The sequence below is a fragment of the Actinokineospora spheciospongiae genome, assembly GCF_003182415.1.
In the GTDB taxonomy this organism is placed as follows: Bacteria; Actinomycetota; Actinomycetes; order Mycobacteriales; family Pseudonocardiaceae; genus Actinokineospora; species Actinokineospora spheciospongiae.
In genome coordinates, this window is sequence record NZ_QHCP01000015.1 from 56,571 (window position 1) to 114,241 (window position 57,671).

The 57,671-nt window shown below is 70.4% G+C and carries 51 protein-coding genes, 1 other RNA gene and 1 pseudogene (1 of these 53 only partly in view); 36 read left to right on the forward strand and 17 right to left on the reverse strand.

Annotated features, from left to right (window positions below; genetic code table 11):
- Window positions 1-5: 5 nt before the first annotated feature.
- The 3 genes from DFQ13_RS29215 to DFQ13_RS33340 form a co-directional block, all read right to left on the reverse strand.
- Window positions 6-965 (reverse strand): fatty acid desaturase, encoded by a 960-nt coding sequence (locus DFQ13_RS29215; RefSeq protein ID WP_110082095.1) that lies wholly within the window; start codon window positions 963-965, stop codon window positions 6-8.
- 67 nt (window positions 966-1,032) lie between these two features.
- Window positions 1,033-1,986, reverse strand: coding sequence for a hypothetical protein (locus tag DFQ13_RS29220; protein WP_146241390.1), 954 nt, complete (start codon window positions 1,984-1,986; stop codon window positions 1,033-1,035).
- 466 nt (window positions 1,987-2,452) lie between these two features.
- A complete protein-coding gene (locus DFQ13_RS33340) occupies window positions 2,453-3,346 on the reverse strand; it encodes a hypothetical protein (RefSeq protein WP_146241391.1) in 894 nt (297 codons plus the stop codon).
- Between the two features lie 519 nt (window positions 3,347-3,865).
- On the opposite strand from DFQ13_RS33340, the gene DFQ13_RS29225 reads away from it, so the two are divergent.
- The 9 genes and pseudogenes from DFQ13_RS29225 to DFQ13_RS36045 form a co-directional block, all read left to right on the forward strand.
- Entirely contained in the window at window positions 3,866-4,174 is a 309-nt protein-coding gene (locus DFQ13_RS29225) for a hypothetical protein (protein WP_146241392.1), read from the forward strand.
- Window positions 4,175-4,429 carry a hypothetical protein gene (locus DFQ13_RS29230; protein ID WP_110082098.1) on the forward strand — a complete coding sequence of 85 codons (255 nt, stop codon included), beginning with the start codon at window positions 4,175-4,177 and terminating at the stop codon, window positions 4,427-4,429. It begins immediately after the preceding gene.
- 62 nt (window positions 4,430-4,491) lie between these two features.
- On the forward strand, window positions 4,492-4,629 hold the full coding sequence (locus tag DFQ13_RS34205; RefSeq protein ID WP_181400200.1) for a hypothetical protein: 138 nt from the start codon (window positions 4,492-4,494) through the stop codon (window positions 4,627-4,629).
- Window positions 4,630-4,661: 32 nt separating this feature from the next.
- Complete coding sequence (locus DFQ13_RS34210; protein WP_181400201.1) at window positions 4,662-4,835, forward strand: hypothetical protein; 174 nt, start codon at window positions 4,662-4,664, stop codon at window positions 4,833-4,835.
- Between the two features lie 402 nt (window positions 4,836-5,237).
- The gene (locus DFQ13_RS29235) at window positions 5,238-7,394 is read left to right on the forward strand and encodes a type IV secretory system conjugative DNA transfer family protein (RefSeq protein WP_146241393.1); all 2,157 of its coding nucleotides are present in this window, start codon (window positions 5,238-5,240) and stop codon (window positions 7,392-7,394) included.
- A gap of 103 nt (window positions 7,395-7,497) precedes the next feature.
- Window positions 7,498-8,298 carry a replication-relaxation family protein gene (locus tag DFQ13_RS29240; RefSeq protein ID WP_110082100.1) on the forward strand — a complete coding sequence of 267 codons (801 nt, stop codon included), beginning with the start codon at window positions 7,498-7,500 and terminating at the stop codon, window positions 8,296-8,298.
- Window positions 8,295-9,317, forward strand: coding sequence for a DNA-methyltransferase (locus tag DFQ13_RS29245; RefSeq protein WP_233438625.1), 1,023 nt, complete (start codon window positions 8,295-8,297; stop codon window positions 9,315-9,317). The genes DFQ13_RS29240 and DFQ13_RS29245 overlap by 4 nt, the downstream gene beginning before the upstream one ends.
- Before the next feature lie 83 nt (window positions 9,318-9,400).
- A complete protein-coding gene (locus DFQ13_RS29250) occupies window positions 9,401-9,712 on the forward strand; it encodes a hypothetical protein (RefSeq protein ID WP_110082101.1) in 312 nt (103 codons plus the stop codon).
- Window positions 9,713-10,028: 316 nt separating this feature from the next.
- Window positions 10,029-11,033 (forward strand): annotated as a pseudogene (locus DFQ13_RS36045) (recombinase family protein); the annotation flags it as partial.
- A 216-nt stretch (window positions 11,034-11,249) separates the two neighbouring features.
- On the opposite strand, the gene DFQ13_RS29265 reads toward DFQ13_RS36045, so the two are convergent.
- Both DFQ13_RS29265 and ssrA read right to left on the reverse strand, forming a co-directional pair.
- Window positions 11,250-11,543 (reverse strand): hypothetical protein, encoded by a 294-nt coding sequence (locus DFQ13_RS29265; RefSeq protein ID WP_146241394.1) that lies wholly within the window; start codon window positions 11,541-11,543, stop codon window positions 11,250-11,252.
- 151 nt (window positions 11,544-11,694) lie between these two features.
- Window positions 11,695-12,068: a transfer-messenger RNA gene (ssrA, locus tag DFQ13_RS29270) on the reverse strand.
- 209 nt (window positions 12,069-12,277) lie between these two features.
- Between ssrA and DFQ13_RS29275 the strand changes: the two genes are divergently transcribed.
- From DFQ13_RS29275 to DFQ13_RS29285, 3 genes are read left to right on the forward strand one after another with little or no spacing between them, the layout of a single operon-like run.
- Window positions 12,278-12,892: a sensor domain-containing protein gene (locus tag DFQ13_RS29275; RefSeq protein ID WP_233438627.1), complete on the forward strand. Its 615-nt coding sequence runs from the start codon at window positions 12,278-12,280 to the stop codon at window positions 12,890-12,892.
- Window positions 12,889-14,004: a sensor histidine kinase gene (locus DFQ13_RS29280; RefSeq protein ID WP_035287628.1), complete on the forward strand. Its 1,116-nt coding sequence runs from the start codon at window positions 12,889-12,891 to the stop codon at window positions 14,002-14,004. Before DFQ13_RS29275 ends, DFQ13_RS29280 begins: the two co-directional genes overlap by 4 nt.
- A gap of 26 nt (window positions 14,005-14,030) precedes the next feature.
- Window positions 14,031-14,675: a response regulator transcription factor gene (locus DFQ13_RS29285; protein ID WP_035287642.1), complete on the forward strand. Its 645-nt coding sequence runs from the start codon at window positions 14,031-14,033 to the stop codon at window positions 14,673-14,675.
- Window positions 14,676-15,007: 332 nt separating this feature from the next.
- Here the strand turns inward: DFQ13_RS29285 and DFQ13_RS29290 are convergent, their stop codons facing one another.
- Genes DFQ13_RS29290 through hrpB form a run of 4 tightly spaced genes read right to left on the reverse strand, consistent with a single transcriptional unit; the run spans window position 15,008 to window position 19,155 of the window.
- Entirely contained in the window at window positions 15,008-15,487 is a 480-nt protein-coding gene (locus DFQ13_RS29290; protein ID WP_084175774.1) for a SixA phosphatase family protein, read from the reverse strand.
- Window positions 15,488-15,527: 40 nt separating this feature from the next.
- Window positions 15,528-16,151: a DedA family protein gene (locus DFQ13_RS29295; protein WP_407643229.1), complete on the reverse strand. Its 624-nt coding sequence runs from the start codon at window positions 16,149-16,151 to the stop codon at window positions 15,528-15,530.
- 9 nt (window positions 16,152-16,160) lie between these two features.
- Complete coding sequence (locus tag DFQ13_RS29300) at window positions 16,161-16,658, reverse strand: DUF2127 domain-containing protein (protein WP_110082104.1); 498 nt, start codon at window positions 16,656-16,658, stop codon at window positions 16,161-16,163.
- Window positions 16,659-16,716: 58 nt separating this feature from the next.
- On the reverse strand, window positions 16,717-19,155 hold the full coding sequence (gene hrpB / locus DFQ13_RS29305; protein ID WP_110082105.1) for an ATP-dependent helicase HrpB: 2,439 nt from the start codon (window positions 19,153-19,155) through the stop codon (window positions 16,717-16,719).
- Between the two features lie 98 nt (window positions 19,156-19,253).
- Between hrpB and DFQ13_RS29310 the strand changes: the two genes are divergently transcribed.
- On the forward strand, window positions 19,254-19,721 hold the full coding sequence (locus tag DFQ13_RS29310; protein ID WP_035283945.1) for a MauE/DoxX family redox-associated membrane protein: 468 nt from the start codon (window positions 19,254-19,256) through the stop codon (window positions 19,719-19,721).
- Window positions 19,722-19,731: 10 nt separating this feature from the next.
- Window positions 19,732-20,628, forward strand: a complete 897-nt coding sequence (locus DFQ13_RS29315; RefSeq protein ID WP_110082106.1) for a DsbA family protein — start codon at window positions 19,732-19,734, stop codon at window positions 20,626-20,628.
- A gap of 9 nt (window positions 20,629-20,637) precedes the next feature.
- Here the strand turns inward: DFQ13_RS29315 and DFQ13_RS29320 are convergent, their stop codons facing one another.
- On the reverse strand, window positions 20,638-21,576 hold the full coding sequence (locus tag DFQ13_RS29320; protein WP_146241395.1) for a hypothetical protein: 939 nt from the start codon (window positions 21,574-21,576) through the stop codon (window positions 20,638-20,640).
- A gap of 157 nt (window positions 21,577-21,733) precedes the next feature.
- Here DFQ13_RS29320 and DFQ13_RS29325 point away from each other — a divergent pair, with 157 nt between their 5' ends.
- Entirely contained in the window at window positions 21,734-23,530 is a 1,797-nt protein-coding gene (locus tag DFQ13_RS29325) for a thiamine pyrophosphate-requiring protein (protein ID WP_035283894.1), read from the forward strand.
- Between the two features lie 302 nt (window positions 23,531-23,832).
- On the opposite strand, the gene DFQ13_RS29330 is transcribed toward DFQ13_RS29325, so the two are convergent.
- The gene (locus DFQ13_RS29330) at window positions 23,833-24,663 is read right to left on the reverse strand and encodes a DUF6042 family protein (protein ID WP_110082107.1); all 831 of its coding nucleotides are present in this window, start codon (window positions 24,661-24,663) and stop codon (window positions 23,833-23,835) included.
- A 443-nt stretch (window positions 24,664-25,106) separates the two neighbouring features.
- On the opposite strand from DFQ13_RS29330, the gene DFQ13_RS29335 reads away from it, so the two are divergent.
- Window positions 25,107-25,652 (forward strand): hypothetical protein, encoded by a 546-nt coding sequence (locus DFQ13_RS29335; RefSeq protein WP_110082108.1) that lies wholly within the window; start codon window positions 25,107-25,109, stop codon window positions 25,650-25,652.
- A 290-nt stretch (window positions 25,653-25,942) separates the two neighbouring features.
- A complete protein-coding gene (locus tag DFQ13_RS35700; RefSeq protein WP_146241396.1) occupies window positions 25,943-28,054 on the forward strand; it encodes a hypothetical protein in 2,112 nt (703 codons plus the stop codon).
- Here DFQ13_RS35700 and DFQ13_RS33345 read toward each other — a convergent pair.
- Window positions 27,938-29,644 carry a hypothetical protein gene (locus tag DFQ13_RS33345; RefSeq protein WP_146241397.1) on the reverse strand — a complete coding sequence of 569 codons (1,707 nt, stop codon included), beginning with the start codon at window positions 29,642-29,644 and terminating at the stop codon, window positions 27,938-27,940. The genes DFQ13_RS35700 and DFQ13_RS33345 overlap by 117 nt on opposite strands.
- 765 nt (window positions 29,645-30,409) lie before the next feature.
- On the opposite strand from DFQ13_RS33345, the gene DFQ13_RS29350 reads away from it, so the two are divergent.
- The 15 genes from DFQ13_RS29350 to DFQ13_RS29425 all read left to right on the forward strand — a co-directional run bounded on the left by DFQ13_RS29350 (window position 30,410) and on the right by DFQ13_RS29425 (window position 49,319).
- Entirely contained in the window at window positions 30,410-31,951 is a 1,542-nt protein-coding gene (locus tag DFQ13_RS29350; RefSeq protein ID WP_233438628.1) for a class I adenylate-forming enzyme family protein, read from the forward strand.
- A 2-nt stretch (window positions 31,952-31,953) separates the two neighbouring features.
- Window positions 31,954-32,670 (forward strand): tRNA-dependent cyclodipeptide synthase, encoded by a 717-nt coding sequence (locus DFQ13_RS29355; protein WP_110082112.1) that lies wholly within the window; start codon window positions 31,954-31,956, stop codon window positions 32,668-32,670.
- A 49-nt stretch (window positions 32,671-32,719) separates the two neighbouring features.
- Entirely contained in the window at window positions 32,720-33,445 is a 726-nt protein-coding gene (locus DFQ13_RS29360; RefSeq protein WP_110082113.1) for a class I SAM-dependent methyltransferase, read from the forward strand.
- A gap of 111 nt (window positions 33,446-33,556) precedes the next feature.
- Window positions 33,557-33,997 (forward strand): hypothetical protein, encoded by a 441-nt coding sequence (locus tag DFQ13_RS29365; protein WP_110082114.1) that lies wholly within the window; start codon window positions 33,557-33,559, stop codon window positions 33,995-33,997.
- Window positions 33,998-34,072: 75 nt separating this feature from the next.
- Window positions 34,073-34,564: a hypothetical protein gene (locus tag DFQ13_RS29370; RefSeq protein WP_110082115.1), complete on the forward strand. Its 492-nt coding sequence runs from the start codon at window positions 34,073-34,075 to the stop codon at window positions 34,562-34,564.
- A 58-nt stretch (window positions 34,565-34,622) separates the two neighbouring features.
- Complete coding sequence (locus DFQ13_RS29375; RefSeq protein WP_035283882.1) at window positions 34,623-35,579, forward strand: TIGR03885 family FMN-dependent LLM class oxidoreductase; 957 nt, start codon at window positions 34,623-34,625, stop codon at window positions 35,577-35,579.
- Window positions 35,570-37,201, forward strand: coding sequence for an alpha-amylase family protein (locus DFQ13_RS29380; protein WP_110082116.1), 1,632 nt, complete (start codon window positions 35,570-35,572; stop codon window positions 37,199-37,201). Before DFQ13_RS29375 ends, DFQ13_RS29380 begins: the two co-directional genes overlap by 10 nt.
- Before the next feature lie 789 nt (window positions 37,202-37,990).
- Window positions 37,991-38,719, forward strand: coding sequence for a helix-turn-helix domain-containing protein (locus DFQ13_RS29385; protein WP_110082161.1), 729 nt, complete (start codon window positions 37,991-37,993; stop codon window positions 38,717-38,719).
- A gap of 462 nt (window positions 38,720-39,181) precedes the next feature.
- Entirely contained in the window at window positions 39,182-40,075 is an 894-nt protein-coding gene (locus tag DFQ13_RS29390; protein WP_110082117.1) for a hypothetical protein, read from the forward strand.
- 131 nt (window positions 40,076-40,206) lie between these two features.
- Window positions 40,207-41,040 carry a helix-turn-helix domain-containing protein gene (locus tag DFQ13_RS29395; protein ID WP_035283877.1) on the forward strand — a complete coding sequence of 278 codons (834 nt, stop codon included), beginning with the start codon at window positions 40,207-40,209 and terminating at the stop codon, window positions 41,038-41,040.
- 211 nt (window positions 41,041-41,251) lie between these two features.
- Window positions 41,252-42,217, forward strand: a complete 966-nt coding sequence (locus DFQ13_RS29400) for a PDR/VanB family oxidoreductase (protein WP_110082118.1) — start codon at window positions 41,252-41,254, stop codon at window positions 42,215-42,217.
- 765 nt (window positions 42,218-42,982) lie between these two features.
- Complete coding sequence (locus DFQ13_RS29410; protein ID WP_110082119.1) at window positions 42,983-45,295, forward strand: YncE family protein; 2,313 nt, start codon at window positions 42,983-42,985, stop codon at window positions 45,293-45,295.
- A gap of 69 nt (window positions 45,296-45,364) precedes the next feature.
- Window positions 45,365-46,237, forward strand: a complete 873-nt coding sequence (locus tag DFQ13_RS29415) for a DUF1775 domain-containing protein (RefSeq protein WP_110082120.1) — start codon at window positions 45,365-45,367, stop codon at window positions 46,235-46,237.
- Entirely contained in the window at window positions 46,234-47,916 is a 1,683-nt protein-coding gene (locus DFQ13_RS29420; protein ID WP_110082121.1) for a copper resistance CopC family protein, read from the forward strand. Before DFQ13_RS29415 ends, DFQ13_RS29420 begins: the two co-directional genes overlap by 4 nt.
- Before the next feature lie 29 nt (window positions 47,917-47,945).
- Window positions 47,946-49,319: a PepSY-associated TM helix domain-containing protein gene (locus tag DFQ13_RS29425; protein ID WP_233427690.1), complete on the forward strand. Its 1,374-nt coding sequence runs from the start codon at window positions 47,946-47,948 to the stop codon at window positions 49,317-49,319.
- Here the strand turns inward: DFQ13_RS29425 and DFQ13_RS29430 are convergent.
- Entirely contained in the window at window positions 49,300-49,566 is a 267-nt protein-coding gene (locus DFQ13_RS29430; RefSeq protein ID WP_233438630.1) for a VOC family protein, read from the reverse strand. The two genes, DFQ13_RS29425 and DFQ13_RS29430, sit on opposite strands and share 20 nt — an antisense overlap.
- 243 nt (window positions 49,567-49,809) lie before the next feature.
- On the opposite strand from DFQ13_RS29430, the gene DFQ13_RS29435 reads away from it, so the two are divergent.
- The 3 genes from DFQ13_RS29435 to vanX are packed head-to-tail and all read left to right on the forward strand — an operon-like array spanning window position 49,810 to window position 52,396.
- Entirely contained in the window at window positions 49,810-50,766 is a 957-nt protein-coding gene (locus tag DFQ13_RS29435) for a D-isomer specific 2-hydroxyacid dehydrogenase family protein (protein ID WP_035283908.1), read from the forward strand.
- The gene (vanA, locus tag DFQ13_RS29440; RefSeq protein WP_110082123.1) at window positions 50,763-51,788 is read left to right on the forward strand and encodes a D-alanine--(R)-lactate ligase; all 1,026 of its coding nucleotides are present in this window, start codon (window positions 50,763-50,765) and stop codon (window positions 51,786-51,788) included. The genes DFQ13_RS29435 and vanA overlap by 4 nt, the downstream gene beginning before the upstream one ends.
- Window positions 51,788-52,396: a D-Ala-D-Ala dipeptidase VanX gene (gene vanX, locus DFQ13_RS29445; RefSeq protein ID WP_110082124.1), complete on the forward strand. Its 609-nt coding sequence runs from the start codon at window positions 51,788-51,790 to the stop codon at window positions 52,394-52,396. Before vanA ends, vanX begins: the two co-directional genes overlap by 1 nt.
- A 64-nt stretch (window positions 52,397-52,460) precedes the next feature.
- Here the strand turns inward: vanX and DFQ13_RS29450 are convergent, their stop codons facing one another.
- The 3 genes from DFQ13_RS29450 to DFQ13_RS29460 all read right to left on the reverse strand — a co-directional run bounded on the left by DFQ13_RS29450 (window position 52,461) and on the right by DFQ13_RS29460 (window position 55,487).
- Window positions 52,461-53,588: a sensor histidine kinase gene (locus DFQ13_RS29450; protein ID WP_110082125.1), complete on the reverse strand. Its 1,128-nt coding sequence runs from the start codon at window positions 53,586-53,588 to the stop codon at window positions 52,461-52,463.
- Window positions 53,581-54,264 carry a response regulator transcription factor gene (locus DFQ13_RS29455; protein WP_035283864.1) on the reverse strand — a complete coding sequence of 228 codons (684 nt, stop codon included), beginning with the start codon at window positions 54,262-54,264 and terminating at the stop codon, window positions 53,581-53,583. Before DFQ13_RS29455 ends, DFQ13_RS29450 begins: the two co-directional genes overlap by 8 nt.
- A gap of 269 nt (window positions 54,265-54,533) precedes the next feature.
- Window positions 54,534-55,487 carry an EamA family transporter gene (locus DFQ13_RS29460; protein ID WP_110082126.1) on the reverse strand — a complete coding sequence of 318 codons (954 nt, stop codon included), beginning with the start codon at window positions 55,485-55,487 and terminating at the stop codon, window positions 54,534-54,536.
- Between the two features lie 190 nt (window positions 55,488-55,677).
- Between DFQ13_RS29460 and DFQ13_RS29465 the strand changes: the two genes are divergently transcribed.
- Entirely contained in the window at window positions 55,678-56,214 is a 537-nt protein-coding gene (locus DFQ13_RS29465) for an Lrp/AsnC family transcriptional regulator (protein ID WP_110082127.1), read from the forward strand.
- Between the two features lie 147 nt (window positions 56,215-56,361).
- On the opposite strand, the gene DFQ13_RS29470 is transcribed toward DFQ13_RS29465, so the two are convergent.
- Window positions 56,362-57,671, reverse strand: the 3' portion of a protein-coding gene (locus DFQ13_RS29470) for a tetratricopeptide repeat protein (RefSeq protein WP_181400202.1). It continues 793 nt past the right edge of the window; the window shows 1,310 of its 2,103 coding nt (coding positions 794-2,103); its start codon lies beyond the right edge, outside the window; it ends in the stop codon at window positions 56,362-56,364.

Genomic DNA, 57,671 nt, shown 5'->3' on the forward strand with positions numbered 1-57,671 from the left:
CCAAATCATGGGTCGTCGATCATTCGGCGGCGCGTCTTTACATTCTTACCATAGCATTCTTGATCTTCTTTGATCAACCTACCATGCAGAGCTTTCAACGAATGGTGAGGGACGCCGGGCCAGAGATGGTGGACGGTGTGGTAACCATCGCCGTGGGGGTGGAATAATATTCGGTGCATTATTCCGATATTGGAGATGGTGGCACCGAATATTGTATCCGCCTTGGTGTATCTATGCTCGGCGGATTCTCCCGCCAGTCTCAAAATGGGAAGAAAAAGTCCGTATGCGAGAAGCCATGCGGCGAAGGAGGTCAGGGCAAATCGAGTATCGGTAACTCTCGAAAAGATTGTAAGAAAAATCACGGCTGCCCACAACAGCGGAAAAAGCAGGTAGGCTGGATTGCTAAGGAAAGATTTGAACCAGCCAATCTGGTACTTTGGAAGCAGTCGGATTATCCCCAGCCAGTACGCGCCGTACGAACTCCGGTCAAGTTTGTCCAAACCCAATTCCGCGTACCGTTGTCGGTCGGGATCTTGCCGTGTGGCGAACTTGCCGTGATGCAGGAGGTGGCTTTGGCGGTAGTCGCTAATTCGTGTACCGGTAGGGATAGCTGCAAACAATGTTGCCGATATGTCATTGGCTCTGCGATTTGTGCGCGACCAGTTGAAGTGTGACGCATCATGTACGAGACATTCCAAAGCTCGAAGTTGCCTCGCACATGCAAGTACAAAGATGAGACTGAGTGGCAGCGACAAGGCCAGAGGGAGCAGCGTCCATGTTGCGGAAGCAAACGCGGCAAACGCGACAACCCCCATGAGGTCGAGCAAGGCGGTCAGCGTTGACCGTGTCAAATTAGTCACATGTGCCGCTGCGATTATATTGCGGAGTTTATTGGGTGCCGAGTATCCGCGTTTGTAAGGTTTTTTGGCAAAGAGGGTTTGTTGATCTAGCCTGTCAGAAGACATAGGTATACCCTTCGGTGAATTGTTTACTTAATGCGAATGCTCAGAATGTGAAGTACTTAGAAACGCTTCATTGTTGCCAGTGAACTCCGTAACTCAAATTGGGCTTCAACCCATGAAACTCGGTGGCAATCTCACCGAGGCGGTCCGGGTCGAGCTGTTCACGAGGTGTGGCGCTGTCGGCGCTGGCGAAGCGTGGCACTCCATCGACACGCCAAACTGTCTGCGGTGGGTTCGCGGGGTCGAACTTGACGCGGAGGTAGAAGTGGGCGACAGGCAGCAGTGGGGCCATCTCGTAGTACGGGGACATGTACTCGCGCGGGTAGGAGCTGGCTTCAACGCTGTAGTCGTGGGGGTCGCCGAGGTTGAGAGTGTGTGGGAGCCGGACGGTGAACTTGGCGTACTCGGTGGCGGCCCGGTCTTCGGCCACCAGCTCCCCGCCGTAGAGCACCGCGGCTTCGATGCGGTGCGGACCGTTGTAGTCGGCGGGACGCGGGGCGCTGAAGTAGAAGTCGATGTCGCGGACACCGTCAACGGTGGCGATGATGCGCCGCTCTTCCCGGATTACCGGTACGTCGCGGTCAACGAACAGTGTGGTGCGGATGGTGTGGTTGTACCAACCGCTGGGAGCGAACGGGCTGGCACCGTCCCGAGTCATCTCGTCAATGAGTTCGGCGAGCATTCGGAAGGCCGAGTCAACGCGGCGGATCGCGGTCTTGGGGTCACGCCCGAGGGAAGCGGCAAGCCAAGCAACACGGTCCTCCAACGTCGACCCGTGGGCGCTGGGGTGCAGGTTCAGGGCAACCCGAGCGGCCAGCTTGCGGTCTTCGTCCAGCTCTTCGCACAGCTCGGTGAGCTTGAGGATGACGGCTCGACGCACGGTGAAGGCCGGATCGGCGTCAGTGATGCCACACAACCGGCGCAGGCGAGGCCCCACTCTGCCGCGTAGGTCGTCCGTGGCCAGGCCACGACCTTTGCGCAGTTCTTGTAGCTCCTTGACGGCGGTGCTGTCAGACGGTGCCATGCCTGCTCCATGTCGCCTGGGTGGCTGGTCGCCTCCTCAGCTTCGCAGCAGACAAGGCTTTGTCCAAGACGCCTGGGAGGACAGCAGTACAAACTAGCGACAGCCAGGACAAAAAGTAGACAGTTGATGATGAGCGAGACTTGCAAGGTTGGTATAAGTATTTTACTATGGCATATGAATGGAAAATGAAATACGTCTAACCCCCATGCCGCTTGTCGACGCGCTAGGCCAAGAGGCGACTCCAGGGGAAATCCTTGGTTTGATGCGACTTATGCGAGCCAATCCGGCCTTTTTTGGTATAGACCCGATTACAACGGAGTTTGAGTCCGCGCTACGCGAATTGCCAGTAGCGTACCCAGAGAAAGCCTCCGATTTTATTGATATGTTAAACCGCAGCGAAGACGAACAAGATCGAGAGGCTGTGAGTCGCTACTTCGTCGAGCCACCTGCAAGCCACTAGCACTGGTTAGCCAGAAGCCATACGGATTCCTTGAGCTTTGACGGCCGCTACAAAACTTTCTTTGATTGGGTGCTGTTGGGCAAGCAGTCGAAGCTTATATGCCAACTCTGCGGGTAGTTCACCCTTCCATCCTGCCAGGGCGATTAGCCGAGCAGCGGTGTATTCCGCCTCACCCATGAGGATTCGCTCCCCATATTCCGAGATGTAGTCTTGTATACCATTCATCGTTCGCGCAAGTTGCCATAGTGCGGCCATACGCGCCTCTTCCAGTTTCTCTGCGTTGTACTCATTTTCTGGCCATGTCTTGTGGCGTTGTATAGCAAGCATTTCAGCGCGAAGGCCGTAAACATATTCCCATAGTCTCGATATGCGCTCTTCATGTAAAATCCGGTCGCGCGATGAAATGTCTTTCTCGGAGATGCTTGGCGTGTCGCCCGATATTTCTTGACGTGGTGGGACCTCGCGGTTGCGTGGCACATAATTCAGGCTATCTTCTCGTAGTTGCCGTGCAAGTTGCTTAAGAATCTTTGGAACAATATCTGTTCTAAAGTACGCCTCGTTGTAGCCAATGGTGCGAGCGGCTTCATCTCGACGGTCAGTCATGTTGGCCCTCCTCGAACCTGCGGCCAGTCCGAAGATTATTTTGGCGCCAAGCGACCAGTCTCTGCCCTTTGTGTCAGCAGGTATTCTCTCAATCTCTTGCTTAAGTAGTTGGTTTAATGCTTTTACTCGACTTGTCATATCCTCGGCATCAACGGCACGAGCCCATACGCCACGCAATCCTATAAGGTTAACGCTGGCAGTCTCTTCAGTAGCAGGTAGACCTCCAACAACAAGGTCACGCAGATCTGCGGCCAGTTTCTCCAATGCCGGTGGCCTGTCAAAAGTGGGTATGGCCATAACTAGACCTCTCCTGCCATGGGTGACGACCCACAAGTTTTCCACAGTCCAGCAGCCTTACAACCCACACCCCACCGTAGTTTTCTACTCCTTGCCCGGCCGCAGACATGCAGGCCCGACAAGGAAGGGAGTGACATGGGTTCCCACCCGTTCTGGTGGCTGTTCCTGCTGGGCCGGGTGTGATGGACGACGGCAGGCACGGGTTCCTAGGCGCGTAGCCTGCCGCCGCCTCCACCACACCCACGGGTAGTGCACCCGTGTGTGCCCTACCAGGCTAGCCGTCGGGACATGTTCTCGACAGGAGTTGCCGACAGAACACCCGGATGCCCCTTGTGGTGTCCGGGTGTTCTGTTTTTGCCGTGAAGGGCGCTACGAGCACAACGTCTGTGTAAGCCGATCTTCTCTCATTGCACCCTGACTAGAGCCTTTGCACGAAAACTTGTCTTTCGTCTGTGGTGCAGAACTTCTACGTTGAACTGTTGGCTGCTTGGTAGGTCGAACAACACCAAGGAGGCAACCATGTCCCACCTCCCCGAACGCCGTACATCGGCGCTATCGGCAGTGAACTACCCCCGCAGTACCGCCCGCATCCAGCGGGCCGTCCAGCACGACGTGGCCGTTGAGCAAGGCCGAGCCATCGTGGCGGCAGCCAGGACGCAGGCCGTGGAGTACGTCGGTCACTCGGCGCTGCGGGCCGTTGAGGGTCTGACCGAGATGGAGGCGCAGGCGCTCCAGCGCACCCCGTTGGGGGATGCGCGCTACAAGGCCATCGTCGATACGGCCACCTCCGCGCTGGCGCGGATCGTGGCCGAGACCGGGCGGGACTAGATGGCCTGGCTGCTGGTGATACTGGTGGCATCCGCGGTGGGCGTGCTCGTCTGGCTGGGCTACCGGCTGGCCAAGGACGAGATGGCGGCCGAACGCGCCAGTGTGGAGACCGAGCGCCAGGTGCTCGACGCCGAGTGGCGGGCGTTGGAGCAGACCCGCCAAATCAACGACGTGTTCTTCACGGCGCGGGACCAGCTGCGCCGGGCGGAACGCGACACCAATCACCCCACCATCGTTGAGGGTGACTGGTCATAGGCCGTTGGCTGTTTCGCCGTGATGACGCACCCCGGCCGCCGTTGCTTGGGCGGCTGCTCGGTATGGCGGTCGGGGTGCTCATGGTGTTGGTGGTGGTCAGCGAGACCACCAAGGTTGTGGCGGTGTTGGTGCCCGTCGTGATCCCGGCCATCTTCTTGGCCGGGGTGTACCGCTGGTTGTTCAGCGGCTTTCGCAAGTAGATCGACAGCAGGAAGGAGGGCTATGTCCCCACATGCCCAGAAAAACCCGGCGCCGGTTGGTCGGCGGCAAGCGGGAGGACGCCGAGCAGCGCGAGCGTGAGCAGGCGCTCCGCGAACTGGAAGCCGAGCTGCGCCGAGAGGCGCGTTCGCCTGGCAGCTCATCAGAGGTTGAGGGCTACCGTTCGGTGTTGTTGTTCGAGCGATAGCCCTTGTCAAAGAAACATAGTTGACAGATAGTAAAGAAGCGAGCCGGGTAGGCGTCAGCACCAGCGGAACAATCTTCGACAACGGTTCCAGCTGTGCGTGCCCGCTTACTTCGGCTCGCTTCAATAAATAGTTGCGCTCGAATTGAGCGACCGTCTCATTACACACCTTGTACCCATGTTTGTCAATTCATGGGGTAAGGGGGTGTGTCTTCGTGGTCTCTTAGCTTCGAGCGAGAAGGGAGAACGCATGTATGAGTAGTGGTTCTTTTCGGCCGGTGGTCGTGACCGGTCAGCAGCGGGCACACCCGGCGATCCGGCGACTGGCGCGAGTCTGCATCGCGCTAGTGCGCTGGCAGCGCCAAGAGGCCGCCACACCCGGCGAGACTGGATCGGGGGTGCACCGTGCCTGATGTGACGTGGTTTGAACTTGCGCCACCACCCGCGCTCAAGTTGGCCGACGTTACGGCGCTGGTGCGTGTGCTGGCCGGTCGGCCACACGTTGGATTGCGCCGATTGCAGGCGCCGGTGGTATTTGAGATGTGGCTGTACCCGGATGACGTGCGCTGGCTGGTCGGCTGCGATGAGTCGTTGGCCGCGCGGTTGCCGAGTGAGCTGGCGGCCCAGGTCGGCGGGCTGGGGGTGGTGCCGGTCAAGCGGCCGAGCCGTCCGTTGCCGGTGACAGGACGGGAGCTGCGGCTGTCAACGGCGGGGGCATCGCTGCGGCAGGACACCGCCGCCGCGGTGACGGCAGGCGTCTTGGCCGCGCAAAAGCAGCTCCACGCTAGTGAGGCGGTGGTAGTGCAGTGGGTGATTGGACCGAGTCAGCGCATGTCGCGTCAGCCCGTGGAGTGGACGCCCCTGGAGTACTTGGGCTTCGTCAAAGCGCCGCAACCGGATACCGGTCAACGGGCTGCCTTCCGGCAAAAGCTTGACGAACCGCTGTTCGGTGCTCGCGGGCGGCTTGGTGCCGCCGCAGCCGATCTTCGTCGCGCAGCTGCCGTGATGAGTCCGGTAGCGGCGGCCCTCGGGCTCAGCTCGACTGACCGAGTACGGGTAACGGCCGGACTGCAAACCCGGCGCATCGCTGAACAGCTTCACGCGGCTCTCGGTCGTCGGCGCACCTGGTCGTCGATCGCCAACGCTCGCGAGCTAGCGACGCTGTTGGCCTTCCCTGTCGAGGGCGTGCCGGTGCCGGGTGAGCGCCCTGGCCTAACGGTGCCGCCGGATGGTGTGGTCGTCGTGCGTAAGCGCACGCAGTTGATCCTTGGGACAAGTCCGCACCCGCGTCGGCGCGGCCAGTTGGTCGGCATCCCGAGCGAGAGCACCAGCAAGCACACCCTGGTAACGGGGCCGAGCGGGTCAGGAAAGTCGGTACTGCTCGCCCATTGGGCAGCGGCTTGGTTGTCGGTGAGGCGTTCGTTGATCTTGATCGAACCCAAGGGCGACCTGGTCCGCGACGTCCTCAGCGTGGTCAGCCCCGGTCGCCGCGACGACGTGGTGTTACTTCAGCCCAGCAACGACGACACGCGGCCGGTGACCGGCTTCAATCCGTTGGCCGGTGATGCCGCAGATGCCGAGCGTCGGGCTGACGCGGTGCTGCATCAGTTCGTGTCGGTCTTCGGCGGTGCCATCGGGCCCAGGAGTGCTGACACTCTCTGGCATGCCGTGCTCGCTATCGCCAAATTGGATGACGGCAGCTTGCCAGACGTGGCGCCGTTTCTGACCGATGCCGGATTCCGGCGACGAGTCCTGGCGCAAGTTGCCGACCCGCTGGTACTTGGGCCGTGGGCGGCTGGCTTCGATGGACTCACTGAACCGGAGCAGATGCGGGTAGTAGGCCCGGTACTCAACAAGCTCCGCGCCTTCAACCGATCGTCGCTTCGCCGGATGCTGGGTCAGTCTGCCAGCGCCTTCTCGCTGGAGGACGCCTTCCGCACACCCAAGATCGTGCTGGTGGCGGCCAACGCCGGTCTGAACGGCCAGGAGGCCAGCCGTCTCTTGGGCGGACTGCTGCTGAGCCAGTGCTGGGGCGTCATCCAGCGCCAGGCCGCCGTGCCGATGGCCAAGCGTCGGCCGGTCATGGTGATGGTTGACGAGCTGAGCGACTTCACGGCTGGGTTGGATGTGGCTGAGCTGTTGCAGAAGGCGCGCAGCGCGAACGTGTCGTTCGTGGCAGCGCATCAGCACCTGGGCCAGTTCAGCCGGGAGTTGCGAGCGGCGATGGCCGCTAACGCCAGGAACCGCGTCACCTTCCGGCCGTCGATCGACGATGCCAAGGCGCTGGGCGAGTTGTTCGGCGTGCCGAGCGAAACCCTGCTCGGCCTCGACGGCTTCCGTGCGGTGGCCTCGGTCTTGGTCGGCAACCGGCCAAGCTCGGCCTTCGAGATACAGACCTTGCCGCCACCCACGCCGGTCAGCGACCCGGAGACGGTGGCGCTGGCCAGCCTCAACCGCTACGGCCGTCTCCCCACTGAAGTCGATGCCGCTCTACTCGCACGCTGGCAAGGCACAGCGACCGCCTCCCCGGTGGGTCGCAAGAAGCGCGGAGGTGCCGCGTGACCGCTGCCGCTCGCCCTACCCATCGCCTCAAGTGGGCAACGCCCCCACGTGCGACTTCAAGCGGATACGACCGCCGACACTCCACTCCTAACGGAGGTGGAGCATGAGCGCGCGGGCCCGGCGCGTCCGCCAACAGCTCGGCGAACGTGATCTCGAACTGCTGCATACCTTGGCCAACCTGCGCCTGATGACCGGCCAGCAGATTCGGCGACTCCTACACCCAGACGGCAACCGCGTCACCCAAGCCCGCAAGGTCCGCGCGCTGCTGGTGCGGCTGGCGGAACTGGGCGTGGTGGTGCGACTCGCTCGCCGGGTCGGTGGCATCTACGCCGGGAGTGAGGGTCACGTCATCGGGCTCAGCGGCCTCGGTCACGCCGTACTGGCGGTCGGCACTGAGCGCGCCGGGCAGCGTCACCGGGGCGTCAGCGACACCAAGCTGGCGTTCCAAGAGCACGTCCTCCAGGTAAGCGAGCTGTTCGTGTCGCTCAAAGAACGCGAACTGACAGGCCATGCTGAGCTGCTGGTCTTCGACGGTGAACCGGCCGCTTGGCGGCGCTTCAGCGGCTACGGCGGGGGCAGCCGCATCCTCAAACCGGACGCCTTCCTGCGCTTGGGCATCGGGGACGTCGAGCTGCACGCCTTCGCCGAGATGGACTTGGCGACCGAGAGCGGCCCCACACTGGCCCGCAAGCTCAGCGTCTACGTCGACTACTGGCGCAGCGGCGCAGAGCAGGCCGAGCACGGCATCTTCCCAGAGGTGTGGTGGCTCGTGCCCGACAGCCGGAGGGCGGCAGTGCTGTCCCGACTGATCGGGCGGCTTCCCGCCGACGCCCGCGACCTATTCGTGGTCGCTCTGATCGAGCAGGCCGCAGACCAACTCACCACGGAAGGAGGTAACTCGTGACCACCCTGCTCACCAACCGGACCATCATCGGCGACGTACGCACCAAGCTGGCCGAGCTGCCGGACGCCGCGGTGGACACCATCATCACCAGTCCGCCGTACTGGGCTTTGCGTGACTACGGTCACAACGGGCAGATCGGTGCGGAAGCCGACGTGGACAGCTGGGCGGACGAAATTGCCACCATCTGCGCCGAGCTTCGGCGGGTGCTGGTGCCCGGTGGCAGTCTGTGGCTCAACCTCGGTGACTCCTATGCCCGCACTCCGAAGGACGGCGCTAGTAAGAAGAGCTTGTTGCTGGCGCCGCAGAGGGTTGCCCTGCGATTGACCCGGGAAGGCTGGTTGCTGCGTAACCAGGCGATCTGGTCGAAGACGAACCCGATGCCGTCGAGCGTCACCGACCGCCTGACGACTACCCACGAGTTCGTCTACTTCTTCACCAAGCAGCCCGATTACTACTTCGACCTTGACGCCATCCGCGAGCCGTCCGCCGCCACCGTCAAGCCAGGCAAGACCACGGCGGCCGTCTACCCACCGCGCAATGCCGTGCCCAACCTCGGCGGCGGTACCAGCCCGCGCATCGACCTCAACCAGGGACTGTCCGCCATGAAAGCCAGCGGCACTGGCAGTCACCCGTTGGGCAAGAACCCCGGCGATGTCTGGCGGCTGGCCACCGCCAGTTACAGAGGCGCGCACTTCGCCACCTTTCCAGTCGACCTGGTACGGCGACCATTGCTCTCAACCTGCCCAGAGCGTGTCTGCACCGAGTGCGGGCGGGCGTGGCGACGAACCAAGCAACACCGCAACGGACGCTGGCTGGCTACCGGGCCGCTACGAGCCGACTGCCCGCACCAGGACTGGCGGCGCGGCATCGTGCTGGACCCGTTCCTGGGTTCCGGCACGGTGGCGGTCGCCGCTGAACGGTATGGCCGCGACTGGGTAGGGATTGAGCTGAACCCGACCTACGCCGAGCTGGCCAAGCAGCGGATTGCAGATGCACGGCAAAGGCAAGCCGCCAGCTAAGGCAAGGGCCGCCGTCCCCGGTGGCCTGGGGCTGCCCACATGCCCGTGGGCGGTCCCACCACACCGAGGAAGGAGACAACGACGTGACGAACGCCAACAGCGTCAAGACGCTGGGTATCCGCTTGCCCAACGAGCTGCACGCCCAGTTCGCTCTGGTTGCCCAGCTCGACAAGCTCAACCTGTCGGACGCGGTCCTCAAGGCCGTTGAGCTGTACGTCGAGACCAAGCGGTCCGAGCCGGACTTCGCCGCGCGGGCTGCGGCGGTGCTGGACGAGATCGAGCGCGAGGCCGCCGCCCGGCGGTCGGCGATCGAGGGCCTGTTCGGCGGCGTACCCACCGCCGAGCCGGACACCAAGCCCGGCACCAACCGTGCCCGTAAGGCCCAGGGCGAGTAACGAAGTCTCCCCTTGCCGGGGTGGTGGGTGGCAGTCACATGCCGTCCACCACCCCACTCTTCCACTACAAGGACAGGATTGCCTTTCTTGGCATATTCAGGAAAGGCTGAGAAAATAATAGGAGGAACAAAGTGTATGTCACCAGCCAGGCGGCCGGAATGGGAGGTGCGAGCTTACGGCTCTCAACTCAGTGAGATCGACACAGATCTCATGGCGCAGATTGTCGTCATGCTAGGCCGCGAACTGCTGGAACGTGAACAGCAAACGAAGAAGGGAGATTATTATGAGCAAGACAACTCTTAATGCCGATACCGTGATGTCAGCGGCGCGCAAGCCGGTCAAACGGGCCGTGCTCTACCTGCGGGTGTCCACGCCCGGACAGGTGCACACCGACTACGACCCGGAGGGCATCTCCATCCCAGCTCAGAGGCAGGCGGGCAAGATCAAGGCCGACAGCCTCGGTGCTCAGGTTGTCAAGGAGTTCGTCGAGCCGGGCCGCACCGCGACCAGCATCGACAAGCGTCCGACCTTCAAGGAGATGATCGCGTGGGTTAAGCTGCAAAAGGACATCGACTACGTCATTGTCTACCACTTCAACCGGGTCTTCCGAAACAGTGTCGACGCCGGGCTAACCAAGCGTGACCTCAAGAAGGTCGGCACCCGAATCGTCTCAACCGTGCTCGACATGGGAGAGAGCCCCGAAAGCTCGATGGTGGAAACCATCCTCCACGCCGTCGACCAGTACCAGTCCGAAGCCAGCGGCGCTGACATCCGCTACAAGATGAGTCAGAAGATCAAAAATGGTGGCACCATCGGTCTGGCACCGCTGGGCTACAGCAACGTCCGTGAGGCCAAGCCGGAAGGCGGCGAGATCCGCACGGTCACTGTCGACCCGGAGCGCGGCCCACTCATTGCCAAGGGCATCGAGCTATTTGCCACCGGTCAGTACACAGCGCAAGAAGCGCTCGAACAGATCAACAACGCTGGCCTGCGCACTCGCGGTGACCGGCGCCGCACACCCAAGCCGCTGTCGCTGAGCCAGTTCTACGAGATCCTGGGCGACCGCTACTACTGCGGCTTCGTTTCCTACGACGACGTCGAGTACCCCGGCCGCCACCAAGCCCTCATCACGGAAGAGACCTACCAGCGGGTCCAGCGCGTGCTTGCCCTACGCGGCGGAGGGGGTACCCGCCAACGCCAGCACAACCATTGGCTCAAAGGCATCATCTGGTGCCACCGTTGTGGCGACCGGCTCGTCATCGCTCCTGGTCGTGGCAACGGCGGCACCTACTTCTACTATCTGTGCAGAGGCAGGCAGAAGCGCGTCTGCGATCTGCCGTACCTGGCAGTCGACAAGGTCGAGAAGGCCGTTGACCGACACCTTGGCACCGTCCGGCTCCGCGACGACTTCCAGGTTGCAGTCCGCCGCCAGCTCGATGACACCCTGCTCACCGAGCAAGGTCACCTCTCCAGCCTGAAGAAGCAGCTTCGCACCCGCCTTGACCAGCTCGACACCAAGGAAGACAACCTGCTCGAACTACTTGGTGACCCGGACTGGCCCCGAGCCAAGATCAAGCACAAGCTCAACACCATCGAGCGCGAGCGCGTCGACATCCAGTCCCAGCTCACCGACACCACCAACAAGCTCGAAGAAGGCCGCCAGTTCTTCGGGGCCGCCCTGACCCTGCTCGCCGACCCCCAAGGCTTCCACCGCCGAGGCAGTGACGCCGTCAAGCGAGCCGTCACCAAAGTCATCTTCCACAAGCTGCACATCGACGCTGAGGACGTCGCTGGCCATACCCTGACCGACGGCATCCACGGCCTCGTCCAAGCAGGCACCACAGCCGGACACCCCAGCTCAACCCCCACCGACAACGAACATGGCTCCGTCCTCGATGAGGACGGAGCCATGTCTGATCTAGCTACCGACGTCGATCTGCTCTCGGTGGTCCTTGCGGACCACGGTTCGAGTAGAGCGGCGATGGTGGAGGTGCCGGGAATCGAACCCGGGTCCTCTGTCGTTTCAACAGGGCTTCTCCGTGCGCAGTTCGCATTGTCTCTACTCGGCCCCACTGGTCACGCGAACAAGCCAGTGTGACGGGCCCAGTCACTGTGAGCTTCCCGTTCAGGCCCCGTGACCGGGACTGGCGGTGAGCCTCCTGGCTGATGCCGGCGACCGGGACGGAGGCACTCCCGGGCCGACAGACTCACACTCGCTTAGGCAGCGAGGGCGAAGTCAGCGCGACTGTTAGTCTTGGCGCTTATTGGTTTGCGGGCGACGCTTGAGGTGGTCAATCCCGCCTGCACCTGCACGCTTCTCCTGAATCCACGGCCAGAGTCGAAACCGTTCACCCCCTGGGTGTTGACGTTGCTCCGCCCATCCTAACGCCCCGCGGCCCCGGTTTCATCCCGGTTCCCCCCACGGGTCTTCCCCGGGCCCGCGGGAGGCGCCCGGACGGGGGTGGGGACAGCCCCACCCCGGACCCGCCTGCGCTCCCCATCGACCCCGCCGCCGGGTCCCGAGATGCTGGGGCCATGACATCAGCAGCCGCGACACCGGCAACCGTGACACCAGCAGCGGTTCCCCGGCCCTCGGTGGTCGGGTCCCTGGGGTTCCTGACCATGAACCTCGCCGTCGGCATCATCGGGTTCACCGTGGTGGTGACCCTGTTCGCGGTGGGGGTGGGCACGGCGGTCGTGTGGGTGGGGTTGCCGGTGCTGGCGCTGGCGATCCTGCTCTCGCGCGGTGGGGCGCGGTTGGAGCGGGCGCGGGTGTACGCGATGCTCGACACGCACATCGACCTGCCCTACTCGGCCCTGCCGGAGGAGAACCGGTGGCGGGCGCGGGTCAAGGACGTCAACACCTACCGGGACGCCCTGTACTTCCTGCTCATGCTGCCGGTGGGGATCGCGGAGTTCACCGTGGTGGTCACGCTGTGGTCGACCAGCCTCGGGCTGGTCTTCCTGCCCCTGTTCTACCGGTGGCTGCCGGAGGGCGAGTTCCGGGTGTTCGACTGGGACCGGCCCTGGGTCGTGGTGGACTCCATCCCGGACGCGGTGCCGTTCGCGCTGGCGGGGGTGGTCCTGCTGGGTCTGACGGTCCTGGTGACCCGGGGTCTGGGTCGGGCGCACGCCCGGTTCGCCCGCGCGCTGCTCGGGCCCGCCCGGAGCCTGGCGTGAACCGCCGGTACCCGAACCCGGCGAAGGCGATCCTGTACCTGATCGGCCTGTTCCCGCTGGGCCTGACCGCCTTCATCACGACCGTGGTGCTGGTCGCGGTGGGCGTCGGCACGGTCGTCGTGTGGGTCGGGGTGGCCGTGCTGGTGGGGGCGGCGGTGGCGGCGCGGGCGTTCGGGAACGCGCACCGGGCCTGGGCGCAAGCGCTTGCCGACGTGGAGCTGCCCGCCCGGCCGCTGCTGCCCAAGACCGACGCCGGGGTGCTGCGGCAGTGGCGGGAGCTGCTGACCGAGCGGCGGACCTGGCGCGACCTGGCCTTCGTGCTGGTGGCCTTCCCGATCTCGGTGTTCTGCTTCGCCGTCGGCGTCGTCAGCATCCCGCTGGTGCCGCTGGCCTTCCTGGTCGCGCCGAGGGTGGCCTGGCTGCACGCGCGGTTCGCGGTGGCCGTCCTCGGACCGGACCGGACCGCCGAGCAGTCCGCCAGGGCCGACCGGCTCCAGGCGTCGCGGGCCAGGGGGGTCGACGCCGCGGAGGCGGAGCGGCGGCGGATCGAGCGGGACCTGCACGACGGGGCGCAGCAGCGGCTGGTCGCGGTGGCCATGGGGCTGGGTCGGGCCAAGGGCAAGTTCGACGCCGACCCGGACGCGGCCAGGACGCTGATCGAGGAGGCGCACGCCGACGCCAAGCTGGCCGTCGCGGAGCTGCGGGACCTGGCGCGGGGGATCTACCCGGCGGTGCTCGGGGACCGGGGGCTCGACGCGGCGCTGTCGTCGCTGGCGGCGCGGTCGCCGGTGCCGGTGGAGGTCACCGTGGCCGTCGACCCCCGCCCGCCCGCCGCGGTGGAGAGCACGGCGTACTTCATCGTCGGGGAGTGCCTGACCAACATCGCCAAGCACGCGAACGCGCGCCTGGTGGCGGTCAAGGTCTGGCGCACCCCGGCCGACCAGGTGGTCGTCGAGGTCACCGACGACGGCGTGGGCGGGGCGACCGTGCGCGCGGGCGGCGGGCTCGCGGGCCTGGCCGACCGGGCCGCGACCATCGACGGGGTGATGACCGTGGTCAGCCCGCTCGGCGGCCCGACCGTCGTCCGGGCGGACCTGCCGTGCGCGTGGTGACACCGCCCGGTGACACCATGACCGGCATGCGCGTCGTGATCGCCGAGGACTCCGTCCTGCTCCGGGTCGGGGTCACCCGCCTGCTCGCCGACGAGGGCATCGAGACCGTCGCCGCCGTCGAGGACGGCTCCGGCCTGCTCGACGCGGTCCTCGAACACCGGCCCGACCTGGCGATCGTCGACGTGCGGATGCCGCCGACGTTCACCGACGAGGGGCTGCGCGCGGCCCTGGGGGCGCGGGAGCGGGTGCCGGGGCTGCCGGTGCTGGTGCTCTCGCAGTACGTCGAGGAGCGCTACGCCGTCGAACTGCTGGCGGCGGGCACCGGCGGGGTCGGCTACCTGCTCAAGGAGCGGGTGGCCGACGTCGCCGAGTTCGTGGACGCGGTGCGCCGGGTCGCCGGGGGCGGCACCAGCATCGACCAGGAGGTGATCGCGCAGCTCATGGCCCGAGGACGCCGCAACCCGGTCGACGCGCTGACCCCGCGCGAGCGCGAGGTGCTGGGGCTGATGGCCCAGGGCCTGTCGAACGCGGCCATCGCCCGCTCGCTGACGGTCTCCGACGGCGCGGTGGAGAAGCACGTGGGCAACATCTTCGCCAAGCTGAACCTGGAACCCAGCAGCGACGAGCACCGGCGGGTCCGCGCGGTGCTGACCTTCCTGGAACGCGCCTAGACCTGCTCGCGAAGCCGCTCGGCCACCCAGCCAACCGCAGCCCTGGCTGGCAACCGGCCGCCCGAACCTCATCGGCGCAGCCGCCGACCACCCGAAAACCGGCGGCCCGGCGAGCGAACTGCCCGGGTGGGTGGATGTGTTTGGCCGGGGGTGGCGATCATGTGACAGCCTGCCTGGGCGGTGGGGCATCTTTTCAGCCCCACCTGACGCACTGGAGCACATGATCGCCATAGGGGCCCCGGCCAAACACATCCACCCAGCCGGGCACCACCCACCAAAACCCCGGAACTTTGGGCCGGAACAGCAGCCGACCGCCGGATCGAGGAAACGCCCTAGTCCCCGCGCACCTTCTCGGTGGTGGTCAGCTCCGCCGCGCCCGGCGTGAGGTCGAAGCGGTCGCCGTCCCAGGTCAGCAGGGACAGGGTGGCGGTCTTGAGGACCGGGCGGGTGCCGCTGAGCGTGGCCACCACGTCCTCCAGGTCCGGGTTGTGCCCGATCAGCAGGACCGTCTCGGCCGACTGCGGCAGCGTGCCCAGCACCGCGAGGATCGAGTCCGGGCCCTCGCCGTAGAGCTGCTCGTCGTGCACGACCGTCGGGGCGCCGTCGAGTTCGGCGGCGACGATGTCCCAGGTCTGGCGGGTGCGGGTGGCGGGGGAGACCAGGGTGACGTCGACCGGGCCGACCTTCGCCGCCAGCCAGCGGCCCACCGCCGCGGCGTCCCGGCGGCCCCGGTCGGCCAGGGGCCTGCGGTAGTCGGGGACGCCCTCGGGCCACGCGGACTTCGCGTGCCGGAGGACCACCAGTCGGCGCATCGGGGCCACCTTCTTTCTCCTGCCCCCCATCGAACCAGCCCTACCCGCGTGCGCGTAACCGCTTGACGGTGAACCACACCACCGCCGCCGCGGCCAGCCCGATCACCAGGTACTCGAAGACGCTCGCGAACCCCTCCATCCGGTCCCAGTTCTCCCCGAGCAGGTACCCGGCGACCACGAACAGCGAGTTCCACAGCAGGCTGCCCGCCGTGGTCAGGGCGATGAACCGCCACAGCGGCATCCGGCTGACCCCGGCCGGGATGGAGATCAGGCTGCGGAACACCGGCAGCATCCGCCCGAAGAACACCGCCACCCCGCCGTGGCGCCGGAAGAACGCCTCGGTCCGGTCCACGTCGGACACCCGGAACAGCGGGATCTTCCCGGCGAGCGCGCGCAGCCGGTCGGTGCCCAGGCGCGCGCCCAGCCAGTACAGCGCCAGCGCGCCGACGACCGAGCCGAGCGTGGTGAAGAACAGGGCGCTGGCCAGCGAGATCCGCCCCTGACCAGCGGCGAAGCCCGCGAGCGGGAGGAACACCTCGCTGGGCAGCGGCGGGAACAGGTTCTCGGCCGCGATCAGCAGGCCCGCACCGGGCGCCCCCAGGACGTCCATGACGCCGAGCGCCCAGCCCGCCAGCCCGCCGGGCTCCGTCGTCGTCGACTGCACTCCCGTTCCTTACCCCACCGCGGGTGGTTCGGAAACCTCGCGGCGCAGGCGGCGGAACTCACACCACACCGCGACGACGACCAGCAGGTCCACCGCGGCGAAGGCGGCCAGCCCGATCGAGTCGGTGCGCACCGCCCGCAGCACCTCGTAGCCCACCAGGGCAAGCAGCACCACGCAGGCCACCGGGAACGCCGTCACCACCCGCCGCGACAGGGTGACGACCAGGCCGATCTTCACGACGCCGTGCAGCAGCAGGTACCAGACGGCGAAGCCGCGGGTGCCGCCCTCGGTGAGGTCCGCCGCGGCCCGCGACAGGTGGTGGGCCAGCACGCCCCGCTGGTCGCCGAGCAGGTCGCGGGTGATCACCGCGTTGGCCACCCCGGTGATCAGCGCGGGCGGGACGAGCAGCAGGACGAGCGCGCCCAGCAGTTGCAGCACCCCGTCGGCCCCCTTGACGACCACGGCCAGCCGGAACAGGAACCCGGACCGCTGCGCACGTCGACTCACGCCTACAGGATGCCCGGGTGGGTGCCCGTTTGTCCCGGTTCCACGGCGTCGGGTCCGCTCAGCGGGGTTTGCGCTGGATGCTGTGCCGGGTCGGCGGGGCCGTCAGCGGGTCCTCCGGCCAGCGGTGCTTGGGGTAGCGGCCGCGCAGCTCGGAGCGCACTGTGGCGTACCCGGTCTCCCAGAACGACCGCAGGTCGGCCGTGACCGCGACCGGGCGGCCCGCGGGGGAGAGCAGGTGCAGCACCACCGGCACCCGGCCGTCGACGAGGGTGGGGGTTTCGGTCCAGCCGAACACCTCCTGCACCTTGACCGGCAGCGCCACCCCGTCGCCGCTGTAGTCGAGCCGGACGGCGGACCCGGAGGGGACGGTGAGCCGTTCCGGGGCCAGCTCGTCGAGCCGGGTCGCCTCGGGCCACGGGAGCAGGGTGCGCAGGGCGGCGGTCACGTCGATCCGGGCCAGGTCGGCGCGGGAGCGGGCACCGCCGAGCCAGTGCTCGGCGGTGGCGAGCAGCGCGTCGTCGTCGACCGCGGGCCACGGTTCGCCGAGCACGCGGTGCAGCAGGTCCAGCCGCTGCCGCAGGGCGGTCGCGCGGGGGTCGAAGCGCAGCAGGAACAGGCCGCCGCGCCGCAGGCCCGCCAGGACCGCCGCGCGCACGGCCTCGGCGGGCGGTGTCGCCAGCGGCCGTTCCCACAGCACGATCGCGCCCAGCCGCCGCACCCGCCGGGCCACGACGTCACCGTCCCAGTGGACCTCGTCCTCCTCGGTGACCGTGCCCGCCGCTGCCGCCAGGTCCTCGTCGGCCGCCGCCGCCAGCCGCACCTTCCCCTGCGCGGCCCCCGGTGCCCGGTCGGCCACCGCCACGGCCAGCCACTCCGGTTCGCCCAGCCCCGGCGCCTCCACCGCCGTGCCGTTGGCCAGCAGGTACACCGCCCCGCCCCCGGCCCGCCGCCGCCCGATCCGCTCCGGGTGCGCCAGCGCCGTGACCAGGGCCGCCGCCCCCCGCCGCCCGCCCCGGCTCCCGCCGCCGTTCCCGCTTCCTCCTCCGTGCTCGCTCCCGCCGCCGCTTCCGCTCCCGCCGGGGCCGTCCCCGGCCAGCGCGGATTCCAGGCGCCCGACCTCGCGGCGCCACCGGGCGGAGGACGGCGTGCCGGAGCGCAGGGCGCGCAGCCCGGCGTCCAGGTCGGCCCCGGGGACCAGCCCGTCGTCGTCCAGGACCGCGACCACCTCGGCGGCGGTCCGCGCCCCGACCGCCCGCGACCCGTCCAGCAGCGCCCGCGCCAACCGGGGGTGCAGGCCCAGCCGCGCCATCGCCCGCCCGCGCTCGGTCACCCCCGACGCGTCCAGCGCGCCCAGCGCGGTCAGCACCTCGCGCCCCGCCGCCAGCGGTCCCGGGGGCGGGGCGTCCCACCAGCTCAGCGCCGACCCGTCCGGCGTCCCCCACACCGCCAGCTCCAGCGCCAGCCGGGTCAGGTCGGCGGTGCGGATCTCCGGCTCCGGGAACCGCGGCAGCGTGGCCTGCTCGTGCGCGGGCCAGCAGCGGAACACCCGGCCGGGCGCCTCCCGGCCCGCGCGACCGGCGCGCTGGGTGGCCACCGCCGCCGACACCCGCACGGTCACCAGCCCGGACATCCCCCGCCGGTGGTCCACCCGCGACACCCGCGACAACCCGGAGTCCACCACCGCCCGCACCCCCGGCACGGTCAGGCTCGACTCCGCCACGGCCGTCGCCAGTACCACCCGCTGCGCCGACCCGGACCGCAGCGCCGCGCTCTGCCGCTCCAGCGGCAACCGCCCGTGCAGTTCCACGACCTCGTGGTCTGACAGCATCGCCGCCACCCGGCGGATCTCGCCCACGCCCGGCAGGAAGACCAGCACGTCACCCTCCACAGCGGACAGTGCTGCCCGGGTGGCCCGCGCCACCGTCGCCTCCACCCGCTCACCGCGCAGCGGCGGGACGTGGGTCTCCTCGACCGGGAACGCCTCGGCGTCCACCGACACCACCGGCCCGCCCAGCAGCCCCGCCAGCGCCGACGAGGCGACCGTCGCGCTCGTGGCCAGCAGCCGTAGGTCCGGCCGCAGCCCCTCGCGCGCGTCGAGCAGCAGCGCCAGCAGCAGGTCCGCGTCCAGGTGGCGCTCGTGCACCTCGTCCAGCACGACCGTGTCCACACCGGACAGCTCCGGGTCGTGCTGCAACCGCCGCACCAGCAACCCGGACGTCACGACCTCGACCCGGGTGTCCCGCGACACCCGCCGGTCGCCGCGCACCGAGTAGCCCACGGTCCGGCCGACCGGTTCGCCCAGCAGCGCCGCCATCCGCGTCGCCGCCGCCCGCGCCGCCAGCCGCCGCGGCTCGGCGACGACCACCGAACCCGGCAGCGCCGGCGGCACCAGCGTCGTCTTGCCCGTGCCGGGCGGGGCGACGAGCACCGCCGTGCCGTGCGCGTCGAGGGCGCCGGTGATCTCGTCGAGGGCGGCTCGCACCGGGAGGTCGCGCATGGCGCCCAGCCTGTCAGGTCCGCCGGTCGGGGGGCGCGCGGCTCTCAGGTTTCGCTCAGCGTGCGCGGGTAGCCTCACCTGCTGTGACCAAGGCTGTCGTGCTCGACGGGGTCGGCACGCTGCTGCGGCTGGGGTTGGCCGCGGTGTGGGCGGTGTCGGGGTGGCTCAAGGTGAGCGATCCCAACCAGACCTTCGTCGCCGTGCAGGCCTACGACCTGCTGCCCGCCGGGCTGGTGAGCCCGGTCGCGGCGGCGGTGCCGTTCGTCGAGCTGGCGCTGGCCGCGCTGCTGCTCCTCGGGCTGGGCACCCGGGCCGCCGCGGTGCTGTCCGGGGTCGTGCTGCTGGCCTTCATCGGCGCGGTGGCCCAGTCCTGGGCGCGCGGGCTGAGCATCGACTGCGGCTGCTTCGGCGGCGGCGGGCAGGTCGCCGCCGGTGACACCCGCTACCCGCAGGAGATCGCCCGCGACGTCGGGTTCCTGCTGGTGGCCGGGTGGCTGGCGGTGCGACCCCGGACCGGGCTGTCGGTCGACGGCCGGTTCGCCCGTGCGACAGTGGACGCGAGGTGAGGAGGAACCGGTGGGCGGAGCGGAGCGCAATGCGCGCAAGCGCAAGCGGAACCAGGGCGGCGGTGCCCGGCCCGGTGGCGCGACGAGCGGTGCCAGGGCGGGCGACGGCAAGGCGGGCAGCGGCAAGGCGGGCGGCAGGCCCGTTCCCAAGCCCGGCAGTGCCCAGGCGGCGCTGGCGGCGGCGCGCGGCGGGAAGAACGACCGCACCAAGGTCATCCTCGGCGTGGTCGCCGTGGTGGTCGTGGCCGCCGCGGTCATCGGCGGGGTGATCTGGACGAACAACAGGAAGAACGCCACCGCCGACGCGGCCATCCCGGTCGCCGCCGCGCGCCAGGAGCTGCCGACCACGCGCGAGGACGCCGCGGTGCTGGTGGGCAAGGACTCCGCGAAGGGCACCCTCGACGTCTACGAGGACTTCCTCTGCCCGGCCTGCGGCGGGTTCGAAGCGCGGTTCGGCCCGGCCATCGAGCAGAAGCTGGACGAGGGCGTGCTCAAGGTCCGCTTCCACCTGGTGAACCTGCTCGACAGCCGCTCCGACCCGGAGGGCTACTCCACCGACTCGGCCAACGCCGCGCTGCTGGCCGCCGACGAGGGCAAGTTCCTCCGGTTCCACAAGAGCCTCTACGACAGCCAGCCCGAGGAAGGCGCCCGCGGCTGGAGCAAGGACCAGCTGATCGAGCTGGGCAGGGCCGTGGGCCTCACCGGCCAGGCCTTCGCCGACGGCGTCCGCGCGGGCAAGTACGACCAGCAGGTCACCGCCGCCTACGAGAAGGCCCGCGGTACCGAGTACCTGCTCCAGGACGCGGGCAACGGGCAGAAGGCGTTCGGCACCCCGACGCTCGCGGTGGGCGACAAGGTGGTCGACACCTCCCAGGCCGACTGGCTCGAACGGCTGGTCGCGGGCTGACCCGGGCCGTCAGGCCCACTGGGCGCCGTAGCCAAGGCCGGTGCGCGGGTGGTCGAAGGCGACGTGCACCTCACCGACCGCGTCCGGCACCAGGATGTCCTCGCTGGGCCGGATCTCGTCCACGTCGCGCGGGAACGCCTCCGCCAGGCCCCACACCCGGGCGGGCACCGCGTCCGGGTCGAACCGCACCCGCAGGTCGAACTCGTCGCACCGGCGCTCGGGGAAGTACACGTAGTGCGAGCGCATCGGCTGGTGCGCGGCGGGCCGGGTGATCACCGCGAAGTCGTGCTCCTCGCCGACCGCCAGCGGCCGGGGCAGCCCCAGCCGGATGGTGAACCGGTTGCGCCGGACCCGCTCGACCCCGGTCACCGTCACCCCGTACACCGGCTCCACCAGCAGTTCCGGCGGGTCGTCGGAGGCGGGGGGCACGGTGAACGACAGCTCGATCCCGGCCAGTTCCGGCCGCTCGGCGACGATGCACCGCAGCTCCAGGCACTCCGGGGACGCCTTGTCGTGGCGCAGCACCGCCTCGAACCGCCGCACGTACCAGCCCAGGTTGTCGTCGCGCCGCGCCACCGTCCCGGCCAGGGCCTGCGACACCAGCAGCCCCACCCCCTCGTCGATGCGGCGGCGCACCGTGCGCGGGTCGCGCTCCATCCTGGCGGCGAGCCACTCGGTGCGCTCCTGCAGGAACTTCTGCCGGGTCTCCGGGTGCAGCCCCATCGCCACGGCGACGACCAGCCCCAGGTCCTCGGGCAGCTCGTCGATCAGGGCGCGCAGCCTGCCCAGCAGCTTCACCTGGACCACCGCCGGGTCGTCGGCGGGTGAGATGCCGCACAGGGACCGCAGCGCCGGGCCGAGCTGCTCGGCCACGTCCGGCTTCTGCACCCCGCGCCCCTTGCGCAGCGCCCGCAGCTCCGCCACCACCTGATCGCGTGTGAAACGCACGCAGACCTCCCTCGGCGCCATCCGCCGGGAAGCGTACCCGGCTGGGGCGTACGGCCCACGCAATTGCGGCGCGCCCGCGCCCGGGTCGCGACCACACCGCAGGTGTGGTCGCCGCGGCGCGGGGTAGCCCCCACCCAGCCGAGCCGGAGGAGCGCCCATGTCCGAGACCGTCGCCGACCACCTGCTGCGCCGCCTGCGCGAGTGGGGTGTGGACCAGGTGTTCGCCTACCCGGGTGACGGCATCAACGGGATCGTCGCGGCGTTCGGCCGGGCCGACGACCGGCCCCGGTTCGTGCAGGTGCGGCACGAGGAGATGGCGGCGTTCGCGGCCGTCGGCCACGCGAAGTTCAGCGGGTCGGTGGGCGTGTGCCTGGCCACCTCCGGCCCCGGGGCGATCCACCTGCTCAACGGCCTCTACGACGCCAAGCTCGACCACGTGCCGGTCGTGGCGATCGTCGGGCAGACCAGCCGCAGCGCCATGGGCGGCAGCTACCAGCAGGAGGTCGACCTCCAGGCGCTGTTCAAGGACGTCGCCGGGGACTACCTGGTCGAGGTCAACGTCGCCGAGCAACTGCCCAACGCCCTGGACCGGGCGATCCGCACCGCCCAGGCCACCAGGTCGCCCACCGCGGTCATCATCCCGGCCGACCTGCAGGAACTGGAGTACACCGCGCCGCGGCACGAGTTCAAGCACGTGCCGTCGAGCCCGCCGAGCGCGGCGTGGTCGACCACGGTGGCCCCCGCCGAGGGCGTGGCCCGGGCGGCGGAGCTGATCAACGCGGGGTCGAAGGTCGCCATCCTGATCGGGCAGGGCGCGCGCGGGGCCGCCGAGCAGGTGCGCGAGCTGGCGGAGGTCACCGGTGCCGGGGTGGCGAAGGCGCTGCTCGGCAAGGACGTCCTGTCCGACGAGCTGCCCTGGGTCACCGGGGCGATCGGCCTGCTCGGCACCCGCCCGAGCTACGAGATGATGCGCGACTGCGACACCCTGGTCATCGTCGGCTCGAACTTCCCGTACTCGCAGTTCCTCCCGGAGTTCGGCCAGGCCCGCGCGGTCCAGATCGACGTCGACGGCCGCCACATCGGCCTGCGCTACCCGACCGAGGTCAACCTCGTCGGCGACAGCGCGCACACCCTCGACTCGCTGATCCCGTTGCTGGTGCCCAAGACCGACCGGTCCTGGCGGACCACGATCGAGGGGAACGTCGCCTCGTGGTGGGACACCATGGACCGCCAGGCCGCGCTGGAGGCCAAACCGGTCAACCCGATGCGGATCGTCTCCGAGCTGTCCGCCCGCATCCCCCTCGACGCCATCGTCACCGCCGACTCCGGCTCCTCCACCAACTGGTACGCCCGCCACCTCAAGATCCGCGGCGACATCCGCGCGTCCCTGTCGGGCACCCTGGCCAGCATGGGCCCGGCCGTGCCGTACGCCATCGGCGCCAAGTTCGCCCACCCCGACCGCCCGGTCGTCGCCCTGGTCGGCGACGGGGCCATGCAGATGAACGGCCTGGCCGAGCTGATCACCATCGCCCGCTACCGCCACCGCTGGTCCGACCAGCGGCTGGTCGTGTGCGTGTTCCACAACAACGACCTCAACCAGGTCACCTGGGAACTGCGCGCCATGGGCGGCGCCCCCAAGTTCGAGGAGTCGCAGTCGCTGCCCGAGGTCGACTACGCCGGGTTCGCCCGCTCCCTCGGCCTCGCCGCCATCACCGTCGAACACCCCGACCAGCTCGGCCCCGCCTGGGACAAGGCCTTCGCCGCCGACTCCCCGATGGTCCTCGACGTGCACTGCGACCCCGAGGTCCCGCCGATCCCGCCGCACGCCACCTTCGAGCAGGTCCGCTCGGTCACCGAGGCCGTCCTCAAGGGCGACCCGGCCGCGCTGCACCTGATCACCCAGGGAGCCAAGACCAAGCTCCAGGAATTCCTCCCCGACCGCGACCGGGACTGATCAGCCGGTCATGTCCTCCGCCCGCGCGGAGGACATGACCGCCGCGAGCACCACCACCGCGAACAACCCCACCACGGCGAACACCGCCCGCACGCCGAGCACCTGCGCCAACACCCGCCCCCGTCCGCACCTCCGTCCGCTTCGCCCTGCACCTGTCCCCGGAGGCCGCCGCCGACCTCGGCGCCAAGCTGGTGGCCGTCCTCGACGAGTACGTCCGCACCGACCACGAACGCCTGGACCAACCCGCGCACGGCGGGGTCGTCGTCCCGCACCGCATGGCGACTGACGGACCCGCGCGGCGGTCATGGGGAGTCGATGGTGCCCGCCGCGATGTCGAGCCGGTACTCGAGGAAGTTCGCCCAGTCCACCCGGATCTCCAGTTCCGCGCCCGGCTCCGCTCGCTCCGCGTCGCCGGTGACCTCGAAGTCCGGTTGGTCCGCCAGGATCGTCACCGCGGCCCGGGTCGACTCCAGGTCCACCCCGCAGGTCCGCGACAGGTCCAGCAGCGTCGTGCGCAGGACGTCGAGCGGGGCGTCGGCGTACGGCCCGAACAGGTCGATCAGCTTGCGGACCACCGGCCGGTGCAGGCCGATCCAGCGCAGCGCGTCCTCCTCGTCGACCTGGTCCCGGGTCAGCGGCAGCACCTCCGCGGGCAGCATCGCCCACGGGTTCAACTCGTAGCGGGTGTCCCCGTCGCGGCCGGTGGCGATGAGGACGGTGCAGGCGGTCAGGTAGTCCAGGACGTCGGACAGGGTGCGGGGGCGGAACACGCCCAGGGCGTCGGCATGCGAGTCGATCTCGGCGATGAGGCCGTCGAGCCAGGCGCGGTCCTCGGTGTTGGCCCTGGCGACCTCGCCGGGGGTGGGGGCGGCGCCGTCGAGGGCGGTGCGCAGGGTGTGCTCGGTCCACGGCTCGAACTCGTCCCAGGCGGGCCCGGACAGGCCCACCACCGCGTCCGGGGTGCGGCCGACGAGCCTGCCGATCTGGTCGCGGGTCGGCGCACCCAGCAGCACCACCACGCCCAGGACCTCGACGGCCGCGTGCGGGACGAACCGGCTCCAGCCCAAGCCGTCGAAGACGTCGCGGAACACCCCACCGCGCAGGACTTCCCCGTCGACTTCTTCCTCGGCCATGGACCGTGCATCTCCGCAGGCCACGTCCGCGTTACCGGTGACCTGGCACTTTCCTGCCACACCCTGGCGCGGAGACCGCGTCCGACGGCGGGTACCTGCTCGTCGCCGAGGCCACCGCCCTGCTCAGCCCGAGGACCTACCTGGTGTAGCCGGTCCTCGACCCGCACTGGTCGGTGTGATCCGCGCCTGCACCCACAGCGCTGAACCCACAGCGCTGAACCCACAGCGCTGAACCCACAGCGCTGAACCCACAGCGCTGAACCCACAGCGCTGAACCCACAGCGCTGAACCCACAGCGCTGAACCCACAGCGCTGAACCCACAGCGCTGAACCCACAGCGCTGAACCCACAGGGGGGTCCCACGGCAGGCACAGACCACGCACAGCGGCGCCGCCGATCGTGGTTCTCAGCAGCGAAGAGAACCCCAGTCAGGAGCGCCGGAGATGACCACCACCGAGCAGTACACCCCGCCCACCGCCGAGCAGGCCCCCGAGCCCCGGGCCAGCCGCACCCGCAAGGCCGTCATCGCCGCCGCGGTCGCCCTGGCCATCGCGGGCGGTGGCGGCGCGGCCGTCTACGCCGCGTCGAGCAGCAGCGCCGAGACCTCCGCCCAGGCGGGCGCGCCGGGCGGCGGCCCCGGTGGCGCGGGCGGCACGGGCGGCGGACCCGGCGGCGGCTCCGCCCTGATGGACGCCCTGCACGGCGAGTTCACCACCACCGACTCCTCCGGCAACTACGTCACCGAGGCCATGCAGACCGGCACCGTCACCGAGATCACCGACACCACCATCACCACCGAGAGCACCGACGGGTACACCAAGACCTACACGATCGACGCCACCACCACCTACGCGGCGATGGGCGGCGGCCCCGGCACCACCCAGTCCACGGTCACCAAGTCCGACCTGGCCGCAGGCGACACGGTGACCGTCGTCGCCACCACCGACACCTCGACGGCGGTGTCCATCGCCGAGCAGACCACCACCTGACCCCGCCGATCGTCCTCTCGCGACTGACCAGGTGGCACACCAGGTCCCGCACCAGCCAACCGGCGCAACCGGCCGTGCGAAGTCCCCGTCCGGGAGCCCGGCGACCACCGCGCGCAACGCCGCCCACGAGCGTGAGAAGAGGTCCACCACCACAAGCCACCAGCGCCCGCCCCCGGGACGGCTGATTCGCCGCCCCGCGGTGAACACCCACCGGTCGCGTCGAACCCCCGGCGCGGCGGGTGATCTCATGGGTACCCTCGGGTAATCGTTGTCGCGGGGCAGGGGGCGGGGTGTCCGAGGAATCGGGTGTGGTGAACCGGGTGTCCGGGGCGGGCGGGCACGTGGTGCAGGTGGGCGGCGGGGTGTCGGGCGGCATCCACTTCCACGGGCCGTCGACGCCGCCACCGGAGCTGGTGCCGCGGCCGACACCGCACTTCACCAACCAGCGGGCGGTGCTGCGCGCGGCGGACCGGGCGTTCGCCGAGGCCGGGGCGGGCCGGTGGGTGCTGGTCCTGACGGGCCCGCCGGGGGTGGGCAAGCGCGAAGCGGCGCGGGCGTGGGTCCACGACCGCCGCCGGGACTTCCCCGACGGCACGTTCCACGCCGACCTGACCGGTGCGGGGGTGGGCGCGGAGGCGGACCTGCTCGGTGCCTTCCTGCTGTCGGCGGGGTTCGCGGCCCAGCAGATACCCAGTTCACCGGAGGGGCGGGCCGGGCTGTTCCGCTCTTGGTCGGCGGGGCGCCGGGTCGCGGTGGTCGTGGAGCGGGCCTCGACCCCGGCCCAGGTGCGCTCGCTCGCCCCCGCCGGGGACGGGTCGGCGCTGGTGGTGACGCAGGCGGGCCCGCTGCACGGGTTGCGCGCGGACAACGTGGTGACGTTCCTGGAGCTGGCGCCGCTGGAGGCGAGCGCGGCCCGCGAGCTGTTCGGCCGGATCGCGGGCCCCGAGCGGGCGGTGGACGAACCCGACGCCGTCGCCGAGGTGCTGGAGGTCGCCGACGGCCTGCCGATCGCGGTGTGCGTGGCCGCCTCGATGGTCGCCGCGCACCCCCAGCGGTCCATGACCCGGCTGGTCGGGGCGCTGCGCGACGAGCAGCGCAGGCTGCGGGCCCTGTCCCGCGACGGCGGCGACCTGTCGGTCACCGCCGTGTTCAACACCGCCTACCAGCGGCTCACCGACGACGAACGGGCCTGCTACCGCGCGGCGGGGGCGCACCCCGGCCCGGGCGGGTTCGGCGCCCACGTCATCGCCGCCGCCCTCGGGTGGGACCTCGACCGGGTGCACGACAGCCTGGACTCGCTGGTGGGCGCCCAGCTCGTGACCGAGTTCACCGAGTCCCGCCACTCCATGCACTCCCTGGTCCGCGCGCACGCCAGGCAGGTGGCCGCCCCGGAGGGCGAGCGGGAGGCGCTGCTGCGCCGGGTGGTGGCCTTCTACCGGGACCGCGCGGTCGCGGGCGGGCACCGGGCGATGCCCGGACGGGGCATGTGGGAGCGGTTGCGCCCCGGGCAGGCCCTGCCCGAGGTCGACGTGCCCTGGCGGTGGCTGGAGGACGAGCGCGCCAACCTGCTGGCCGCGGTGGTGGCGGCGTCCGACCTCGGGCTGCACGAGGTCGTGTGCCAGATGTGCCTGATGCTGTGGCCGCTGCACGAGCGCGGCAAGCACCTCGACGACCTGCGCCGGTGCGGGGACCTGGGGGTCGAGTCGGCCAGGGCCCTCGGCGACGTCGCCGCCGAATCGCTGTTCACCACCCAGCTCGGGTTCGGCCACGTCCACCGCGGCGAGGCCCTGGCGGCGGCCGAGCTGTTCACCCGGGCGCTCGCGCTCGCCCGGACCACGCCGTTCACCGACCTGGCTGCCACCGCCCTGGAATCCCTGGGCCTGGCCCAGATCGCCGCGGGCGCGGACGAGGCCGCCGCGCGGACGCTGCGGCACAACCTCGACCTCGCCGGGGAACTGGGGCAGCCCAGGCGCACCGCGCTGGCCCGCCTGCACCTGGCCAAGGTGGACGACCTGCCGTCGGCCCTGGCGCTGCTCGACGCCGCCGAGGCGCAGTTCCTCGGCCTGGAGCCCCCGGACACCTACAACGCGGGCAAAGCCGCCCAGTGGCGCGGGCGCAGGCTCATCGCCGACCCCGCCCGCCGCGCCGAGGCCCGCGCCGAACTGCTGCGCGCGGACCGGGTGCTGGACCAGCGCTTCGACCGGATGACCACCCGCGAGGCCCTCGGCGACCTCGCCTCCGCCGAGGGCGAGCACGCCGAGGCCGCCGCCCGGTACCGGGAGGCGCTATCCATCGCCGAGACCGAGGTCTTCCCGCACGACGGGGCCCGGCTGGCGCGCAAGCTCGCCGACCTCGACCCGGCGCACCCGCCCGCCGACCCGCAGGCGCAGCAGCCGGGGTAGGTCGGCGAGGGCGCGGCCGTCGACCAGCCAGCAGTGCACCGCCGACGCGCACAACGCCGCCGTGTCCGGGTGCGGGTCGCCGTCCCCGGTGACCTCGGTGAACCGCACCCGGGTCCCGTCGGCCACCAGCACGGTCGGCGGGCCGTCCGACACCGCGGCCAGCAGGCACCCCGGCAGGCTCGCCAGCACCGCCGCCGCGTCCGCCGGGCTCCGATCGACGATGACGACCTCGGCCAAGTCGAGCCAACGCCGGTACGGCTCGGCCAAGCCGACCACCAGGTGCGCCGAGCCGCCGACCCAGTCCCGCAGCCGGGGAGCCGGGTACCGCACCAGTTCGACCTCGGCCGAGTCCTCGGTGACCGCAATGATCGTCGCGGTGACCAGGTGGCTGCGGCCGCGATCGGACGCCGGTGGCGGCACGGGGACGGCGGTGGCGTCGGCGGGTTCGGGCGGTTCGGGTAGGTCGATCAGCCCGTACAGGGCCGCCCGCAGCAGCCGCGCCGACTCGCCGCGACCCGAACTCGCCAACTCCGCCACCGCCGCCAGTTCCGGTGACACCGGTCGCCCGGCCAACTCGTCGACCCGTGCGGCCACGTCGTCGTCCACCGCGATCCTCGGCGTCACGGCGAGCATCCGCCCGATCGCCGACAGCGGGTCCACAGTGGACTCCGGGGCGACGGCGAGCGCGAGTGGCCTGCCCGCTGCCGCCGCGTAGAGGCTCACGGAGCCGTGGTCGCCGATCACCAGGTCCGCCGCCACCAGCGCCGCCCGCCAACCCTCCACCGGGTCCAGGACGGCCACCCCGGCCCGCGCGCACTCCCGCAACCACGTCTCCACCTGCCAGCGCGAGTGCCACGCGGAGACGTTGGGGTGCAACACCAGCACGACGCGGTACCGGTCGACCGGCAACCGCGCCGCCAACCGCGCGACGAACCCCGGGTCGGTGCCGAACAGCGACTCCCGGCCCCACGTCGACGAGACGACCACCACCGTCCGCCCGTCCGCGCCCAACGCGGACCGGTACACCGCCCGCAACGGCAGGCTGGCCAGGATTCGGTCCAGGCACGGATCACCCGCCACCACCGCGACCGGCACGGCCTCCGGGCACGCCGAGGCCAACCGGTCGACCTGTTCTGCGTGCGACAGCACCAGAACCGACGGGATCACACCACCGTCGGCGTCCAACAACCACTCAGGCGACAGCCCGAAGACCGGGGTTCCTGGGTTCCTGGGTTCCTGGGTTCCTGGGTCGAGGTACTTATTGTACCCGACCCCGTGCGGGAAGATGATCACGGGTGCCCCGGGTTCGCGCAGGTCACCGCCGTGGCTGGCGCTGATGACCAGGTCCGGCCGCAGCTCGACCGCCGTGGTCCAGTCCACCGGATCGGCGCCCATGGCGGAGAGGAACCCGGCCGTCCCGTCGGTGAACGCGGAGGAACCCGTGACCGCGAATCGCACCTGGACCCGGGAATCGCCGGCGATCAGCGGCAGCACGTCCACCAGTCGCGTCGCGGCCGTCACGTTGTGGACGGCGATCACCAGGAGCCGCTCCGCCCGCACAGTCGACCAAGGGCTCCCGCCGCGCTCCATGTGGGCAACCGTATCAACGCGATCGGCCGAACGTCTCCGACGCGGCCGGTGGCTGTTCGCTGCGACACCCGACTGCCGCGGACGGCGGGTGGGGGCTCGCGAAGCGGTCGATTCCGTGCCCGCTCGCCGCCCGAGCCCCTTGGGAACGGCAGCGGCCCGGAAACCGCACGACATCGCGGGCTCTTGTCCGAGAAGGAGAAGTCCCGCCGGAGGGTCGAGGGACAATCAATTCTTCCACGATGGCTCAATCCGCCCCGGACTTAACATCATCCGACCTATTGCACCTTCTCGGTGTCGGACGCGAGAACTCCGGCTGCGCCGATTGCCGGTCACCCCTTCTCCTCTACTCCCGCGACCCCGGATCGGCAAGGGCACTCGGCCCCTATTGCGTCCGGTGTCCTGTTATTGCCGTTGCCACCTCGGAACCCGCCGCATTCGGGACCGTCCGGCACAGCCTGTTGGTACGACTCCCGCAAGCACGGCAGTGACCTGGAACACATTGAATGGTGAAATAGTGAGTCGTATACCGGTGGGTGGTGCGGATAGTCGCAGTTCATGGCCACCCGTCCATGTCCCTTTCGGATTCCGGGATGCCCGCCGTCGGGGTTCGATAGGGGTTCGGGCTTCTTGACCTTGTCCGTAATCCGGTCGTAACGTCTCCGGTGTCGAACTGTCCGGCTGAATGGGGGATCAGTGTCCGGCATGCAATTATGGAAGTCGAGTCTCGGGCTTCTTTTCGATCGCAGGGCCGAAATCGGCAAACCGATGTTCTTCCGCCTCAGCCGCCCGATGGACATCGACCCCTCCGGGCAGCTCATCCTCGACCTGCCCGCGCTGGCCGGGTTCGTCAGGAGCACCGCGGCGGCCCTGCACGCGGCCGGGGCCCGGCCGGGCGACCGGGTCGCCGTGTTCAAGGAGAACCACTTCGACTGCCTGCTGCTCGCCGCCGCCGCGATCAGGATCGGCGCGGTCCCGGTCATGCTGTCGGGGCTGCTGCCGCCGGACTCGGTGCGCGCGCTGCTGCGGCGGGTCGAACCGACGCTGCTGGTGAGCAACCGCAGGCTGCTGGAGGAGGCCGGGTCCGACGGGGGCCCGCTGACCTCGCTCGCGGAGCGGACCCTGAGCCTCGACGGCGGCGTGCCGGACGCGCTGGCCCTCGTCGACGTCCTCGGCGGGCCGGAGCCCGCCCCGGTCCCGCGCGGTGACGACGAGCTGATGATGCTCACCCACACCTCGGGGACGACGGGCATCCCGAAGCTCATCATGTACACCCCGGAGAAGCTCCAGGGGCAGATGGCCAGGCTGGAGTGCCGCCACCTGCCGCCCCTGACCTTCGGGCGCAACGACGTCGTGGCGATGTTCCTGCCGTACGTGCACGCCCGCGCCTTCACCTGGATCTACTCGGTGCTGACCCTCTCGCCCGCCACGGTCCTGCTGATGAGCGAGAACGACCCCGAGGTGGTCGGCCCGCTGTTCCGGCAGCACCGGCCCACGGTGGTCGAGGCGCTGCCGATCGACTTCCTGCGGATGGCGCCCCTCGCCGGGGAGAACCGGGGCGACGCCCTCGCCTCGGTGCGCACGTTCATCGGCAACTTCGACGCCATGCGCTGGTCGGCGATCCGCACGTTCCTCAACGCCTCCCGGCACTGGTTCCCGGTCTGGCGCGAGGGGTACGGGCAGTCGGAGACCGGCGGCCTGGGCATGACCATGATCACCCGGTACCGGGCGAACAAGCGGCGCGACGAGCGGCCCGGACCCCGCAAGGTGGGGCGGCCGATGCCCGGCTTCGTCGAGTTGAAGGTGGTCGACCCCACGACGTTCGAGCCGGTGCCGACCGGCGAGCCGGGGATCGTCCTCGCCAAGACGAAGGCCCGGTGCGTCGGCTACTACGGGGAACCCGAGCGCTGGGAGGAGAAGGCGGTGGGGGAGTGGTGGAACACCGGTGACATCGGTGTCATGACCCGGACCGGTGCCCTCACGCTGCTCGACCGAGAGGTCAACTACGCGCCGGGGGGAAGCTGCCTGGAGCACGAGGACGTGATCGTCGACCACCTGCCCGACGGGCACGACGTGGCCCTGCTCCCGGTGCCCGACGGGCCGCCGGTGCCGATCGTGGCCACGCCGGACGGCAGCCTGGACCGGGAGCGGTGGCGCACGGCGGTGCGCGGTGTGCCCGCCCTGGCGGAGCCGATCGTCATCGCCTTCAAGGACATGCCGCGGACCGGCACGGGGAAGATCCTCCGGGAAGCCCTGCGCACGCGGTACCTCGCGGGCGTCGGCCACCCCGGTCACGGGCGGTGGACATGAGCATGGCACCGGTGGGCGACGCAGGTCTGAACCCCGTCATCCAGCGGGGCCTGTTCACCGTCGAACCGCTCACCGAGGCGTCCCGCCGGGTGTGGGAGCGGCGGGAGCACGCGGTCTTCGGCATCAGCCCCGGAAACAGCTACTTCCAGGTCGCGCGGATGGCGGAACTCTTCGGGTGGCTCCGCGCGGAATTCGACCGGGTCGACGCCGTCATCCCGGATTCCGCGCTGGTGCACACCTACCTCGCCCTCGGCTACGAACCCCAGCGGGCGGCGAAGAAGGCGCGCGGCGAGATCAACGTGCTGCACAACCGGGTGACCCGGGCCTGGGACAGCGTCGGGGGACCCAGGGCGGCCGACGGCCTGCACCGGATGTCGGACCTGTCGTCCGGCGCCGTTTACCGGGAGAAGCTGGCGGAGTGCGAACGGGTGCTGGGCGAGGACGACGTCCTCCGGCGGACGTGCGCCGAGATGAGCCGGGAAGTCCTCCGGATCAGGGGGCACGAGGGACCGCTCACCGCGGACCAGATCGAGGAGTCCATGCGGTACCTGACCGCCGAACTCCCCTTCTTCCTGGCGTCCACCGACATCTTCGGCGTCTCGACGTCGCTGAACTTCTACCACCGCACCCTCCCCCTGGCCGAAGTCGTCTTCTCCGGGGAATCCCGACTCCGGGCGCCTGCCCGGCAGGGGTACGCCACCATTCGCCCGGCGCGGTGAGACCGGTTCCGCCCGCGGTTTCCAGTTCGACACCACCCTGAGGGGCCCCATGGCACAGTACGACGTCCTGGCCAAACAACTCGGCGACATCGAGAAGGCCATCCACTTCTACCGCGAGAACGTGGAGTTCCACTCCTTCTTCCGCGCCCTGGGGCCGGTGCAGGGCAAACGGGTGCTGGACGTGGGGTGCGGCGACGGCCTCTACGCGCGGCTGGTCGCCCACCGGGGCGCGGGCCCGGTGGTGGGAACGGACTCCTCCGCCGAGATGATCCGACTGGCCGAAGCCGCCGAGGCCGAAGAACCACTCGGGGTCACCTACCACGTCCACGACGTGGCGACGATGCCGACACTGGGCGAATTCGACCTGGTCATCGCCGTCAACGTCCTGCACTACGCGGACAGCGAAGCGACGCTGGCCGCCATGTGCGGGCGGATCTCGGCGAACCTCACCCCCGGCGGCAGGCTGCTGGCCTACGTCGGCAATGCCGACGTGGACCAGGAGGCGGCCCGGGACTTCGGGTTCTCCGTGGACCGCCCGGCCGACCTCCGCGAGGGAGCCCCCTTCACCGTCACCATCGGCACGACTCCCCCCGCCTCGGTGCGGGTCCACCACTGGCCGCGGGCAAGCCTCACCCGGGCCCTCGAATCCACCGGCTTCACCCGGGTCGACTGGGAGCAGATGACCCACTCCCCGGTCTCCGACGACGACACCGCGCGCCTCGGCCGCCTGCTGGAGAACCCGCCGGGCTTCCTGCTCAGCGCGTACAAGGAGTGACCCGGGGTCCTTTCGACACCGCGGCGGCCACCGGGGGTTCCCGGCGGCCGCCGCGGTGCCCGCGGCTACGGTTCGGCCGTCCGACCGATTCCGGAGCGCGGGAGGGAGCCGGTGTACCGCCCTGAGGACGTGCGGCGCATCGACCCGGTCGAAGCCATCCGGGCCAGCCCGGGCACCTACCTGCCCACGGGTGGGTACGACCCGGCCCACCTGGCGTCGAGCCTGGTCGACCAGGTGCTGCGCAGGGGGATCGGCGCGGTGCGGGTCGACCTCGGCTCGCGGTGGTGCGTCGTCACGGCCGAGGCGGATTGGCTCGCGGGCCTCAGCGGCGACCCGTTCGAGCGGATCGTGCCGTTCCCCGAGGCCGGGCCGAACGGCATGTACGTCGAGACCGTCCTCGTCGCGTTCGCCCGCGGTGTCGCCACCACGTCCGCGGCGGGGAGCAGGGTCGTCGTCGGGGAATCGCTCGGCCCCCTGGCCGGGATCGACGTCGGAAGCGGTCGTGCGGTCGCCTTCTCCACCCGGTCCACAACCGCGCCGCGCCGTCCGTGACCGTGCGAGACCTCATTTCCAAGGCCGCGTCGGCGATGGACGAGCGGTTGGTGGACACGTGGGGAAAATGGGCGGATGACCAATGTGATCGAGTACCTCGCCGAGGTGACCTGCCGCGGCGTGATCGCGGGCGTGGCGGTGGGCACCCCGGAGCAGGAGGTCCGAGCCGCCCTCGGTCCGGGAGGCGCGGAGACGAGGCAGAAGGGGTCGGTGTTCGTGGACTACGGCCTGGTCGAGGTCGTCCTGAGCGCGGGGCATTGCCAGTCGATCATGCTGCAGGTCCACCGCTTCGCCTTTGATGATGACCGCCGGGCCCCCGGTGTGCTCGCGCCGCACTTCCCGCCGCCGCCCTGGGTGGTCCCTTTCCAGGACCTCCGGACTGCGATCGAGCTGCGGTCGGCGAACGGGGTGGAGGATCACCGCCACTACCCGGGCTCCCGCACTTACCGGGTGGTCGACTCCGACGCGCTGATCAACGTGCTCGACGGTGAGCAGGTCGTGATCGGCGGCACCCACCCGGTCGCAGCCGGTGATGTGTGGTCGATCGAGCTGCTGAGCCGCCCTTGAGGCAATGGGGTACGCGCCTCTCCGTGTCGGATTTGCCCGGGGTGGGTAATTACCCCGCATGGCGGTCTACGGCTTACACGCATCCCACGAACAGGTCCACCCGGCGCGGTTGCTCGACGCGGTGCGCCGCGCGGAGGACGCCGGGTTCGGCGCGGCGATGTCCTCCGACCACTTCGCGCCGTGGACGTCGGCCCAGGGGGAGTCCGGTTTCGCCTGGTCGTGGTTGGGGGCGGCACTGCAGGCGACGTCGCTCGGGTTCGGGGTGGTGACGGCTCCCGGTCAGCGGTACCACCCGGCGATCACCGCCCAGGCCATGTCCACGCTCAGCGCCATGTACCCGGGCAGGCTGTGGGCGGCGCTGGGCACCGGTGAGGCGTCCAACGAGCACATCACCGGTGACGTGTGGCCGCGCAAGGAAGTCCGGTCCGCGCGGTTGCGCGAGTGCGTCGACGTCATCCGGGCGTTGTTCGCCGGTGAGGAGGTGTCGCACGACGGGTTGGTGACCGTGGACCGGGCGCGGCTGTGGACGCTGCCGGAGACGCCGCCGAAGCTCTACGGCGCGGCGGTCAGCGTCGAGACGGCTCGCTGGTGCGCGGAGTGGGCCGACGGGCTGATCACCGTCAACGCCCCCGTCGAGCACCTGCGGTCCATGGTGGACGCCTACCGGGACGCGGGTGGGCGCGGGGAGTTGGCGTTGCAGGTGCACCTGAGCTGGGCGCCGTCGGAGGACGAGGCGCTGGCCGTGGCGCACGAGCAGTGGCGCGGCAACGTGTTCCCGCCGCCGGTCTGCTGGGACATGCTCCCGGCCCACTTCGACGAGGTGGCCCGCTTCGTCACCCCCGAGCAGGTGCGCGCCTCGGTGAACGTCTCCGCGGACCTCGGGCGGCACACCGCCTGGCTGCGCGAGTACGCCGACCTCGGCTTCGACCTGATCCAGTTGCACCACGTCGGCAAGGAGCAGGACGCCTTCATCGACGCGTTCGGCGCGAAGGTGCTGGGGGAACTGTGCGGCTGACCAAGACCTCGGACCTGTGGTGGAAGGACGCGGTCGTCTACTGCCTGGACGTGGAGACGTTCCAGGACGGCAACGGTGACGGCTGCGGGGACTTCCGCGGGCTGACGCAGCGGATGGACCACTTCGAGCGGCTGGGAGTGACCTGCCTGTGGCTGATGCCGTTCCTGCCGTCACCGGACCGCGACGACGGCTACGACATCACCGACCACTACTCGGTCGACCCGCGGTTGGGGACGCTGGGCGACTTCGTGGAGTTCGTGCGCACCGCGCGCGACCGCGGGATGCGGGTCATCGCCGACCTGGTCGTCAACCACACCTCCGACCAGCACCCGTGGTTCCGGTCGGCGCGCGAGAGCCGGGACTCGCCCTACCGCGACTGGTACGTGTGGCGCGACGAGCCGCCGGCGGACGGGCCGGAGGGCGTGGTGTTCCCGGACGAGGAAACCAGCCTCTGGGAGTACGACGAGAAGACCGAGCAGTACTACCTGCACCGGTTCTACAAGCACCAGCCCGACCTCGACGTCGCCAACCCGGCGGTGCGCGACGAGATGGCGCGGATCATGGGGTTCTGGCTGGAGCTGGGCCTGTCCGGCTTCCGGGTGGACGCGGTGCCGTTCTTCCTGGAGACCGAGGGCGCCCTCGACGCGCCCGACCTGCCCGACCCGCACGACTACCTGGTCGACCTGCGCGCTTTCATGACCCGACGCTCCGGGGACGCGGTGCTGCTGGGGGAGGTGAACCTGCCGTACGAGGACACCATGGAGTACTTCGGCGCGGGCGTCGGCGACCAGTTGACCATGTGCTTCGACTTCATCGGCATGCAGAAGATGTACCTGGGGCTGGCGCGCGGCTCGGCGGCCCCGCTGGTCCGGGCGCTCACCAAGCGCCCGCAACCACCCAGGGACGGGCACTGGGCGACGTTCGTGCGCAACCACGACGAGCTGACCCTGGACAAGCTCACCGACGCCGAGCGCGCCGAGGTCTTCGCGGCGTTCGGCCCGGCACCGCAGATGCAGCTCTACGACCGCGGCCTCCGCCGCCGCCTGCCCCCGATGCTCGACGGCGACCAGCGGCGCATCCGGATGGTCTACAGCCTGCTGTTCTCCCTGCCCGGCACCCCCGTGCTGTTCTACGGCGAGGAGATCGGCATGGGGGAGAACCTCGCCGTGGAGGGCCGTGAGGCCGTGCGCACCCCGATGCAGTGGGAACCCGGCGTCGGCGCGGGCTTCTCCACCGCCGACCCGTCGACCTTCCCCGCCCCGCCCCCCGCGGGCACCTACGGCCCGTCCGAGGTCAACGTCGCCGCCCAGCGCCACGACCCCGACTCCCTGCTGTCCTGGATTCGCCTGCTCATCGAGCGCTACCGCGAACACCCCGAACTGGCCTGGGGCGAGTTCACCCCCCACCCCACCGACGACGACGCCCTCTTCGCCCACACCTGCACCGCCGACGGCGCCTCCATCACCGCCGTCCACAACTTCGGCGACCACGAGGCCACCACGACCCTCCCCTTCCCCGACGGCCCCTACCTGGACCTCCTCACCCGAACCCCCATCCCCTTCGCCGACGGTGAACTCACCGTCGCTCCCTACGGCTGCCTCTGGTTCCGCCACCCCGCCTGAGATCGCCGTGTCGCTCCGGCGGGACCGGGACTTCAGGTTGCTGTATCCCGGCCGGGAGCCTGCTCGGTGGCGCGGTGGGCCTGCGCCCGGTGCTGCTGGTGTCCGCACCGGGCGCGTGGCTCGCGGTCGGCTGGGTGTTCTTCTCGCCGCTGCGCGGGATGCGCGAACTCCCCGTCGACCGCACCTGAACCGGTCGGCCGAGCACCTCGCCGAGTCAAGGGAAAGGGCTCCAGGCAAATAGGTGATTCACTCGATTGGACCCACAGGGTGCCAGCTCAGTCGGTCTGAGCTGGGAAGAGGAGCGCTGCGAGACGCCGGGTGCGCCGACCGCGTGGCACCTGTTTACGGACAGCCCCGGTGCCTTTCGCGCGACCCGTGGCGGATCGCCGGGTGCGTCCGGGAGGCGGAGAACTCCCGGTAAAGAACTGTCAACAAAGCTTCACCCGCCCGTCACGTGTTCCCGTGCCATTGCCCGGAACATATTCCTCGTTCCACCATCCGGTCGTACCGGGAGTGGTCCGGTCGCGGCAGTGAGCCCTGCGGAAGGGCGACCGCGCGCACCGGCACCGCGAATCGGGGCGTCGACGCCGTTGCCGGTGCCGCACCTCGCCGGGATCGCGGTGGTGCCCGCCCGACGTGGCCGGAGTGTCCGGTGTGGACGCGGTCGCTCCCGTGGCCGCGGGTGGGGTGTTGTCGTGCGGTCGAGGCGGTGGCCGTCGGTCCGGGGCCGCCTGCGGGACCCGTGCGCGGAAGAGGTCCAGCCGTAGCCCGGAACAGGATGGGGTGGCGATGGTGGAGGTTCAGCGGGGCCGGGGCGCGGGCGGCGCCAGGAGCCTGCCGATGGACGCGTTGGAACAGCTGCGGCGGCAGGCCGTGGCCGCGGTCGGGTCGGGGTTGTCGCAGACGCGGGTCGCGAGCATGTTCGGGGTGTCCAGGAAGGCGGTGGGGACCTGGGTGCGGGCCTACCAGTCCGGCGGCGAGTCGACGCTGCGGCCCCGGCCGCGCGGTCGGCGGGCCGGTGAGCGGCTGGTGCTGTCCGCGGCGCAGCAGCGCGAGGTGGTCGAGGCCCTGGCCGCCGGGCCGCCCGACGAGGCCGGGTTGCCGTGGCTGGTGTGGACGCGCAAGGCCGTCTCCGAGTTGATCGCGCGCGAGTGCGGGCTCGTGCTGGCCGGGACGACGATCGACAAGTACCTGCTCCGGTGGGAACTCCTGGGTCGCGAGGGCGGGGTGTCCCGGCGGGCGGGCTGCCCGCCGGGGACGCTGTCGGTGACCTGGACGCACCCGCGCCCGCCCGCGGGCACCGACGAGCTGCACGCGCTGGTCGCGGTCGGCGGCCGCGGCACGTTGCACTTCCTGGTGGGGAAGACCCCCTTCACCGGCATCGCCGAGTTCCGGCGCAGGCTGCGGATGCAGTGCGGTCGCGACGTCCGGCTGGTCCCGCACGACTGGCCCGCCGCCCACGCCGCGCTGCTGGGCGAGTGCGCGGGGCCCGGGCGGGATGCCGTGCGGCCCACCTGAGCCCGGTGCCGACGAGGCCGCCGATCCGGATTCCGGATCGGCGGCTTTTTTTCGTGCCCGCTGCGTGTTACCCGCGCGTAAACGTTCTCCCGATTCGGCGATCGGGCGCGGTGATGTCGTGGAACAGAAGTGCCGTCCCTGCCTTGAAGGGGTTACAGGTGATCCGCGCCGGTCCCGTCGCGACCTCGTTCCCGCCGCTGCGGGGGTGTCCGGTATTTGCCAGCCGAAGGCAATTCACCTTTGCCATCCATAATGGACGAAAAGTCGCGTAGACCCTGGTGGGGGCACGTTCACCGGTGGCGGCAACATCGGCGCAACGAAGCAGACCGCCTGTTTTCTGCCTGCTGGTCAACAAAACGGTGGAGCTGCCACCATGTCGTGGTCCGGTTTTCCCAGCCTGGCACACGCGAACGGCGGATACCTGAGACTGGGCCAAGAGTCCGGCGCCCGAGGAGGCGGCACGTGCGAACCAGACCATTTCTCACCGCGGGTGCCCTGTCGCTCACCCTGTTGTCCGCGGCGCCCGCCGTCGCGGACGAGGCCCCGGTGGTGGTGGCCGATTGTGCGGCCATCGTCACCGGCACGCCGGGCGGGCGGGTGGCGCTGGCGCCCGCGTCGGTGACCGAACCCGTGGTGTCCGCGCTCGTCCCCCTGGACCCGCTGGGCCTGCTGACGGGTGTGTTCCGGTCGGTCTGGGCGACCACGGCGCCCATCCCGGTGGGGACGGTCCCCACCGGTGAGGCCGAGATCCCGGGGGATCGGATCGCCGACGCGGTGCTGGCGCGCCTCGGTGAACTGCCCGTGCTGGCGCCGGTGCTCACCCCACTGCTCTCCACTGTGGACACGGTGCTCACCCCGCTCTGCCGCATCCTCGTGCGCGGCGGGGTCCCGGGTGCCCCTCCGGAGTCCGCGCCCGCGCCGCCCCCGCCGTCCGCCGGGGGCACGGTCCCGCCGGGCGGCGACGGCGCGGTCCCGCCGGGCGGCGGCGACCCCCCGACCGCGGGACGGCAGTGGGTGGTCGCGGCCGTGCCCGGTGCGACGTCGAGCGGCGGCACGGTGTTCGGCACCCCGATCCCGGGGCGGCTGCCGGGGTTCGACCTCCCGGTGGGCGCCGGGGTGCCGCAGGCGGGCGGTGTGCCGGTGGCGGTCGACGCGCGGCCCCCGGCCGGGTCGGCGGAGCCGCGGGCGGACGTCGTGCCGGTGGTGGCCGACGCGCGGCGTGCGGTCGGGCGGGTGGAGGGGCTGCCCACGCGGCTGCCCGACGAGCTCTCCCTGCCGGTCCTGGCGGCGATCCTGCTGCTGGCCGCGGTGAGCGCCCGACTGGTGCGCAGGTGGGGTTTGCGCTCCCCGCGCTGAACAGGGCAGGCCGCGAAGGGGACGTCGTCCCCGGTCACGAGGTTCTCCGCAGGAGGGACGAGCGGTGACATCCCGTTCACGAGAGGAAGTCCGCCACGAACAGCGCAACCGCCACCACCCGGGACCCGAACGTGACCAGCGGTGACGCGCGCAGCCTCTCCGCGGACGCCCTCGAAGCGCTCCGGCGGCGGGCGGTCGCGGCCGTCGAGGCGGGGGTGACCCGGGCGGAGGTCGCCCGCCTGTTCGGCGTCTCCCGCAAGACCGTCGGCGCGTGGGTGGCCGAGTACCGGCGCCGGGGCGACGAGGCCCTCCGGCCGCGGCGCCGGGGGCGGCGGCCCGGCGAGCAGTTCGCGCTGTCGGCCGCGCAGCAGGCGCGGGTCGTGCGGGCGATCGTGGCGGGCCCGCCCGAGGCGTGCGGGCTGCCGCAGCGGCTGTGGACCAGGCAGGCGATCGCCGAGCTGGTCCGCAGGGAGTTCGGCATCCTGATCAGCTCGCCGACGGTGTCGCAGTACCTGGCCCGGTGGGGGCTGGTCGAGGAGCGCCGGTTGCCGCAGGTGCGGCGCGGCCGGGTGCCGTCGGGCCGCCCGGGGGAGACCCGCCCCGGCAACGAGTGGATCGTGGGAGCGGAGGTGCTGCGGCTGACCTGGACGCGCCCGCACACCCCGGTCGACCCGCGCCGCGGCCCGGTCTCGGGCAGGCAGAACCTGCTGACCGGGTTCCGCGACCACTTCGGCGACGTCAACCTCCTGCTGGCCCTGTCCCACCGGGGGGTGGTGTTCCTGCAGGCGCAGCGCGGGGCCTTCGACGCGCGGCAGGCCGACGAGTTCCTGACCCGGCTCACCGACCAGTTCGGCAGGGGGCTCAACGTCATCGTCTGCGAGTGGCCCGCGCAGCACGACGACATGCTGCGGGAGTGGCCGAGACCCCGCCCCGGCCTGCTGTCGGTGCGCTTCGCACTCGATTGATCGATTTCTGTGGCGAAATGACCTCTGGTGGTGACGGCAGAAATGGGTAGTATTTGACAGCAGTGCCTGCCCGGGTTCTCGGAAAAGCTCACCGCCCCCGCCGTGCGCCGTGAAAACGGCGATACACGGAATTCATTGTCCAGCTATTTCGCTGTTTCCGGCGCTCGTTTGACTTGTTCTTCGAACCCACGTGCAAAAAACCGGGAGAGCCATGACCACCCACCTCCTTCCCTCGGCCGACCTCGACCTCGAAGTGCTGCTGGCGCACAAGGAGACGATCGCCGACGGCGTCGTCCGGCTGGTGTTCCGCCACCCCGCGGGGGACCCGCTCCCGCCGTGGGCCCCGGGTGCCCACGTGGACCTGGTGCTGCGGCCGGACACCGTCCGCCAGTACTCGCTGTGCGGAGACCCCGGTGACCGCTCGGTGTTGGAAGTCGCCGTGCTGCGCGAGCGCGCCGGGCGCGGTGGGTCCGCGTTCGTGCACGACGCGCTGCGCCCCGGTGACCGGGTCCGCGTCCGCGGGCCCCGCAACAACTTCCCGTACGTCCGCGCCGAGCGGTACCTGTTCGTCGCGGGCGGGATCGGCATCACCCCGTTCATCCCGATGGTCGCCGCGGCCGAGGCGGACGGCGCGGACTGGCAACTGCTCTACGGCGGGCGGTCGCGCACGTCGATGGCGTTCGCCGCGTGGCTGCGGGAGCGGTACGGCGACCGGGTGGTGCTGTGGCCCCGCGACGAAGCGGGACTGCCCGACGTGCCGGGGATGCTGGGCAGAGCGGGCACCGGCACCGCGGTCTACTGCTGCGGGCCCGAACCGCTCCTGGCCGCGGCCGAGGAGCTCTGCGCGGGCCTCCCGGGACTCACCCTCCACGTGGAACGGTTCACGCCCAAGGAGAACACCGGCCCGGTGACGGGGTTCGACGTCGAGCTCGCCCAGTCGGGGCTGACGCTGGCGGTGCCCGCCGACCGGTCGATCCTGGAGGTGGCCGAGGACGCGGGAGTGCCGGTGCTGTCGTCATGTCGCGGCGGCACGTGCGGGACGTGCGAGACCCCGGTGCTCGACGGGGTCCCCGACCACCGCGACTCGCTGCTGACCAGCGAGGAGCAGGCCGCGAACGAGACGATGATGATCTGCGTGTCCCGCTCCCGCGGGCGGAAGCTGGTGTTGGACCTCTGACATGGCCGCGCTGACGACGAAGATCGGTACCCGCGCGGCGGCCCTCGTCGCCGCCGCGTCCTGCGGCTGGGCGTTCTGGACGGTGGCGGGCCACCTCGGTGACCCGCCACCGCGGGTCGCCCAGGTCTCCGCGCCCGGACCGGAGTTCCCGGTCATCATCCCACCCACGAGCACCGGATCGCTCTCCCCGCCACCGGTCCCGACACCACCGGTGACGGTGCCCGAACCGGGTCCGACCGCCGAGGGCCGCCCGGTCGGTGTCGGGCAGGCGGTCGCCACCGGCCGCGTCCCCCCGGTCGCGGCGCCGCCGGGGACACCCGGTCGACCGGCACCGACCTGGGAACCGCTGCCCGCACCGGGGCAATCGCTCCCGCCGCCTCCTCCACCACCGCCTCCCACCGGAACCCCGCCCGCGCCGCCGCGACCGTCCGACCCGCCGGTCGTCAGACCCCCGACCACCACACCGCCGCCCCCTCGACCGACCCCGCCCCCGCCCGCTCCGGAATGCGATTCGAGCGGATTGCTGGGGCCATTGCTCTGCGTCGTCCTCGGTCTGCTCGGCTGAGCGCGGGGAAGTATTCAACGCAAACGCTCCCAGTCCTTTTTTCGACGCTTTTCCTCACCGCGAGAACATTTTTTCACGATCGTCTATTTCACTTCTCGTTAACAGGAAGAAACCGAGTAGGTCCTGTTTTCCGTGATTCACTTTCCCTCGTTCGGACAGCCCGATTCCCACCGGGCCGGACAGGAATAGGAAGGAAACCCATGTTCCCAGAAGCTCCGCCAGGAGCCCACCGGAGGTGGCGTCGCGCCAAGGCGGTGGCCGCGCTCTCGGTCGCCACCCTCGGCATCTCCTCGGTGGCCGTGATCCCGGCCTCGGCCCAGCAGCCCATCGGGCTCGCCCCCGTGCCGATCACGTTCCACCTCAGGGACGACAACGGCAAGTGGTTCGACTCCGGGCTGAACCTGTTCGGAGACCAGTCCCTGGCGGTGGCGGTCATGCCCCGGCTCGGCACGCTGGGTGGACTGACCACCGGGGGTGAACTCTCCAGCCTGCTGAACTCCGACCTCGTCGGCGCGGTCGGCAACCTGACGGGGAACCTCCTCGGCCAGCTCCCGCTGCTCGGTTCGCTCGGCGGCGAACTGGGCAAGGCGCTGAACCTCGACAGCACCCTGGCATCGGTCAAGGCGATCGGGACGGCCGACCGGCAGGCCGCCCCGGCGGCGGCGAAGGCGGAGAACCTGCTCGGCAAGTTCGCCCAGCAGCTCAGCTCGATGCGCGCCGACCAGCCGTTCAACCTGAACTCCCTGCCGGTCGGCGTTGACCTGCAGGGCGCCCTGAACGACCTCGCCAAGTTCGCCGTCAAGGGCGCGCCGGTGACGGTCAACTTCGTGGTCGACCCGAAGGAGTCGACCGGCATCCGCAACCCGATGGGCCTGATCGCCCCCGAGGGCGCCGAGGGCTTCCCCTACGAGAACCCCGCGGGCGCGTTCTTCGGCCAGCGGTCGATCCAGCTCACCGAGCCCGGGCTGTACGCGTTCACCGACATGGTGACCCCGTACATGCTGGGCGCGGTGGTGGTCGACGACCCGCTCACCATCGGCCTCGACTTCGGCAAGGCGTCGATGGTGAACTCGCGCAACCTCGTCGTCCCGACCAACTCCGACATCGTCAACCGGCTGGTGAACACGTTCTTCAACATCACCAACCCGAACAACTGGCAGCAGTACAAGGCGGACTCGGAGAACAGCTTCAACGCGATCCAGCCGCCGGTGCCGATCCTGCAGTACGACGCCGCGGGCAACCCGGTGCTGATCCCGAACCTGGACGCCTACTTCGACAAGAAGTTCTCGTACCCGAAGACCCTGTCGAAGGGCAACCAGCTCCCCGAGGTCCCCGGCGTCGGTGAGGTGTGGATCGACACCGAGGTCGAGGAGTGGGCGGGCAAGAAGGCGGTCGGCTCGGCCACCAAGGTCGACGTGACCAACTGGACGGTCGACCGCAAGATCGGCGCCCCGTCGATCAACATGAACAACCCGCACAACATGTGGACCGACAAGGACTACAAGTACCTGTACCAGACCGAGTGGTTCGCCGACAAGGTGGACGTGTTCGACCGGGAGACCGGCGAGTTCGTCCGGTCCACGCAGGTCGGCCACAACCCGGCGCACGTGATGACGGCACCGGGCAGCGACAACCTCATCATCGGCATCAACGCGGGCAACGAGGTCGTCGAGCTGGCACCGGGCGGCACGAACGTGCTCCGCAAGATCACGGTCAGCCCGACCGGTGAGGTCCGGCACCCGCACGCGCACTGGACCAGTTCGGACGGCAAGACCGTGGTCACCCCGAACGTGATGACCAACAACGCGTCGGTGATCGACATGCCGACCGGCACGATCCGCACCGAGAAGACGGGCCAGTTCCCGATTGCCACGAGCATGACCCCGGACTCCTCGACGTTCTACACGGCGGACTTCCTCGGCCAGACGCTCACGTGCGTCTCGCTGGCGCAGGACGCCTGTGCGGACAACGGGCAGATGGCGCACAGCAAGACGATCGACCTGTGGGCGAACTACAGCCCGCAGGACGGCCCGAAGAGCGGCGCGCCGTTCGGCGGGTTGACGATCCAGCTGCCGGTCACCCCGGACGGCAACGCGATGCTCGCGGCGAACGTGCTGTCCCAGACGGTCACGGTCATCGACCCGAGGACCAACAAGATCGTCAAGGACCTGCCGTGCTCGGCGGGCTGCCACGGCATCAACTTCGGTGCCAAGAAGGGCGGCGGCTACTACGGCTACGTCTCCAACAAGTTCGCCAACGTCATGCAGATCATCGACGTCGACCCGAACGGCGACGGCGCCCTCGACGACGCGAAGATCGCGGGCCAGTTGACGCTCGACGCCACCCCGAAGACCAAGATGGACGGTTCCGTCTCCGGGAAGTCGGGCTACGGCGGCCAGGGCGTGCTGGCCATCCCGCTCGTCTACAACGGGTGGGCCCAGCAGAACCAGGGGAGCTGGCGGTCGCAGTTGACCTGCGGGCAGCTCAACCCGATCGACAAGTCCACCTGCTGACACCGACACGGTAGTGGTCCGGGACCGGGAGAGCTCCCGGTCCCGGACCACTCTGCTCAGGAGCCCACCATGGCCTACCGCCGGAAAGCCCTCCCTCGCGGCCTGTCCGCGTTGCTCGCGGCCGTGCTCGGCGCGATCGCGCTGTCGTCGCCCGCGACCGCCCAAGTGTCCATAGTGCCCGACCGCGCCGATGGCGGCGGCACGCGCACCTTCGCCTTCCGGTTGGCCAACGAGCGAACCGACACCAAGTCCACCCGGCTCGAACTGGTCTTCCCGGCGACCCCGCCCGTGCCCTACGTCAAGGTCGCCTCGGCACCGGGCTGGACAGCCACCATCCGCCCCCGGCCGCTCGACCCGCCGATCGAGGCGGACGGCAAGGTGATCCGCGAGGTCGTGGGGGCCCTCGTCTTCGAAGGCGGCGCGATCGGCCCGAGGCAGTTCGAGCAGTTCCTCGTCACCATGGGCCCGCTGCCCGCCGAGGGCAGGCTGCTGCTCGGGGCGACGCAGACCTTCGCCAACGGGGCGGTCTCGCGCTGGGACCAGAACACCGCGCCCGCTCCGGTGATCAACTTCGGGGCGGGCTCCGGCGCGGGCGGGGGCGCGGCTCCCGCAGCCGTGGCCCCGGCGGGCGAAGTCGACGCGGCGCAACCGTTCCAGGTGGTCGACACCGCCGCCCCCGCGGACCAGGGGGCGCGGAGCGCGGGCACCACCGGCGGGCCCCCGTTCGCCGTGCTGTGGGGCGCGCTGGGCCTCGCGCTCGCCGTGATCGCGGTGGTCGGGTACCGGTCCCACCGCCGCGGGCTGAGCACGGCCGCCGCGGAACCCGACACCGCGGAATCCGACACCGCGGAGTCCGCTGCCGACGAGCCGGACACAGCGGGACCCGGCGCCGCGGGACCGAAGGCCGGGCGCGTCGAGGAGAGCGGGGTGGGTGCCGAGTGACGACCGTGCGGGAACGCCCCCGCGCCGCGCCCGCCCGCCCGCGCGCCGCCGCCGGGCAGTTCGTCGCGCTGCTGCTGCTGGTCGCCGCCTGCTGGGGCGCGCTGCTCGCCACCACCCCGCGGGCGACCGGGGACCCGGTGCTCCTGACGACCTCCCCGGGCAACACCGAGCTCGTCAAGTCACCCGACGCGGTCGTGTTGACCTTCGACCGCCCGGTGCCCGCCGCCCTGGCCACCGTGCGCGTCCTCGACCCCGGCGGCAGGCAGGTGGTCTTCACCCGGCCGACCCACCCGGACGGCCGGGAGGACGCGATCTCCGTCCCCATGCCCGCGCAGCGCAACGAGGGCACCTACGCCGTGGCGTGGACCGCGCCGTCGAGCGGGCTGGAACCCGTCAGCGGCTCCTTCACCTTCGACGTGTCCCGCCCGATCCAGCCCGGCGGCATCCCGGCGATCGAGACGACGCGCGACCCGGTCGTGGCGGCCGCGCACCTGGCGGCGCGGGCGCTGGCGGTCGCGGCCATGGTGCTGCTCGCGGGCCTGGCGTTCTTCGTCGCCTCGCTCGGGCCCCCCGCCGTGCGGGCCAGGGTCACCCGTCGGCTGATCAAGGTCGCCTGGTGGCTGCTGGTCGGGAGCACGCTCGTCGCCCTGGTGTCGTTCGGGCCGTACGCGGCGTGGGTGCCGTGGCACGACGCGCTCGACCCGCGACTCCTCTCCGCCGCCGTCGAGTCGACCGGGGGCGCGGCGCTGCTCGCCCGCCTCGCCACCCTCGTCCCCGCCACCCTCGGCCTCGTGCTGCTGGTGGTGAACCCGCCCGCGACCACGGCGGTCGAGCGGTGCTCGCGCGGCGCGGCGGTGCTCGGCTGCGCGTCGGCGGTCTTCGCCACCTGGCCCCTCGCCGACCCCCGATCGCTCGGTTCACCGTCCCCCCTCGCGCTCGCCGCGGACATCGGTCTCCTCGTCGCCCTGGCCATCCCGGTGGGCGGCTTGGTGCTGCTGCGGTTCCCGGTCGGTCGCCACCGGCACGCCGTGGCCCGGCTCGCGCGGTCGGTGGTGGGGTGCGCGGTGCTGCTCGCCGTCGCCGGGACCGCCCAGGCCTGGCTCGGGCACGGCCTCGGCCTGCTCCCCGCCGGAGCCCTCGCCCTGGCCGCGGTCCTCGCCGTCTTCGCCTGGCTGCTCTCCCGCCGCGCGGCGGGCGGGTCCGCGAAGGCGCGGTCGACCCGGCTCGGCCACCAGGTCGTGGGGGTGGCGGGAGCCGCCGCGCTGATCACCGCGACCACCGCGACGCTGATCGCCCTCGACCCCGGCCAGAGCGCGCACGCGGCGGGCCCGGTGGGTCAGGCCCCGGCGGCGATCCGCGAGCAGGCCCCGCCCGCGCGGCTCACCTACGACACCGGCACCCCGAGCGGGCAGGGCTCGCTGGACCTGGTGCTCATCCCGACCACCGACCGGCTCGACGTACGCGTGTCGGTCCTCGGCCCGCACGGCGCCCACACCGCCGTGAGCATCGCCCTCAAGCGCGACAACCGGACGGAACCGGTGCCCCTGGACCGCGCGGGCCCCGGCCACTGGACGGGCCGGGCGACGGTGCCCGAGCGCGGGCGGTGGCAGCTCGCCCTGACCCTGCGGGCAGCCGACGGCAGCACGCACACGGTCGGGCAACCCATCGACGTGCGATGAACGCCCCCACCAGCCGCCTGGGAGTCGCCTTGTCCTCGCCCCCCGCCGCCCCCACCCGCCGGGCCGCCGCCCGGCCGCGCCTGAGCCCCGTCCTGCAGATCGTCGCCCGGCGGCTGCACTTCGTCGCGGGCATCGTGGTCGCGCCCTTCCTCGCGGCGCTGTGCCTGACCGGGCTCGTCTACGTGTTCAGCCCGCAGATCCACGACAGCCTCTACCGGTCCGACCTGCACGTGCACCACGTCGGCGAGGTGCGCCGCCCCCTTGCCGAACAGGTCAGGGCAGCGCTCACGGCCCACCCGGAGGCGACGCTCAAGGCCGTCCTCACCCCACCCGCCGACGACCGCACCACCCGGGTGGTGCTGGCGGTCCCCGGCCCGGACGGGATCGAGGACCGCACGGTGTTCGTCGACCCGTACACCAGGCTGATCAACGGCGAGCTGACCACGGTCGAGAACCGGCTGCCCGCGAACACGTGGCTGCGCCAGTTCCACGGCAACCTGCACCTGGGCGCACCGGGCAGGCTCTACGCCGAACTCGCCGCGAGCTGGGTGCCCCTGATCGCCGTGGGCGGCCTGGTGCTGTGGCTGGCCCGCACCCGCCGCAAGCGCACCCGGCGCGAAGTGCTCCTGCCGTCCGTCCGCGACAAGATGGGGTGGACGCGGCTGCGGGCGATCCACGGCGCCGCGGGCCTGTGGCTCGCGGTCGGCCTGGTGCTCCTGGCCGGGACCGGGCTCACCATGACCCGGTTCGCGGGCGGTCGGGCGGACTCGACGATCGACCCCGGCCGCCTGCGGGCCCCCGTGCTCGCGGCGGCCCCGGTGCCGGTCCCGGCGGGTGCCCAGCCCATCGACATCGACCGCGCGGTGGTGGCCGCCAAGGCCGCCGGGCTGAGCGGCGAACTGGCCGTGACCCCGCCGTCGGGTTCGGGTACGCCCTTCACCGTCACGGAGATCTCGGACGGCCTGCCCATCCACCGGGGTGCCGTGGCGATCGACCCCTACACCGAGGGGGTGACCGAACACCTCGACTGGAGCGACTACTCGCCGGTGGCGAAGCTCAGCACCCTGGCCACGCAGTTCCACACCGGCACCCTGTTCGGCCTCGCGAACCAGATCGCCCTCGCGCTGCTGGCGGCGGCCACGTTCGCCCTGCTCGCCCTCGGCTACCGCATGTGGTGGATACACAACCCGTACCGGAGGCGGTGGGAATCGCTGCCGCGCCCGGTGTGGCGCCAACTGGCGGGCGGCCCGCTGGTCGTGGTCCTGCTCGGGGTGGCGGCGCTGGCGTGGGTGCTCCCCGCGGTCGGCGCGAGCCTGCTGGTGTTCCTGGCCGTGGACGCGCTCGTGAGCCGGTTCAAGCGGCGCAAGGCGGGACAGCCCGCGGTCAGGCCTCCGGCGTCATGAACTCCAGGCGGTTCCCGACGCAGTCGCAGGAGTAGAAGCGGCGGAAGCCCGGGAACCCGTCGTCCCAGGCGACCGCCACCCCGGCGCTCCCGAGCCGTTCGGCGAGGTCGTCCAGCGCCCGCACGACGATGCCGGGGTGCGCCTTGCGGGCGGGCCGGAAGTCGTCCTCGACGCCCAGGTGGATCTCCAGGGTGTCGCCCCGCACCCACAGCCCACCGCGAGCCGCCAGGGCGGGGGGCTTGCGCACCTCGTGCAGGCCGAGCAGGCCGACGTAGAAGCGACGGCACTCGTCCTCGCTCCCGGGCGGGATCGCCAGTTGGACGTGGCCGGTTCCGGAACCTTATCGCCCGCATATCGAAAACCGCGTACGTGCCTGCAACACCACGCCGTCTTGACTGGCGGCATGACCCACAGCGAACCGGCACGGGCAGCGGCCTGCCGCACCCGATCGCCCGCGGTCCGGCCTTTCGCCGCCGTTGCGGGAACGGGGATCACGGTCTACGGGTGCGAACAGGACGAGGCCGACCTGTTCCGGGAGATGGCGCCTCGCTTCGGCGTGCGGCCGACCATCGTCGAGGCCGCGGTGTCCGAGGCCAACGCCGCGGTGGCGGCCGGGAACCGGTGCGTCAGCGTCAGTCACAAGAACCGGATTCCCGACCGGGCTCTCCGCGCGCTCAGCCGGGCCGGCGTGGTGTACGTCTCCACGAGGAGCGCCGGGTGCGACCACGTCGACGTGGAGTACGCGAACAGCGTCGGCATCACCGTCGGGAACGTCGCCTACTCGCCGGACAGCGTGGCGGACTACACGCTGATGCTCATGTTGATGGCCGTGCGCGGCGCCAAGGCCACCATCAGGCGCACGGATGCCCACGACTACCGGTTGGGTGACGAACGCGGGAAAGAGCTGCGCGACCTGACCGTGGGGGTGGTCGGAGCGGGGCGCATCGGCACGGCGGTCATGGACAGGCTGCGCGGTTTCGGTTGTCGCGTCCTGGCCCATGACATCCGCCCCACGACCCCCGCCGAGCGCGTTCCCCTCGACGAGTTGTTGCAGCAGGTCGACGTGGTGACGCTCCACACGCCGCTCAACGCCGACACCCACCACCTCCTCGACCGCCGGCGCATCGAGGGGATGAAGCGCGGCGCGTACGTCGTCAACACCGGGCGCGGCCCACTGCTCGACACCCAGGCCCTGGTCTCCGCCTTGGAAAGCGGTGGGTTGGGTGGCGCGGCGCTGGATGTCCTCGAAGGCGAGGAGGGGATCTTCTACGCGGACCGCCGGAACGGGTCCATCGAGAACGATCTGCTGCTGCGCCTGCAGGGAATGCCCAACGTGATCATCAGCCCGCACTCGGCCTACCACACGGACCACGCGCTGGTCGACACCGTCGAGAACTCCATCGTCAACTGCCTGGACTTCGAGAGCAGGAAGCAGCACCGGACATGAGAATCGGAATAATTTTCGGGGGAGTTTCCGAGGAACACCCCGTCTCGGTCAAGTCCGCGCGGGAAATCGCCGAGCACCTCGACGCCGACAAGTACGAACCGTTCTGGATCGGGGTGACCGAGAGCGGCGCCTGGCGGCTTTGCGACGGCCCCGACCCGGGCTGGGAGGGCGGCGGTCGCCCGGTCGTGCTGTCACCGGACCGGAGCGCCCGCGGACTGCTCGTCCCGGGGCGCGGGGAGTTCGAGGTGATCGGCCTGGACCTCGTGCTGCCCGTCCTGCACGGCAAGCTCGGCGAGGACGGTGCGGTGCAGGGCCTGCTGGAGCTCTCCGGCATCCCCTACGTCGGCTGCGACGTCCAGAGTTCCGCGCTGTGCATGGACAAGTCGCTCGCGTACGTGGTCGCCGGTGCCGCGGGAATCCCGACGCCGGACTTCCGGACTGTCCTGGCGAACGAGGACGTCGACCCCGAACCGCTCACCTACCCCGTCTTCGTCAAGCCCGCGCGCTCGGGGTCGTCCTTCGGCGTCAGCAAGGTGACCCGCCGGGAAGAACTGCCGAGCGCGGTGCGGACCGCACGGCGGTACGACTCGAAGGTGCTGATCGAAGGGGCTGTCGTCGGCAGCGAGGTCGGGTGCGCGATCCTGGGGGACGGGCCGGACCTGATCGCGGGCGAGGTCGACCGGATCTCGCTGTCCCACGGGTTCTTCCGGATTCACCAGGAAAGCGCCCCGGAGATCGGTTCGGAGAACTCGACGGTCACCGTTCCCGCGGACATCCCGGAGCGGACCCGGTCGCGTGTCCAGGAGGTGGCCAAGGCCATCTACCGCGCCCTGGGGTGCTCGGGGCTGGCGCGGGTGGACATGTTCCTGCGGGAGGACGGCACGGTGGTCCTCAACGAGGTCAACACCTTCCCCGGCATGACCTCCTACAGCCGCTACCCGAGGATGATGGCGGCCGCCGGGATTCCGCTCGCCGAAGTGGTCGACCGGGCGGTGGCGTCGGCCCTGACGGGGAGGTCGTGATGGGGGAGGACTTCGTCTTCGTGGACGAGTTCGTGCCCGGAGTGCGCTGGGACGCCAAGTACTCCACCTGGGACAACTTCACCGGCAAACCCGTGGACGGGTACGCGGTGAACCGCGTCGTCGGCACGAGGGCGCTGTGCGCGGCCCTGGAGGACGTGCGGGAGAAGGCCGCGCCCCTCGGCTTCGGCCTGCTGCTCTGGGACGGCTACCGCCCGCAACGGGCCGTGGACTGCTTCCTGCGCTGGTCGCGACAGCCGGAGGACGGCCGGACGAAGCTGCGGCACTACCCGCACATCGACAGGGCCGAGATGTTCGAAAAAGGGTATGTGGCGGCGAAGTCGGGACACAGCCGGGGCAGTACCGTCGACCTGACGCTCTACCACCTGGCCACCGGCGAACTCGCGCGAATGGGCGGCGACCACGACTTGATGGACGTGATCTCACACCACGGAGCGCCGGGGGTCACGCGGCTCGAAGCGGAGAACCGCCTGCACCTCCGCTCGGTGATGGAGGCCTGCGGTTTCATCTCCTACGAGTGCGAGTGGTGGCACTACACGCTCAAGGACGAGCCCTACCCGTCCACCTACTTCGATTTTCCCGTCGCGTAGTCGAAGGTGTGCGAATGCGACTGGCGCACTCCGCTCCCGGGGGCGGATTGTGGCCCTGTGGTCATCACCGGTCGGTGCCCGGTGGCGCGATGGGAAGCTGCACCGTGACGCGGAGTCCGCCCGCGGCCCGGCGGGTGAGGGTGAGCGCCCCGTCGTGCGCCTGGGTGATGCTCTTGACGATCGCCAGGCCGAGGCCGACCCCCGCGTGGTCGTCGCGGATGCGCTGGGTGCCGCGCTGGAACGGTTCGACCAGTGTGGAGATCAGGTGCGGGGCAAGCTCCTGGCCGGTGTTCTCGACGGTGAGCACCACGGCCCTGGGGTGAACGCTGGTCGTGACCCACACGGTGCCCCGCTCGGGCAGGTTGTGGACGATCGCGTTGTGCACGAGGTTCGTCGTCAGTTGCAGCAGGAGCGCGTGGGAGCCGACGGTGGGGGCGATGTCGCCGGAGGTCTCGATGGTGGTGCCGCGCTTCTCGGCCAGCGGGAGCAGCGTCTCCGCGGCCTCCTCCGCGATGAGGGACAGGTCGACGTGTTCCCGGTTGAAGGACCGCTGGTCGGCGCGGCTGAGCAGGAGCAGCGCCTCGGTGAGGTCGATCGCCCGGGTGTTGATGAAGTGCAGGCGGTCGACGAGTTCGTCCGCCTCCCGCCTCGGGTCGCTGCGGGCCACGTCGAGGAGTGTCCGCGTGATCGCCAACGGGGTGCGCAGCTCGTGCGAGGCGTTGGCCGCGAACCTCTGCTGTTCGGCGTTGTGCGCGTCGAGCCGCGCGAGCATGGTGTCGAAGGCGTCGGCGAGCTCGCGGAACTCGTCCTCGCGGCCCTCCAACTGGATTCGGTGGGAGAGCGACCCGTTCGCGGCCAGGCGGGTGGCGTTGGTGATGCGGGTCAGCGGCGCGAGCATGCTGCCCGCCAGGACCCACCCGCCCACGAGGCCGAACACCAGCAGGAACACCAGCATCGCGGCGACCTTCGGGGCGAAGGCGCGCATCAGGTCGGCGCGGTCGGGCACGTGCGGGCCGGGCGTCCACGGCACCCCGGGAGCGCTGCGCTGCGGGGTGAGGACGATCTCCTCGGGCACGTAGCGCAGCAGGAACACCCACACCACGGCCAGCAGCAGGGCACCGGTGAGCATGAGGAACCCGGCGTAGCTGAGGGTGAGCTTGAGGCGAACGCTCGGACCGGGCGCCCTACCCACGCTCCCCGCCCCCGCGTTCCGCGTCGATGCGGTAACCCGCGCCCGCCACGGTGGCGATGATCCAGGGTTCGCCGAGGCGCTTGCGCAGCGCCGAGACGGTGATGCGCACGGCGTTGGTGAACGGGTCGGCGTTCTCGTCCCACGCCCGCGCCAGGAGCTCCTCGGCGCTGATGACCCCACCTTCGGCGGCGACGAGCACCTCGAGCACGGCGAACTGCTTCCGGGTGAGCGCCACGTAGCGCCCGTCCCGGTGGACCTCGCGGCGGAACGGGTCCAGCCGCAGGCCCGCGATCTCGCGCACCGGCGGCCTGCTGTGGGCGCGCCTGCGGTCGAGCGCCCGGAGCCTGAGCACGAGCTCCCGCAGTTCGAACGGCTTGGTCAGGTAGTCGTCGGCGCCGAGCCCGAACCCGGACGCCTTGTCGTCGAGCCGGTCGGCGGCGGTGAGCATCAGGATCGGCATCCCCCCACCGGAAGCGACGATGCTCGCGGCGACCTCGTCCCCGGAGGGCCCGGGGATGTCGCGGTCGAGGACGGCGATGTCGTAGGAGTTGACGCTCAACAGCTCCAGGGCGGTGTCCCCGTCACCGGCGATGTCGGCCGCGATCGCTTCCAGGCGCAGCCCGTCGCGGATGGCCTCGGCCATGTAGAGCTCGTCCTCGACCACCAGCACTCGCATGCTCCGATGCTACGAGCCCGCGCATATCGGCAGCATATCGAAAACCATGTTCATGCCAGCGCCGTCCGGTGGGAAGAATGGCGGATCATTCACGACGTGGTGCGAAAGGGATCACGGCTGGGATTGTCGTTCGGCATCCGCCGGGTCGGCGATCGGTGGCGACGCGCTCCACGGACCGAGGGACGACCGGGTGCCCTGCCCGCTGGGCGGCCTCGGACGCCGCGCCCCGCCCCAGGTGGGGCCGCCTCGCGTTGACGAACAGCACCGGGTCACCGCGGCGCTCCCGCCGCCACCGGGTCCACCGCGCGGCCCTCCCGCACCGGCGCTCCCTGCCTGGCCATCGCCAACTGCGACAGCGCGATCCCGGTCAGCATCGCCGCCGACCCGGTCCACTGCGCCGCGCTCAACCGCTCGCCGAGCACCAGCGCCGCCAGCACGCCGCCCACGACGATCTCCAGCGCCGCGATCAGACTCGCCGAGGTGGACGGGATCACCCGCTGCGCGATCACGCCCAGCGCGATCGCGCCCGCCATCCCCACCAGTCCCACGTACAGCACCAGCCCCCACACCGGCGCCGACCCCGCCGTGCTGGTCAGCACCTCGAACGGGAACGGCGCGAACACCCCCGCCGCCGTCAGCGCCACCGCGCCGAGGCACGCCCCCCAGGTGGCCATGACCAACGGGTCGTGCGTGCGCAGACCCCGCTCCGCCAGCAAGAACCGCCCCGCCAGGGTCACCGCGGCGGCGAGGCCGAAGGCGACACCCACCCGGTCCAACCCGCCCCCGCCGACCTCGCTGACCAGCGCGAGACCGGCGAGGAGCACCGCGATCCCCACCCACAGCAACGCCGGGACCGGCCTGCCCCGCACGAACCGGACCCACAGCGCCACGAGCACCGGGGCCAGGTACTCCAACAGCAACGCCACGCCCACGGGCAGCCGCCCGAGCGCCACGGTGTAGAGGACCTGGTTGACCGCGATCGTGACCACCCCGTACAGCGCGACCAGCCACCAGTCGCCGCGCGGAACGGACATGCGCCCCCTGCGCAGCAGCAGCGCCGCCGCGAGGAGGGCCAGCGCGCCGACCACCGTGCGCGCCTGGATCACGTTCACCGGGGACAGCCCGCTGCCCGCCAACAGCTTCAACGCGGGAGCCGCGCTGCCCATCGCCACCGCGCCGAGCGCGCCGAGCGCCAGACCGCCTGCCAGGCCCGTCCTGCTCATCGCGCGAGCACGTCCGCGGTCCGGGCGCAGCGGGTGGTGTCAGAAATGGTGGAAACCGATGGTGATATCGCGGTCGTCATCAGCCCAGCCCTCCCGATTTAACATATGTCGATTGTCGCCGGAAACGCTGTACGCGGCGGATTCCCGAACGCTTTCACCGCGATTCAGACCTGTTTTCCCCATCCGAGGAATGACAGTAGTCGAAACCCTCCGCAATGCGCTTGAAAACTTCCCGCGCCTGGCGCGAAAATATTGCGTGCCCCCGCAACCCCTCGACGACCTCGACCACCGCCTGCTGGCCCTCCTGCAACAGGACAGCGGCAAGACCCTCGCCGCCCTCGGCGACCTGGTCGGCCTGTCCCCCAGCGCGGTCCAACGCCGCATCACCCGCTACCGCGAAACCGGCCTCATCACCCGCACCGTCGCCGTCCTCGACCCCCGAACCGCCACGGACGCGCTCCTGGCCATCTGCGCGGTGACCCTCGACCGCGAGTCGGTGGAAGCCCACGAGGAGTTCCGCGCGCACCTGCTGGCGAACCCCCACGTCCAGCAGCTCTACAACGTCACGGGCGACCACGACTACATCGCCGTCCTGGCGACCACCGGCATCGGCCAACACCGGTCCGTCGCCGACGAGGTGCTGAAGTCGGCCCCGAACATCCGCCGCTACACGACGATGGTGGTCTTGGACCCGCTGCGCACGACACTCACCCTGCCGACCCGCTGAGCCACGCGCCGGTCCGGACTTCCTGATCCGGGCGTTCGCGGTGGCTCGGACCTGCCCGCGGCGCGGCACCGGACTCCGGCCGCGAAGGCGTCGGTGGAGACCGCGGTGTGCCCGTGCCTTGCGAGCACGGCAGCGCCCGCCCCGGGGTCAGCGCAGTTGGTACTGCAAGTAGGCGATGTAGCCCCGGGTGGTTTTGGTGACGGGGTTGTTGTACCCGAGGACGCGGGTCTGGTCCGGCAGGAGTTGCCGGAGTTCGTCGAGTGCTGTGGTGATGTCGCCGCTGCGCGCCCGCCAGTGGGCGATGTTGTGGCGGGTGTTGAGGACATCCGGGTGCTGGGGTCCCAGGATGTCGATCTGGAGCGGGAGCAGTTGCCGGAGTTCGTCGAGTGCTGTGGTGATGTCGCCGCCGCGCGCCCGCCAGTGGGCGATGTTGTAGCGGGTGGTGAGGGTGGCGATGTCGTGCGGGCCGAGGGTGCTGACCTGGCAGGCCAGGACGTCGTCGAGTTCGGTGAGTGCTGTGCCGATGTTCCCGGATTCAGCTCGCCAGTGGGCCAGGTTGTGGCGGAGGGCCAGGGTGTCCCGGTGCTCCCGGCCGAGGAGTGCCGTCAGACCGGCGAGGAGTTCTTCCCCGCTGGTGATGGCGGTGTCCGTTTCCCCGGCTTCGGCTTGCAGGTAGATGATGTTGTGCCGGGTGAGTAGGGCGTCCGGGCTGCCTGCCCCGAGGACCCGTTCCTGCTCGGCCAGGACCTGCTGGAGCTTCCCGATCGCCCCGTCTTCTCCAGCCACGGCTTGCCAGTAGGCCATCTTGTAGCGGGCCAGGAGGACCCTGGGGTGGTCGGGCCCGGAGTGTTCGGTGGCGGTGGAGTGCAGGTCGCGGAAGTAGTCGGCCGCCGCCTCGTGCTGCCCCGCGTCGCCGAGGCTGTTGCCGACCTGGAAGAGGACGTCGTGGCCGCCGCGGGTCCAGAGTGCGGGGCCCGCGACCTCGGCCAGGGCGATGGCGTTCGCCCGCAGGACCTCGGCCAGGGCGATGGCGTCCGGGCTCAGGGGTTTCGTGGTGTCGGTGTCCGGCCACACCTCCAGCAGCGTGTCCGCGGCCACCCGGACGCAGGTGGCCCGGTCGCCGGGTGCCATCGATTCCAGGGTCGCGCGTTGCGTGAGGGAGTGCACGCGGATCTGACCGGACTGGCCCGTCCTGGTGACCAGGGAAAGGCGGGTCAGGCAGCCGAGCGCGTCGCTCAGGTCGTCTTGCGTCGCGTCCGTGCCCACGTACTTCGTCACGGCTGCGGAGACCAGGGCGGACTCGGGGATGCCGTTGGCGTCGAGCACGGCGGCGATGTCGAGGACCTTGCCCGCGATGCCCCGCGGCGCCAGTTCGTTCGCCCGGTCCACCGACAGCGCCCACGTGGTCGCCACCGCTCGTTCCGAGGCCAACAGCTCGGTCTGGGGTGGGAAGAGGT

Coding starts and splice junctions, on each gene's coding strand:
- DFQ13_RS29215 (WP_110082095.1), bottom strand. CDS start 965: ATGTCTTCTGACAGGCTAGATCAACAAACCCTCTTTGCCAAAAAACCT.
- DFQ13_RS29220 (WP_146241390.1), bottom strand. CDS start 1,986: ATGGCACCGTCTGACAGCACCGCCGTCAAGGAGCTACAAGAACTGCGC.
- DFQ13_RS33340 (WP_146241391.1), bottom strand. CDS start 3,346: ATGGCCATACCCACTTTTGACAGGCCACCGGCATTGGAGAAACTGGCC.
- DFQ13_RS29225 (WP_146241392.1), top strand. CDS start 3,866: ATGTCCCACCTCCCCGAACGCCGTACATCGGCGCTATCGGCAGTGAAC.
- DFQ13_RS29230 (WP_110082098.1), top strand. CDS start 4,175: ATGGCCTGGCTGCTGGTGATACTGGTGGCATCCGCGGTGGGCGTGCTC.
- DFQ13_RS34205 (WP_181400200.1), top strand. CDS start 4,492: ATGGCGGTCGGGGTGCTCATGGTGTTGGTGGTGGTCAGCGAGACCACC.
- DFQ13_RS34210 (WP_181400201.1), top strand. CDS start 4,662: ATGCCCAGAAAAACCCGGCGCCGGTTGGTCGGCGGCAAGCGGGAGGAC.
- DFQ13_RS29240 (WP_110082100.1), top strand. CDS start 7,498: ATGAGCGCGCGGGCCCGGCGCGTCCGCCAACAGCTCGGCGAACGTGAT.
- DFQ13_RS29285 (WP_035287642.1), top strand. CDS start 14,031: ATGCGCGTCGTGATCGCCGAGGACTCCGTCCTGCTCCGGGTCGGGGTC.
- DFQ13_RS29290 (WP_084175774.1), bottom strand. CDS start 15,487: ATGCGCCGACTGGTGGTCCTCCGGCACGCGAAGTCCGCGTGGCCCGAG.
- hrpB (WP_110082105.1), bottom strand. CDS start 19,155: ATGCGCGACCTCCCGGTGCGAGCCGCCCTCGACGAGATCACCGGCGCC.
- DFQ13_RS29325 (WP_035283894.1), top strand. CDS start 21,734: ATGTCCGAGACCGTCGCCGACCACCTGCTGCGCCGCCTGCGCGAGTGG.
- DFQ13_RS29330 (WP_110082107.1), bottom strand. CDS start 24,663: ATGGCCGAGGAAGAAGTCGACGGGGAAGTCCTGCGCGGTGGGGTGTTC.
- DFQ13_RS29335 (WP_110082108.1), top strand. CDS start 25,107: ATGACCACCACCGAGCAGTACACCCCGCCCACCGCCGAGCAGGCCCCC.
- DFQ13_RS33345 (WP_146241397.1), bottom strand. CDS start 29,644: ATGGAGCGCGGCGGGAGCCCTTGGTCGACTGTGCGGGCGGAGCGGCTC.
- DFQ13_RS29350 (WP_233438628.1), top strand. CDS start 30,410: ATGTTCTTCCGCCTCAGCCGCCCGATGGACATCGACCCCTCCGGGCAG.
- DFQ13_RS29355 (WP_110082112.1), top strand. CDS start 31,954: ATGGCACCGGTGGGCGACGCAGGTCTGAACCCCGTCATCCAGCGGGGC.
- DFQ13_RS29360 (WP_110082113.1), top strand. CDS start 32,720: ATGGCACAGTACGACGTCCTGGCCAAACAACTCGGCGACATCGAGAAG.
- DFQ13_RS29370 (WP_110082115.1), top strand. CDS start 34,073: ATGACCAATGTGATCGAGTACCTCGCCGAGGTGACCTGCCGCGGCGTG.
- DFQ13_RS29375 (WP_035283882.1), top strand. CDS start 34,623: ATGGCGGTCTACGGCTTACACGCATCCCACGAACAGGTCCACCCGGCG.
- DFQ13_RS29385 (WP_110082161.1), top strand. CDS start 37,991: ATGGTGGAGGTTCAGCGGGGCCGGGGCGCGGGCGGCGCCAGGAGCCTG.
- DFQ13_RS29400 (WP_110082118.1), top strand. CDS start 41,252: ATGACCACCCACCTCCTTCCCTCGGCCGACCTCGACCTCGAAGTGCTG.
- DFQ13_RS29410 (WP_110082119.1), top strand. CDS start 42,983: ATGTTCCCAGAAGCTCCGCCAGGAGCCCACCGGAGGTGGCGTCGCGCC.
- DFQ13_RS29415 (WP_110082120.1), top strand. CDS start 45,365: ATGGCCTACCGCCGGAAAGCCCTCCCTCGCGGCCTGTCCGCGTTGCTC.
- vanA (WP_110082123.1), top strand. CDS start 50,763: ATGAGAATCGGAATAATTTTCGGGGGAGTTTCCGAGGAACACCCCGTC.
- vanX (WP_110082124.1), top strand. CDS start 51,788: ATGGGGGAGGACTTCGTCTTCGTGGACGAGTTCGTGCCCGGAGTGCGC.
- DFQ13_RS29455 (WP_035283864.1), bottom strand. CDS start 54,264: ATGCGAGTGCTGGTGGTCGAGGACGAGCTCTACATGGCCGAGGCCATC.
- DFQ13_RS29460 (WP_110082126.1), bottom strand. CDS start 55,487: ATGAGCAGGACGGGCCTGGCAGGCGGTCTGGCGCTCGGCGCGCTCGGC.
- DFQ13_RS29465 (WP_110082127.1), top strand. CDS start 55,678: ATGACAGTAGTCGAAACCCTCCGCAATGCGCTTGAAAACTTCCCGCGC.